Annotated in this window: 50 protein-coding genes and 1 riboswitch (1 of these 51 cut by a window edge); of the genes, 22 read left to right on the top strand and 28 right to left on the bottom strand. The window is 70.5% G+C overall.

The window, feature by feature from the left end; all coding sequences use genetic code 11:
• Positions 1-237: 237 nt before the first annotated feature.
• Positions 238-1,236, top strand: a complete 999-nt coding sequence (locus ACFYTQ_RS15045) for a zinc-binding alcohol dehydrogenase family protein (protein ID WP_387361308.1) — start codon at positions 238-240, stop codon at positions 1,234-1,236.
• Between the two features lie 114 nt (positions 1,237-1,350).
• Entirely contained in the window at positions 1,351-2,415 is a 1,065-nt protein-coding gene (locus tag ACFYTQ_RS15050) for an expansin EXLX1 family cellulose-binding protein (RefSeq protein ID WP_387360857.1), read from the top strand.
• 170 nt (positions 2,416-2,585) lie between these two features.
• Here the strand turns inward: ACFYTQ_RS15050 and ACFYTQ_RS15055 are convergent, their stop codons facing one another.
• A complete protein-coding gene (locus ACFYTQ_RS15055; RefSeq protein WP_387360859.1) occupies positions 2,586-3,986 on the bottom strand; it encodes a wax ester/triacylglycerol synthase family O-acyltransferase in 1,401 nt (466 codons plus the stop codon).
• Positions 3,987-4,251: 265 nt separating this feature from the next.
• On the opposite strand from ACFYTQ_RS15055, the gene ACFYTQ_RS15060 reads away from it, so the two are divergent.
• On the top strand, positions 4,252-4,905 hold the full coding sequence (locus ACFYTQ_RS15060) for a cutinase family protein (protein WP_387360861.1): 654 nt from the start codon (positions 4,252-4,254) through the stop codon (positions 4,903-4,905).
• Position 4,906: 1 nt separating this feature from the next.
• Here the strand turns inward: ACFYTQ_RS15060 and ACFYTQ_RS15065 are convergent, their stop codons facing one another.
• From ACFYTQ_RS15065 to ACFYTQ_RS15080, 4 genes are all read right to left on the bottom strand, one after another.
• Positions 4,907-6,589, bottom strand: coding sequence for a bifunctional metallophosphatase/5'-nucleotidase (locus tag ACFYTQ_RS15065; RefSeq protein ID WP_387360863.1), 1,683 nt, complete (start codon positions 6,587-6,589; stop codon positions 4,907-4,909).
• Positions 6,590-6,649: 60 nt separating this feature from the next.
• Positions 6,650-7,348 (bottom strand): polysaccharide deacetylase family protein, encoded by a 699-nt coding sequence (locus ACFYTQ_RS15070; protein ID WP_387360865.1) that lies wholly within the window; start codon positions 7,346-7,348, stop codon positions 6,650-6,652.
• Between the two features lie 67 nt (positions 7,349-7,415).
• A complete protein-coding gene (locus ACFYTQ_RS15075) occupies positions 7,416-9,131 on the bottom strand; it encodes an SDR family NAD(P)-dependent oxidoreductase (protein WP_387360867.1) in 1,716 nt (571 codons plus the stop codon).
• A gap of 306 nt (positions 9,132-9,437) precedes the next feature.
• Positions 9,438-10,118 (bottom strand): heme oxygenase (biliverdin-producing), encoded by a 681-nt coding sequence (locus tag ACFYTQ_RS15080; protein ID WP_387360869.1) that lies wholly within the window; start codon positions 10,116-10,118, stop codon positions 9,438-9,440.
• A 151-nt stretch (positions 10,119-10,269) separates the two neighbouring features.
• Here ACFYTQ_RS15080 and ACFYTQ_RS15085 point away from each other — a divergent pair, with 151 nt between their 5' ends.
• From ACFYTQ_RS15085 to ACFYTQ_RS15095, 3 genes are all read left to right on the top strand, one after another.
• Positions 10,270-10,797 (top strand): PadR family transcriptional regulator, encoded by a 528-nt coding sequence (locus tag ACFYTQ_RS15085; protein WP_387360871.1) that lies wholly within the window; start codon positions 10,270-10,272, stop codon positions 10,795-10,797.
• Complete coding sequence (locus ACFYTQ_RS15090; protein ID WP_387360873.1) at positions 10,797-12,191, top strand: MFS transporter; 1,395 nt, start codon at positions 10,797-10,799, stop codon at positions 12,189-12,191. Before ACFYTQ_RS15085 ends, ACFYTQ_RS15090 begins: the two co-directional genes overlap by 1 nt.
• Positions 12,192-12,327: 136 nt before the next feature.
• Positions 12,328-13,215: a helix-turn-helix domain-containing protein gene (locus ACFYTQ_RS15095; protein ID WP_387360875.1), complete on the top strand. Its 888-nt coding sequence runs from the start codon at positions 12,328-12,330 to the stop codon at positions 13,213-13,215.
• Between the two features lie 254 nt (positions 13,216-13,469).
• Here ACFYTQ_RS15095 and ACFYTQ_RS15100 read toward each other — a convergent pair whose 3' ends face one another.
• Positions 13,470-14,261 (bottom strand): SAM-dependent methyltransferase, encoded by a 792-nt coding sequence (locus ACFYTQ_RS15100; protein WP_387360877.1) that lies wholly within the window; start codon positions 14,259-14,261, stop codon positions 13,470-13,472.
• 66 nt (positions 14,262-14,327) lie between these two features.
• Complete coding sequence (locus ACFYTQ_RS15105) at positions 14,328-15,251, bottom strand: LysR family transcriptional regulator (protein ID WP_387360879.1); 924 nt, start codon at positions 15,249-15,251, stop codon at positions 14,328-14,330.
• A gap of 71 nt (positions 15,252-15,322) precedes the next feature.
• Between ACFYTQ_RS15105 and ACFYTQ_RS15110 the strand changes: the two genes are divergently transcribed.
• Positions 15,323-15,739: a nuclear transport factor 2 family protein gene (locus tag ACFYTQ_RS15110; RefSeq protein WP_387360881.1), complete on the top strand. Its 417-nt coding sequence runs from the start codon at positions 15,323-15,325 to the stop codon at positions 15,737-15,739.
• A 44-nt stretch (positions 15,740-15,783) separates the two neighbouring features.
• Here the strand turns inward: ACFYTQ_RS15110 and ACFYTQ_RS15115 are convergent, their stop codons facing one another.
• Genes ACFYTQ_RS15115 through ACFYTQ_RS15160 form a run of 10 tightly spaced genes read right to left on the bottom strand, consistent with a single transcriptional unit; the run spans position 15,784 to position 28,543 of the window.
• Positions 15,784-16,977, bottom strand: coding sequence for a glycosyltransferase (locus ACFYTQ_RS15115; RefSeq protein WP_387360883.1), 1,194 nt, complete (start codon positions 16,975-16,977; stop codon positions 15,784-15,786).
• Positions 16,978-16,980: 3 nt separating this feature from the next.
• On the bottom strand, positions 16,981-18,306 hold the full coding sequence (locus ACFYTQ_RS15120; RefSeq protein WP_387360885.1) for a glutamate-1-semialdehyde 2,1-aminomutase: 1,326 nt from the start codon (positions 18,304-18,306) through the stop codon (positions 16,981-16,983).
• Positions 18,306-20,015 carry a GNAT family N-acetyltransferase gene (locus ACFYTQ_RS15125; protein ID WP_387360887.1) on the bottom strand — a complete coding sequence of 570 codons (1,710 nt, stop codon included), beginning with the start codon at positions 20,013-20,015 and terminating at the stop codon, positions 18,306-18,308. Before ACFYTQ_RS15125 ends, ACFYTQ_RS15120 begins: the two co-directional genes overlap by 1 nt.
• Positions 20,012-21,370 (bottom strand): glycosyl hydrolase family 28-related protein, encoded by a 1,359-nt coding sequence (locus tag ACFYTQ_RS15130; protein WP_387360889.1) that lies wholly within the window; start codon positions 21,368-21,370, stop codon positions 20,012-20,014. The genes ACFYTQ_RS15125 and ACFYTQ_RS15130 overlap by 4 nt, the downstream gene beginning before the upstream one ends.
• Complete coding sequence (locus tag ACFYTQ_RS15135) at positions 21,367-22,650, bottom strand: Wzz/FepE/Etk N-terminal domain-containing protein (RefSeq protein WP_387360891.1); 1,284 nt, start codon at positions 22,648-22,650, stop codon at positions 21,367-21,369. Before ACFYTQ_RS15135 ends, ACFYTQ_RS15130 begins: the two co-directional genes overlap by 4 nt.
• Positions 22,641-23,999 (bottom strand): hypothetical protein, encoded by a 1,359-nt coding sequence (locus ACFYTQ_RS15140; protein WP_387360893.1) that lies wholly within the window; start codon positions 23,997-23,999, stop codon positions 22,641-22,643. Before ACFYTQ_RS15140 ends, ACFYTQ_RS15135 begins: the two co-directional genes overlap by 10 nt.
• A gap of 45 nt (positions 24,000-24,044) precedes the next feature.
• The gene (locus ACFYTQ_RS15145; protein WP_387360895.1) at positions 24,045-25,049 is read right to left on the bottom strand and encodes a glycosyltransferase; all 1,005 of its coding nucleotides are present in this window, start codon (positions 25,047-25,049) and stop codon (positions 24,045-24,047) included.
• The gene (locus ACFYTQ_RS15150) at positions 25,046-26,368 is read right to left on the bottom strand and encodes a lipopolysaccharide biosynthesis protein (protein WP_387360897.1); all 1,323 of its coding nucleotides are present in this window, start codon (positions 26,366-26,368) and stop codon (positions 25,046-25,048) included. Before ACFYTQ_RS15150 ends, ACFYTQ_RS15145 begins: the two co-directional genes overlap by 4 nt.
• A gap of 7 nt (positions 26,369-26,375) precedes the next feature.
• On the bottom strand, positions 26,376-27,503 hold the full coding sequence (locus tag ACFYTQ_RS15155; protein ID WP_387360899.1) for a glycosyltransferase family 4 protein: 1,128 nt from the start codon (positions 27,501-27,503) through the stop codon (positions 26,376-26,378).
• Positions 27,500-28,543, bottom strand: coding sequence for a glycosyltransferase family 4 protein (locus ACFYTQ_RS15160; protein WP_387361310.1), 1,044 nt, complete (start codon positions 28,541-28,543; stop codon positions 27,500-27,502). The genes ACFYTQ_RS15155 and ACFYTQ_RS15160 overlap by 4 nt, the downstream gene beginning before the upstream one ends.
• Before the next feature lie 265 nt (positions 28,544-28,808).
• Here ACFYTQ_RS15160 and ACFYTQ_RS15165 point away from each other — a divergent pair, with 265 nt between their 5' ends.
• The gene (locus ACFYTQ_RS15165; RefSeq protein WP_387360900.1) at positions 28,809-30,113 is read left to right on the top strand and encodes a polysaccharide pyruvyl transferase family protein; all 1,305 of its coding nucleotides are present in this window, start codon (positions 28,809-28,811) and stop codon (positions 30,111-30,113) included.
• Entirely contained in the window at positions 30,110-30,946 is an 837-nt protein-coding gene (locus tag ACFYTQ_RS15170; protein WP_387360902.1) for a glycosyltransferase, read from the top strand. The genes ACFYTQ_RS15165 and ACFYTQ_RS15170 overlap by 4 nt, the downstream gene beginning before the upstream one ends.
• Here the strand turns inward: ACFYTQ_RS15170 and ACFYTQ_RS15175 are convergent.
• Both ACFYTQ_RS15175 and ACFYTQ_RS15180 read right to left on the bottom strand, forming a co-directional pair.
• Positions 30,918-31,547, bottom strand: a complete 630-nt coding sequence (locus tag ACFYTQ_RS15175) for an MspA family porin (protein WP_387360904.1) — start codon at positions 31,545-31,547, stop codon at positions 30,918-30,920. The two genes, ACFYTQ_RS15170 and ACFYTQ_RS15175, sit on opposite strands and share 29 nt — an antisense overlap.
• Before the next feature lie 129 nt (positions 31,548-31,676).
• On the bottom strand, positions 31,677-32,756 hold the full coding sequence (locus ACFYTQ_RS15180; RefSeq protein ID WP_387360906.1) for a class I SAM-dependent methyltransferase: 1,080 nt from the start codon (positions 32,754-32,756) through the stop codon (positions 31,677-31,679).
• Positions 32,757-32,770: 14 nt separating this feature from the next.
• Between ACFYTQ_RS15180 and rfbC the strand changes: the two genes are divergently transcribed.
• Positions 32,771-33,340, top strand: coding sequence for a dTDP-4-dehydrorhamnose 3,5-epimerase (rfbC, locus tag ACFYTQ_RS15185; RefSeq protein WP_387360908.1), 570 nt, complete (start codon positions 32,771-32,773; stop codon positions 33,338-33,340).
• On the opposite strand, the gene ACFYTQ_RS15190 is transcribed toward rfbC, so the two are convergent.
• The 4 genes from ACFYTQ_RS15190 to ACFYTQ_RS15205 are packed head-to-tail and all read right to left on the bottom strand — an operon-like array spanning position 33,324 to position 37,018.
• On the bottom strand, positions 33,324-34,352 hold the full coding sequence (locus tag ACFYTQ_RS15190; RefSeq protein ID WP_387360910.1) for an NAD-dependent epimerase/dehydratase family protein: 1,029 nt from the start codon (positions 34,350-34,352) through the stop codon (positions 33,324-33,326). The two genes, rfbC and ACFYTQ_RS15190, sit on opposite strands and share 17 nt — an antisense overlap.
• A 1-nt stretch (position 34,353) precedes the next feature.
• Positions 34,354-35,031, bottom strand: coding sequence for a PIG-L deacetylase family protein (locus ACFYTQ_RS15195; protein WP_387360912.1), 678 nt, complete (start codon positions 35,029-35,031; stop codon positions 34,354-34,356).
• On the bottom strand, positions 34,995-35,783 hold the full coding sequence (locus ACFYTQ_RS15200) for a glucose-1-phosphate cytidylyltransferase (RefSeq protein WP_387360914.1): 789 nt from the start codon (positions 35,781-35,783) through the stop codon (positions 34,995-34,997). The genes ACFYTQ_RS15195 and ACFYTQ_RS15200 overlap by 37 nt, the downstream gene beginning before the upstream one ends.
• Positions 35,780-37,018, bottom strand: coding sequence for a methyltransferase domain-containing protein (locus tag ACFYTQ_RS15205; RefSeq protein WP_387360916.1), 1,239 nt, complete (start codon positions 37,016-37,018; stop codon positions 35,780-35,782). Before ACFYTQ_RS15205 ends, ACFYTQ_RS15200 begins: the two co-directional genes overlap by 4 nt.
• Before the next feature lie 501 nt (positions 37,019-37,519).
• Between ACFYTQ_RS15205 and ACFYTQ_RS15210 the strand changes: the two genes are divergently transcribed.
• The 3 genes from ACFYTQ_RS15210 (at position 37,520) to ACFYTQ_RS15220 (ending at position 41,073) form a co-directional block, all read left to right on the top strand.
• Entirely contained in the window at positions 37,520-39,007 is a 1,488-nt protein-coding gene (locus tag ACFYTQ_RS15210) for a sugar transferase (RefSeq protein ID WP_387360918.1), read from the top strand.
• A gap of 88 nt (positions 39,008-39,095) precedes the next feature.
• Entirely contained in the window at positions 39,096-40,322 is a 1,227-nt protein-coding gene (locus ACFYTQ_RS15215) for a cytochrome P450 (RefSeq protein ID WP_387360920.1), read from the top strand.
• 28 nt (positions 40,323-40,350) lie between these two features.
• Complete coding sequence (locus ACFYTQ_RS15220; protein ID WP_387360922.1) at positions 40,351-41,073, top strand: TetR/AcrR family transcriptional regulator; 723 nt, start codon at positions 40,351-40,353, stop codon at positions 41,071-41,073.
• Here ACFYTQ_RS15220 and ACFYTQ_RS15225 read toward each other — a convergent pair.
• Positions 41,070-42,536 carry a threonine/serine exporter ThrE family protein gene (locus ACFYTQ_RS15225; RefSeq protein WP_387360924.1) on the bottom strand — a complete coding sequence of 489 codons (1,467 nt, stop codon included), beginning with the start codon at positions 42,534-42,536 and terminating at the stop codon, positions 41,070-41,072. The two genes, ACFYTQ_RS15220 and ACFYTQ_RS15225, sit on opposite strands and share 4 nt — an antisense overlap.
• A gap of 103 nt (positions 42,537-42,639) precedes the next feature.
• Between ACFYTQ_RS15225 and ACFYTQ_RS15230 the strand changes: the two genes are divergently transcribed.
• Both ACFYTQ_RS15230 and ACFYTQ_RS15235 read left to right on the top strand, forming a co-directional pair.
• Positions 42,640-44,571, top strand: coding sequence for an acyl-CoA dehydrogenase (locus ACFYTQ_RS15230; protein WP_387360926.1), 1,932 nt, complete (start codon positions 42,640-42,642; stop codon positions 44,569-44,571).
• Entirely contained in the window at positions 44,572-45,210 is a 639-nt protein-coding gene (locus ACFYTQ_RS15235) for a phosphatase PAP2 family protein (RefSeq protein ID WP_387360928.1), read from the top strand.
• On the opposite strand, the gene ACFYTQ_RS15240 is transcribed toward ACFYTQ_RS15235, so the two are convergent.
• Entirely contained in the window at positions 45,128-46,009 is an 882-nt protein-coding gene (locus ACFYTQ_RS15240) for a nuclease-related domain-containing protein (protein WP_387360930.1), read from the bottom strand. The genes ACFYTQ_RS15235 and ACFYTQ_RS15240 overlap by 83 nt on opposite strands.
• Before the next feature lie 97 nt (positions 46,010-46,106).
• Positions 46,107-47,801, bottom strand: coding sequence for a GMC oxidoreductase (locus ACFYTQ_RS15245; protein WP_387360932.1), 1,695 nt, complete (start codon positions 47,799-47,801; stop codon positions 46,107-46,109).
• A 91-nt stretch (positions 47,802-47,892) separates the two neighbouring features.
• Here ACFYTQ_RS15245 and ACFYTQ_RS15250 point away from each other — a divergent pair, with 91 nt between their 5' ends.
• From ACFYTQ_RS15250 to gcvP, 7 genes are all read left to right on the top strand, one after another.
• Positions 47,893-48,522 (top strand): CDP-alcohol phosphatidyltransferase family protein, encoded by a 630-nt coding sequence (locus ACFYTQ_RS15250; protein WP_387360934.1) that lies wholly within the window; start codon positions 47,893-47,895, stop codon positions 48,520-48,522.
• A 43-nt stretch (positions 48,523-48,565) separates the two neighbouring features.
• Positions 48,566-48,964 (top strand): glycine cleavage system protein GcvH, encoded by a 399-nt coding sequence (gcvH, locus tag ACFYTQ_RS15255; RefSeq protein ID WP_387360936.1) that lies wholly within the window; start codon positions 48,566-48,568, stop codon positions 48,962-48,964.
• Positions 48,965-49,143: 179 nt separating this feature from the next.
• Positions 49,144-49,617 carry a glycogen accumulation regulator GarA gene (garA, locus tag ACFYTQ_RS15260; RefSeq protein WP_387360938.1) on the top strand — a complete coding sequence of 158 codons (474 nt, stop codon included), beginning with the start codon at positions 49,144-49,146 and terminating at the stop codon, positions 49,615-49,617.
• A 13-nt stretch (positions 49,618-49,630) separates the two neighbouring features.
• Positions 49,631-50,434 carry a MerR family transcriptional regulator gene (locus ACFYTQ_RS15265; RefSeq protein ID WP_387360940.1) on the top strand — a complete coding sequence of 268 codons (804 nt, stop codon included), beginning with the start codon at positions 49,631-49,633 and terminating at the stop codon, positions 50,432-50,434.
• Between the two features lie 53 nt (positions 50,435-50,487).
• Complete coding sequence (locus tag ACFYTQ_RS15270; RefSeq protein WP_387360942.1) at positions 50,488-50,961, top strand: bifunctional nuclease family protein; 474 nt, start codon at positions 50,488-50,490, stop codon at positions 50,959-50,961.
• 176 nt (positions 50,962-51,137) lie between these two features.
• Positions 51,138-51,731 (top strand): MerR family transcriptional regulator, encoded by a 594-nt coding sequence (locus tag ACFYTQ_RS15275; protein WP_387360944.1) that lies wholly within the window; start codon positions 51,138-51,140, stop codon positions 51,729-51,731.
• A 50-nt stretch (positions 51,732-51,781) separates the two neighbouring features.
• Positions 51,782-51,877: riboswitch (glycine riboswitch) on the top strand.
• 137 nt (positions 51,878-52,014) lie between these two features.
• Positions 52,015-54,831 (top strand): aminomethyl-transferring glycine dehydrogenase, encoded by a 2,817-nt coding sequence (gcvP, locus tag ACFYTQ_RS15280; protein ID WP_387360946.1) that lies wholly within the window; start codon positions 52,015-52,017, stop codon positions 54,829-54,831.
• A gap of 4 nt (positions 54,832-54,835) precedes the next feature.
• On the opposite strand, the gene ACFYTQ_RS15285 is transcribed toward gcvP, so the two are convergent.
• Both ACFYTQ_RS15285 and ACFYTQ_RS15290 read right to left on the bottom strand, forming a co-directional pair.
• Positions 54,836-55,144: a GIY-YIG nuclease family protein gene (locus ACFYTQ_RS15285; protein WP_387360948.1), complete on the bottom strand. Its 309-nt coding sequence runs from the start codon at positions 55,142-55,144 to the stop codon at positions 54,836-54,838.
• 30 nt (positions 55,145-55,174) lie between these two features.
• On the bottom strand, positions 55,175-56,668 hold the 3' portion of the coding sequence (locus ACFYTQ_RS15290) for a substrate-binding domain-containing protein (protein ID WP_387360950.1). 168 nt of this gene lie beyond the right edge of the window; 1,494 of the gene's 1,662 nt are visible here — the last part of the coding sequence; its start codon lies beyond the right edge, outside the window; its stop codon occupies positions 55,175-55,177.

Here is a 56,668-nt window from a genome sequence, read left to right on the forward strand (position 1 = left end):
CTGTGCTCCCGCAGGGTGACCGCGGGCCGTCGACCTGGGTGGACGCGCCCTTCCGGCCCGACGGCCGGAACGCCCCGATCCCTGCCACCGTGCCCGCGCCGGACGGCCCGGTCGCCGAACGCGTGCGATTCGTCGACCAGCAGGACACCGCCGCTAAAGCAATCGGCCGCGTGCGGCGGTCCGCTCATTAGGCTCGGGGAACGTCGAGCGAGAGGGGTTCGGGTGAGCGGCGGGTCGATGGGGGCGTGGCGGGTGGTGCGGCCGGGGGCGATCGATGGCGGGCCGATGGAGTGGGGGCGGGTCGGGGTGCCCGAGGTGGGCGTGGGCGAGGTGGGTGTTCGGGTACTGGCGTGCGGGGTGTGCCGGACGGATCTGCATGTGGCGGAAGGGGATTTGGCCGTGCATCGGCGGGGGGTGGTCCCGGGGCACGAGGTGGTGGGGGAGGTCGTCGCGGTGGGGGCCGGGGTGGGCGAATTCGCGGTCGGGGACCGGGTGGGGATCGCGTGGTTGCGGCATACGTGTGGGGTGTGCAAGTTCTGCCTGCGCGGGGCGGAGAATCTGTGTCCGGAGTCGCGGTACACCGGGTGGGACGCCGACGGTGGCTATGCCGAATTCGCCACGGTGCCAGCGGATTACGCGCATCCGCTGCCCGGCGGGTACACCGATGCCGAACTCGCGCCGCTGCTGTGCGCCGGGATCATCGGATACCGGGCGCTGCGGCGGGCCGCGCTTCCGGCGGGCGGCCGGTTGGGGATCTACGGATTCGGCGGCAGCGCGCATCTGGCGGCGCAGGTGGCATTGGCGGAGGGCGCGGAAGTCCATGTGATGACCCGGGATCCGGCCGCCCGGGAGCTGGCGCTCGCGCTGGGGGCGGCGTCGGCGCAGGGCGCGGCCGACCCGCCGCCGGTCGAACTGGACGCGGCCATCCTGTTCGCGCCGGTCGGTGATCTCGTACTCCCCGCCGCGGCGGCGCTGGATCGCGGCGGGGTGCTCTCGATCGCGGGCATCCATCTCAGCGATATCCCGCCGCTGCACTATCAGCGGCACCTGTTCCAGGAACGCGAGATCCGCTCCGTCACCGCCAATACCCGCCGGGATGCCCGCGAATTCCTGGCGTTCGCCGCCGAGCACCGCCTCGAGGTCACCGTCCACCCGTACGCCCTGGACACGGCCGACCGCGCCCTGTCCGACCTCGCCCACGGAAGGTTTGCCGGAGCCGCGGTCCTCGTCCCCTGACACGCCGCGGACACGCCGAGTTTCGCTCGCCGAGTTCGGAATTCGCCTCCACTTCGCCCCGCTCTGCTGCTTTGCTGGGAGAAACGCGAAGTGAGGTGACCGGAGGCCGGTGACATGCATCGGGTAACGCAACAGCAACACGTCCGCGCCGCCTGGCCGTGGACCCTGGGCGCCCTCGTCCTGGCAGCCGTCATCGTCGTCGTCCTCTGGGTTGTCCATCCCCGGTCACCCGCATGTCCTCCCGCACCCACCGCTGCCGGAGACCGGGCCGGCACCGTCGCCGACGCCCGGGCCGGGCGATCGGCATCGACCGCCGTCGGGCCCGGCCCCTCCGCCTCGATCGCATCCGCCTCGGAACCGAACGGCTCGCCCGCGGCCGATCGCCCCGCCCCCATCGCGACCGCCGCACCCCCTTCGGTGTCCGCGGCGCCCGCCTCCGGCACGACCGCGGCGCCCAATGCGCCCGCGCCGCAACCACTTCCGCTGGTCGAGCGTCGGGACCCGCCGCGCGAGGGACAGGCCCGGTACTACACCTTCGATCGGAACGTCGCGTGCTCGTTCCCCGACCTGCCGATGGACGGCTACTACGTCGGCGTGCCGAGCGACGAATACGCGGGCGGCGCGGCGTGCGGGGAGTACCTCGACATCGAGGGGCCGCTGGGGTCCGTGCGGGCCGTCGTCGTGGACCGCTGCCCCGGCTGTGCGCCGGGACGGTACGACTTGAGTACGGCCGCGTTCACGCGCGTCGCCGATCAGGGCGACGGCGTGGCCCCGATCCGGGTGAGTCGCGTGCACGATCCCGTACCGCCCCCGGAGCTGACCTATCGCGTCCAGAACGGATCCTCCGGCGCCTGGCTCGCCCTCGTCTTCGCCGACACCGGAAATCCCTTGAGCCACGTGGAGATCCGCCCGCACGCGAGCGGTCCCGACCGCAGCCTCACCCGCGGCCCCGACAACTCCTGGGCCGTCTCCGGTGCGGGCCCCGGCCCGTTCACCGCCCTGATCACCGACACCGAGGGCCACCAACTCCGAATCCCGGACATCGTGATCACCCCCGGCCCGACCCAGCGCACCGGCCTGCGCCTCTACGACCCGACCCCGCCACCACCGCCCACCTCACCGACGACCTCCCCGCCACCGGTCCCCGCGCCGACCTCGGCCCTCGCTTCGTGCCCGTGAGGGGCCTGGGCCCTCGCCTCGTGCCCGTGAGGCGACCTCGGCCCACGCCTCGTGCCCGTGATGCGACCTCGAGCCTCGCTTCATGCTCCGGGAGGCGATCCGATTCTCGTGCCGGGACAGTGCCTTGAGCGCCGGATCAATCAGCTTGCGGCAGTGGGCAATACGCCAACTCACCCGCGTTCCCTCGCCGCGGACAGCAACGCCCGCATCGAATCGTGCACCGCGTCCGCCATCGCTTCCACATCCGGCACCGACTCCCGGCATGCGATGAACCCGAAGTCCAGGTTCCCGCCGACCGACAGCACCGTGATGTTCAGCCCGGCCCCGTGGAACACCGGCCCGAACGGGTACATCGAATCGACCCGGTAGCCAAGGAAGTACAACGGCGCGCGCGGGCCGGGGACGTTGGAGATCACGAGATTGTGCACCACCGGGTGCTTCTCGGCGAGTTTGAACGACGAATACGCGCGCGCCGCGAGCTGAAAGGTGTTGGGTGGGGCGTACTTCGCCCAATCCTGGAGGAAGTCCGCGCCGATCAGATCGTGTTCCCGCTTGGCCCCGGCATTGGCCTCCGCGATGAGCCGCAGCCGCTCCACCGGATCGGCGACATCGGTGTAGAGGCGGCAGAACAGTGTCGACACCTTGTTCGCGCCGCGCTCGTGCCGGGTGGTCTCGTGCGTCGACACCGGGACCGAGGCGAACAGCGAACTGTCGGGCAACTCGTCGTGCGCCGCGAGATAGTCGCGCAACGCCCCCGCGACCACCGCGAGCACCACATCGTTGACCGTCACCCCGAACGCCGCCTTGATCTCCTTCACATCCCCCAGCGACGAGTTGGTGAACGCCACCGAACGATGCGGGCTGATCGTGCGATTGAACCGGGTGCGGGGCGCGGTGAAGGGAACGGCCATGCCCTTCATCGCGTTTCGCCGCCGCTGCCAGAATCCGTTGACCATACCCAGTGTCTTGGGCAGCATGCCGACCGCGCCCAGTTTCGTCGGGAACCGCAGCAGCCCCTCGGCGGCCAAGCGCAGATCGTCGGGCGCGCGTTCGGCCACCCGGTCACCCGGTTCGGGATCGGGGTAGCGCACGCCCGGCTCGAGGTCGCACAGATGCAACAGGATCTGGGTGCCGGTGACCCCGTCCACCGCGGCGTGGTGATACTTCGTGATCACGGCGACCTTGCCGCCGTCGAGTCCCTCGATCGCCCACAACTGCCACAACGGTTTCGTCCGATCCAGCGGCCGCCCGGCGATATCGCCGACCAGCTCGGCCAGTTCGCGCCGGCCGCCCGGCGCGGGCAGCCCGGCCCGGCGCACGTGATAGTCCAGATCGAAGTGCGCGTCCTCGATCCAGACCGGATGGTCCAGATCGAACGGCACCCGATGGATGTGGCGGCGCATCGCCGGAATCAGATGCAGCCGCCGCCCGAGTTCGGCCTTCAGCGCGGCGAATTCGTAGCTGGCACCGTCCGCGACCGGATCGAGAACGATCAGCGCGCAGATGTGCAGCAGCTGGGTATCGGTCTCCAGGTACAGAAAACTGGCGTCCAGTCCGGTCATGCGTTCCATGTCTACAGCCTATGAGAACTTGTTTCATTTCTGGGGCGAATCGGCGGGCCTGTCGGCCCGCATCCTTCCGGAGATTCCCACGAAGACGCTGGTGAAACGTTACTTCCGCGCGGATACGGTTGCGCCGCAATTGGGTATCTCTCCCTCGATCGTGTTGCCGCCGCCGGGGCCTCGGCTTACCTTGGGCCACATCGGGTCCGGATAATAGTCTCTGACAACAGTCACACTCCGGACCTGCTCACAACGGCGTGAGAAGGTGGGAACAATGGCGGACCGGAAGGTGTCGCGGCGTCGAAAGATCTCTGTCGCTTGGGTTTTGGGCGCCGCCCTGCTGATACCGGGAGTGCTCGCTCCCGCCCCGCCCGCACGGGCACAGTGGTGTGCCGACGTGGATGTGGTGGTGGCGCGCGGGACGGGCGAAACCGGTTATCTCGGCGGCGAGGTGGGCGATCCGCTCTACGGCGTGTTGCGAGATCGGTTGCCCGCGAGCACGAGCGCGTACCGGGTGGAGTATCCGGCCGATCTGGCCGACCCCCGCTCGGTCGGAGCCGGGAGCGCGGATCTCGTCGCGCACCTCGCGAACCAGGCGGCGCGATGCCGCGGGCAGCGGTTCGTCGTGGTCGGGTACTCCCAGGGCGCGGCGGTGGTGCACACCGCGCTGGGCACCGGGCCGACCCTCGCCGTTCCCGGCGGCGTCCGGCTCGGCGACGATCTCGGCGGGCGGATCGTGGCGGTGCTGTTGTTCGGCGACCCGATGCGGCTGATCGGCTGGAATCCCCCCGACGCCTACCTGTGGCGCACCGGAAACTATTGCACCGCGGGCGATCCCGTGTGCGCGGGCGGGCTGAACCCGGCCGCGCACGTGGCCTACGGCGCCGACTTCGCGGCCGCGGCGAATTTCGCCGCCGACCGGTTGTGAGTCAGCGGCGTTCGATGCGGGCCGCCGGCGGCTCGACCGTTCCCCGATCGCGCAGATACGCCTCCAGGGCGTCGAGGTCCGTCGGGCCGACCGCGGCCGGGGTGCCCTGGGTGAAGACGGTGAACCCGTCGCCGCCCGCGGCCAGGAAGTTGTTGGTCGAAACCGTGTACATCGCAACGGGATTCAACGGCTGGCCGCCGATGCGGACGGTGTCGGGGAGAACCTTGCGGCCCTTGGGTGCGGCGTCGTCGTAGCTGTAGCCGATGCCCGCGACCGACAGCACGCCGGGTTTGCTGGGGTTGTCCCACTGCTGTTCGAGCAGAGCGAGGATCTGCTGCCCGGTCAGGCGCACCCCCACCACCTGATTGCCGAACGGCTGCACGGTGTAGGCCTGTTCGTACGTGATCGGGCCGCCGCTCAGATCCGCGCGCACGCCACCGGGATTCATGAACGCCGCGACCGCCTGCTGCGGTGCGAGCGCGGCGAGCATGGAATCGGCGATCACGTCGCCCAGCGGCGAATCCCCGCCGGGTGTGGGCTCGTTGGGCAGCGGGGCGGTGGCGGTGCCGATGACCCGTTTGCCGCGCGGCTCGGCCTGTCCGGCGAAGAAGTCGACCAGCTGGGTGGCCTGGGGTTCGGGCGCGACGTCGCGGGTGACGACCCGGTTGACGGCCTTGGCGTCGACCGTGCCCTCGTGGAAGCGCAGGGTGATGTCGCTGATGAGGCGGCCGTAGGAGGCGGCCTGGGTGACCACCTTGCCGTCGAGGACGCAGTTGTACGCCTGATGGGTGTGCCCGGTGACGAGGACCCGCACCGCCGGATCGGTGCGCTTGGCCATCTCGGCGGTGGCGGGCGTGATGTTGGCGCAGGCGTTGTAGTCGACGGGGCCCTGCACCTGTTGCGCGCCCCCGTCGTGCAGCAGCGCCACGATCGTCTCCGCGCCCGCGGCCCGCAGCGCCGGAACCGATTTGTTGATCGCGTCGATCTCGTCGCCGAACGTGTAGCCCCGAATGCCCTCGGGCATCACGATACTCGCGGTGGTGGAGGTGACCACGCCGACGACGCCGATCTTGTGTTTGCCCACGTCGAGCACCGTCCACGGGCGCAGTCCGGGCGGGAGCTGCCCGTTTGCGTCGGTGACATTGGCGGCGAGGTACGGGAACTTCGCTCCCGTGAACGGCTGCCCCGGCGAGCAGCCGTCGAGCGCGCAACCGCCGTTCTGCAGGCGCGTCAATTCCTGGACGCCGTGGTCGAATTCGTGGTTGCCCACCGCGGAGGCGGCCAGCCCGATCGAGTTGAGGTACTCGATGGTCGGCTCGTCGTGGAACAGCGCCGAGATCAACGGACTCGCACTGATGTTGTCCCCCGCCGACACGACCGCGCTGGCCGGGTACCGCTGCTTCAGCCGAGCGAGATTCGCGGCGAGATACCCGGCCCCGCCCGCGGCGTAGGTGGCGACGTGTCCGTTGGTCCCCGCGGGCGGTTGCAGATTGCCGTGCAGGTCGTTGATGGCGAACAGGTGCACCTCGTCCGGCACCGCGTCGGGCAGGTTGTCGGTGCCGACCAGTGCGATGGGATTCGCCTTGGGCGGGTTCGCGGGTGTGTCCGCGCCACCGCACCCCGCCACCAACCCCAGCACCGACAATCCCGCGCAGAGCGCGAGCAGACGACGACGAGCACGCATGATCTCGACTGTGGCAGATCGGGTTGGCGCGCGCACGGCCGCCGGGTGAATTCCGGTGGGTCAGTGCCGCAGCAGTTCCGACACGGTGACGAACCGATACCCGCGCTGGCGGAGTTCGCCGACGATGCGCGGGACGGCGGCGAGGGACGCGGGCTGATACATGGCGTGCAGCAGGATGATCGAGCCCGGCCGCGTCCGGGCCAGGGTGTCGGCGACGATCCGATCGGTGTCCGCCCCGCCCGCCGAGTCGGGTTCGACGTCCCACATGACGGTCGTGCGGTGATGATCGGCGAGATACGAGGGCAGTCCGATCAGCTTCTTGCCGTAGGGCGGCCGGAACGTGACCGGCCCCCGGTATCCCGTGCGCGCGATGGCCGCGTCGGCGCGTTCGACCTCCGCCCGTACGGTCCCCGCGCTCACGAATACCAGCCGCCGGTGACTGTAACTGTGATTCCCCAGCTCATGCCCCGCGTCGGCAATGGCCTTCCCGTATTCGGCGTGCGCGTCGAGATCACGGCCGACGAGGTAGAACGTGGCCGGGACCTGTTGCGCGGCAAGGATGCTCAGGAGCTCCGGTGTCCGGTCGGTGGGTCCGTCGTCGAACGTCAGGGCCACTACGTTCTCCGTGGTCTCGACGTGCCGGACGAGCACCCCGCGAAATTGGAAGCTCCGCGAGTTCATCACCGCGTACAGCCCGACGCAGGTGACGATCACGACGACGAGCGCGCCGGTTCCGATGAGAAGAGCCTTGCGGTTCATTCGCCGCAAAGTAGCAGTCGATGCAAAGTTGCGGAAGGTGCCGAACGGTAGGGGTTTCGGAGCTCGCCTACCGGTGCAGGGCCGGAATGCGGTTCGCGAATCGGGCGGTGGGGAGGCTCAGCAGGCGGGTTCCGTGGTGGAGGATCGCCGTTTTCATCGACGGGAGCAGGGTGTCGAGGAACTGGGTGAGGGGGGTGGGGCGGTCGGTGAGGGCGTGCAGGACGAGGTCGGCGGACTGGGTGGGGGTGTGGGTCGGGGGGAGGTGGGCCGGGGTGAGTGTTATTCCGGCGGGGGCGTTTTCGGTGGCGATCTCGGTGAGCGCGTCCTCGGCGGAATTGCTGGCGGCGGAGTGGGGGAGCGGGGAGAGGGTGACGATGTGGCCGAAGCGGCGGTCGCGCATGGATGGCAGCAGGGCCAGGATCAGGCGGGTCGCGTCGGAATCGGCTGTGCCGTCGGCGGATTCGCTGACTGCGCGTCCGCTCTCGGCGACGATGTAGTCGACGTGGTCGTGGTCGGCCAAGACGTGTTTGGCGAGGAGTTGGACGGCCTTCTCGTCGGTGAGGTCGCACTGGTACGCCTGGGCGGCAGCGCCTTCCGCACGCAGGGCGGCGGTGGCGGATTCCAGCTCGTCGGTGCCGGGGGCCACCATGAGGACGGTCGCGCCGCGGCGGGCGACCGCGTGGGCGATGGCCGAGCCGGTGTCGGAGGAGGCGTTCGCGACGAGGACGACGCGCCCGCGCAACCGGTCGGCGCCGCGGCGGTCGCGGTCGGGATCGAGGTGGGCGCTCCAGTACCGCCACAGGGGTACGGCGTAGTCGCGGAACTCGGGGACGGTCAGGCCGCTGCCGCGCAGTTGGGCGCGGGTGGAGTCGTCGATGAACTCCGAGTCGAAGGTGACGTCGGCGGCCTCGGGCGGAATTCCCCACTGCCGCAACAGGGTATCGCGCATCTGCCGGACGATCGGCAGCCGGCCGAGCGCGCCGAGCGCGGCGTGGCTGCCGGGAATTGCGCCGATGCCCGCGGGCGCCCCGGCCGCGCGGGCGAGGGCGGCGTAGATCTCGGCGAACGGCTGCGGGCGCGGGTTCACGAGATGGAAAGTGCGGTGGTTGAGGCCCGGCCGCCGGACGAGTTCGACCAGGGCGGCGGCGACGTAGTCGACCGGGACGATATTGGTCGCGCCCAGATCCGGCAGCAGCAGCGGCAATTCCGACGGCAGTTCGGCGAGGCGGGCGACGGCCGGGAAGAAGTGGTAGGGCCCGTCGATCCGGTCCGTCTCGCCGGTGCGCGAATCGCCGACGACGATCGCCGTGCGGTAGATGCGCCAGCGCAGCCCCGGGGACTCGCGCACCAACTTCTCGGCGGCGAAGTGGGCGCGCTGGGACGGGGTGGCGAGGTGCTGGCCGAGGTCGAAATCGTCCTCGAAGAACCTGCCGCGATGGTCACCGGCCACGGCCACCGACGAGACGTGGTGCAGCATGGCCCCGAGCCGGGTGGCGAGCGCGATCACCGCCCGCACGCCCGCGACATCGACCGGGCCCAGCCGCAGGACGTGGTCGGCGGGCGGCGGATCGTCTTGCAGGCCGAGGTCTTCCGCGGTCGGATCGCCGAGGAGCGGGAAGACGCGGTCGGCGGCGCCCCAGCTCGCGGTGCGTTCGGCGAGATCGGCCGCGTCGCGTTCGCGCACCAGCACGTGCACGATCGCGTCCGGGTCACGGTCGAGCAGTCGCCGGATGACGCGCCGGTCGAGGGCGGCGGTGCCGCCGGTGACGAGATAGGAAACCATCGCCCCTCCTGGTATCGAACACTGTTGTCGCACAACAACACTGCTCGTCCGACATGCGTCGGTGGATGCGGACGTGGATGTAACGGCCCCCTGAGCGACGTCGGGCCGGAGGTAGGAACACCTTCGTGCCTAACTGATGAGTAACTTTAGCGGCGTACGCCGGATCCGCGCAACCTTCGGGCGCGCGCGGCGGTGTGGAACGTGTCACCACGTGAGGGGTGGCGAACAGTCTGTGTGACAAGCGGTTTGGGTAACTCGCGGTGTGCTCGGCTACCTTTCGGCGACCGTATTGGACGCTTGTTCGGCTCAGCCCCGGCGGCGCACCGCGAACTCGTCGCCGAGTTCGGCGAACATGGCGGTGTTGAGATCGAAGGCGCGGCGGCATTCGCCGAGCACACGCTGCTTCTCCAGATCGTCCACGGCGAGACGGTCGAGCAGCGAACGATATTCGCGCTTGAACGCGGCCGGGTTCGGGATGCGGTCGAAGACGTAGAACCGCACGCCGTCCCCGCGCTTGGGCAGCTGCCACAGCTTCTCGGCGGTGCCGCGGATGACCTGCCCGCCGGACAGATCGCCGAGATAGCGGGTGTAGTGATGGGCGACGTAGCCCGCGGGCCAGGTCCGCGCGCACTCCTCGATCCGGGCCGCGTAGGTCGCCGTGGACGGCAGCGGATCGATCTCCGCGCGCCAGTTCGCCCCGCCGAGATGCGCGAGATCCTCCTCCAGCCGCGCGAGCCGCGCGAGTTCGGGCCGCACGAACGGCCCCGCGACGGGATCGCCCGCGAGCGTCTCCCACCGCTCCTCCAGCGCCCGATACACATGCCACAACTGCCCCGTGTACCGATAGAACGCCTCCACCCCCAGCGCCCCGCCCAGCATGTCGCTCATGAACGACGAGTTCTCCGCCTCCGCGTGCTGCCGCTCGGTCTCGGTACGGATCTGTGTCGAAAACGGCACGCTCTCCGCCACCGCACTCTCCTCCGGCATCTCGAACTCCATCGCTTCGGGGGCACTCGAATATGGGTACCCTAACTACCTTTCGACCATAGCGGCTCCCTCCTGCCGCCGAATCAAACTTTCGGACGAGAACCACCCACGGCTACCATCGTCCACCGGAACCTAAGTTACACTGGACGACATGTCCTACGTGGAAGTTCTGATCCTTCGACACCTGATGCGTGGTCCCGCTCATGGGTACGAGTTGCGGAAGCATGTGGAGGAGGGGGCGGGGGTGGCGTTGAACAACAACGCGTTGTATCCGGCGTTGCGGCGGTTCGAGGAGGCGGGGGCGGTGACGAAGGTGTCCGAGCAGCAGGTGGGGCGGCCGGCTCGGCACGTGTACACGTTGACCGAGGTGGGGCGGGAGATGTTGCAGGACATGCTGACCGAGTTGCCCTCAGGGGCGGATGAGACGGAGTTCCTGACTCGGGTGGCGCAGTTCGCGATGTTGACGCCCGAGGAGCGGGCGGGGGTGCTCGCGGCGCGGGAGGGGGCGGTGCGGGCGCGGGCGGAGTTTCTGCGGGCGTTGCTGGGGCGGGCGACGGGGGAGACGTGGGGGATTCGGGTGAGCGAGGAGCTGATCCGGCGGTGTGAGGCGGAGTTGGCGTGGTTGCGGGAGCTGGGGGCGGCCGCGGTGCGGGAGCCGGTGCGGCCCGAGGGGGAATGATGTGCGGCACAACGTCTTTCGGGCAGACGCGGCTGGGTGCGGTGGTGCAGTACGCGTTGCTGGCGGGGCCGCTGTTGTCGATGCTGGACTCGAGCATCGTGAATGTGGCCGCGGCGCCGATCGCCGAAGGGCTGGGGGCGGGACTGGACGCGGTCGGGTGGACGGTCAGCGGCTATCTGCTCGCCCTGGGGGCGGGGTTGGCGGGGACCTCGTATCTGGCCCGGCGGTTCGGCACGCTGCCGGTGTATCGCGTTGCGCTGCTGGCGTTCACGCTCGCCTCGCTCGCCTGTGCCGCCGCGCCGGACATCGGTGTCCTCATCGCGGCGCGGGCGGTGCAGGGGCTGGCGGGCGCTCCGCTGGTGCCGTTGGCGATGAGCATGCTGCTCGGCGGGGGCGGGGCGACGAGGGCGATGTCCCCGGTCGCGGGGATCCTGTTGTTCCTGGGTCCGGCGTTGGGGCCGAGCGTCGGCGGGATGCTCGTGGTCGCGGCGGGCTGGCGGTCGGTGTTCCTGATCAATGTGCCGATCGCGGGACTGGCGGTGCTCGCCGCTCGGCGGATCCCGGGCGAACTCGCGCCCGGGCGCGCCCGGGACGTGCGATTCGATCCGGTCGGCATGGTCTTCCTCGCCGCGGGTTCGACGCTGATGCTCTACGGGACCGGTCGGGCCGGAACGTCGGGATGGCCTGCGCCGCAGACTGTTTCGTCCTTGTCGACCGGTCTGGTGCTGCTCGCCGCCTACGTCCGCTGGGCGCGGCGGCGGGCGCACCCGGCGGTGAGCCTGGACTCCGCGCGCACCCCGGGGTCGCTGCTGGCGCTGGGGCTGTGCGCGTCGGCGTCGGTCGCCACCTTCGCGGCGGTGTTCCTGCTGCCGGTGTTCCTCCAGACCGCGCAGGGGCGGTCGGTCGCGATGACCGGACTGGCCATGCTGCCCCAGGGTGTCGTCACCGGGCTCGGCACGATCGCGGGGCAGCGGGTGCTGACGCGATTCTCGGTGCGCGCCACGGTCGTCGGGGGGTTCGTCGTGCTCGCCGCGGCCAGCGCGGGGATGCTGATCATCGACGCGCGCACCCCGCTCGCGGTCACCGCGACGGTATTGGCCGCGCGTGCCGCGGCCGTCGGACTGGTCATCACGCCGTTGCTGGCGGGGTTGCTGGACCCGCTGCGCGATGATCAATTGGCCGACGCCAACACCCTTTTCACCATCTGTCAGCGCATCGGCGCGTCGCTCGGCGTCGCCGGGATCTCGGCCTGGTACGCGGCCACGGCCGCGACACGCGGACCGGTCGGCGCGTTACACGCCGTGGCGCTCGCTCTGCTGGTGCTCACCGCCCTCTCGGCGGCCCTGTCGACGGCGCTTCCGGGCACGCGCAACACCGCTGTTCTGGGGCGTTGACACGGGCAAGTTCCCAGCGATCCGGTTGCTGATGCGGTGATTCGGGTTCCCGAGCGATATCATGATGCGATGCGGTGGGGGTCGTAGCGGATTTCGGTGCGGCCCGTCGGTGCTCTTCCACAATCGGAGTGGCCTCATGGGCGGTGAACGGATCCGGATCGACGTCGTCGATTCCCATGTCGCGGAACGTGGTCCGACCGCTTTGCGGATCGCGATCGGCGGGCAACTGCGCAAGTTGCGCGAGGAGGCGGGCATCACGCGCGAGGCCGCCGGCTACCACATCCGCGGCTCGCACGCGAAGATCAGCCGACTCGAGCTGGGCCGCACCGGCTTCAAGGAACGCGACATTCGCGACCTGCTGAAGCTGTACGGCGTCGAGGACGACGAGCAGGTCGAGCTGTTCCTGGAACTGGTCCGCAAGGCGAACCAGCCCGGCTGGTGGCATCAGTACAACGACCTGCTGCCGTCCTGGTTCGAGACCTACCTCGGGCTCGAGGGCGCGGCCATGGCGATCAGAACCTTCGAGGGACAACTGATTCCGGGCCTGTTGCAGACCGAGGAGTACGCCCGCGCCATCGTCGCGCTCGGCCACGAGAACACCGAGGCGGCCCGGCGGGTCGAGCTGCGCCGCAAGCGGCAGCAGATCCTCGACGTGCCCGGCGGCCCGCAGCTGTGGGCCGTGGTCGACGAGGCCGTGCTGCACCGGCCCATCGGCGGGCCCAAGGTGCTGCGCGCCCAGATCGAACATCTGGTGGAGATGTCGCACCGCCGCAATGTGACCATCCAGGTGCTGCCCTACGCGGCGGGCGGCCATGCGGCGGCGGGCAGTTCGTTCACCATGCTGCGCTTCGCCGAACGCGAACTCCCCGACGTCGTGTACCTCGAACAGCTCACCAGCGCCCTGTACCTGGACCGCCACGACGACATCGAACTGTACCGCGAGGTCATGGACCGCCTCGCCGTCCAAGCCGAACGCCCGGAACGCTCCCGGGACATGATGATCGCGGCCGCTGCGGAGTTGTGAACCCTTCGGGTCCAGAGCCGAGGGCCGGGAGCGGGCCCAGAGCCAAGGGCCGCAATGGGTTCAGAACCATAGACTGAAACGGGTCCATAGCTCGAAGGCCGGGACGGCCCTGTGCCAGGGTCCACTGCCCGAGCCGAGGGGTCAGGACGTCCACAGCCGAATGGTGGGCGGGTTCAGAGCCAAGGGGCGGGAGTGGGCCCAGAGCCGAGAAGTGGGACCGGTTCGGGGTGAGGGTGATTGGGCCCAGGGGTGACCTAGGGCTTGCGGCAGAGGCCCGCCATGATGTTGAGGACGGTGGGTGGGAGGTCGCCGCCGAGCCAGTCCTGGACGGTGACGATGCCCGGGTCGAGGATGTCGAGGCCGTGGAGGAATTCGGCCACCTGGGTGGGGGAGCGGAAGACGAACTGGGCGGTGGTGCCGACGGTGTCCTTGAGGGTCTGGGTGACGAAATGCTCGTCGCTGTCGATGGATCCGTGGGTGAAGGCCAGGTAGCTACCGGGGGCCATGGCGTCGCGGAAGCAGGCCACGATCTCGCCGGGCCCCTCGTCGTCCATGATGAAATGCAGCAGGCCGACGAGCAGCACGGCGACCGGCCGCTGGAAATCGATACCCGCCTCGGTGCGCGCGCGGGCGAGGATGTCGCCGGGATCGCGGGCGTCGGCGAGGATCGGCGTGACGCCCGGAATGCCCGACAGCAGGGCGTTGGCGTGCGCGAACACCACCGGGTCGTAGTCGATGGACGCGACGAGCGCGGTGGGGTCGATCTTCTGCGCGACCTCGTGCACCGCGGGCGCGGTCGGGATGCCCGCGCCGATGTCGAGGAACTGCCGCACCCCCGCCTCGGCGGCGTCGCGCACGGCCTGCAACAGGAATTGGCGGCTGAACCACGCGAGCATCCGATTGTCCGGGGCGACCTCCAGCATCCGCTCGGCAACCATCCGGTCGATGTGGTAGTTGTCCTTGCCGCCCAGTAGATAGTCGTACACGCGGGCGGCGTTCGGCCGGGACGGATCGACGCCCTCCGGCACCCGCTTGTCGTCCGCCACCACGCCTCCTGGATCAATTCCCGAATCGTAGCAACTCGCCACCACCGTCGGGGGCGATGTCGGAATTCAGAAAGGCTTGCCCCGCAACGAACCTCGGATCTCCTCGGCGAGGCGGGCCGCGGCGTCACGCAGCGCCTCCGCGACGGGATGACGGGTGAGCGGGGAGCCGACGCGGTGCGCCAGCAGGGTGGGGCGGACCGCGTCCGGGTGATCGACGCGCACCACCGCGACCGTGCCGGGCAGCGCCGGAACCAGCAGGCCGGGCACGAGGGTGACGCCCAGGCCCGCGGCGACCAGGCCGAGTTTGGCGATCCAGTCGCGGGCCACGTACGCGACGACCGGCTCCCGGTCAGGATCCGGCCACGCGCCGAGCAGGGTGGTGGCGAGATCCGCGCTGCCGCTGATCCAGCGCTCCTCGCGCAGGCGAATCGGGGGCACGCTCACGGCTCCGGCCAGGGCGTGTCCCCGCGCCACGGCCAGATACAGCGAATCCGTGAGCAGCACAGTCGTTTCCACGCCTTGCGGTAGCTCCGGACGGCCGGAGACGACGGCCAGATCGAGACGCCCGCGTCCCAGCGCGGTCAGCAGGGCCGGGCTCGAGCCCTCGCGCAGTCGCACCCGATCCGCCGGGAATCTTTGCGCCGCAAGCGAAATCGCGCGCGGGACGAGCGCCGCGGTGGCGGTGGAGAACGCGCCCAGCCGCAGCCGCGCGGGGGCCTCCGCGCCGAGGTCGCGTAGTTCACCCTGCGCGGCGTCGAGACTGTCGAGCACCGATTCGGCGTGGCGGAGTACGACCCGACCGGCCTCGGTCGGCCGCACCCCGCGCGCCGAACGGGCGAAAAGCGCTCGACCCGCGGCCTGTTCCATGAGCGTGACCTGGCGGGAGACCGCCGACTGGGTGTAGCCCAGCCGCGCGGCGGCGCGCGAGAACGATCCGCTGCGCGCCGCCTCCCGCACCACGCGCAGCCCGGTCACCGTGAACTCACCCATGCGAAACACTGATACCAGCTGTGCGAGAGTCTCGCTGGTCGCACAGCTCACACGGCCCTAGATTTCGAGATGTGAGTACGAGTGAGAACAAGGCGTTGGTGACCGAGATCTTCCGGCAACTGGCACAGGGGAATACGCGTGCGCTCGGCCAGGCGCTGGCCGAGGACTGTCGCTGGGTGTTCCCCGGCGACTGGTCGTGGTCGGGCGTGTGGGAACCGAGATCGGCGGTCCTGGACGGGCTGCTGCGCCCGCTCATGGCGCAGTTCGCCGACGGGTACCGCAGCGCGGCGGACCTGATCGTGGCCGAGGGCGACCGGGTGGTGGTCCAGGCCCGCGGCTACGCCACCACCACACGCGGCGAGCCCTACCACCAGACCTACTGTTTCATCTTCCGCGTCGTCGACGGCCGCATCGCCGAAATCGTCGAGCACTGCGACACCGCCCTGGTGGAGCGGGTGCTCGACCGGCTCACCCCAGCGCCGCGGTGACCGTGGTGGCCATGCGGAGCGCTGGGGGCGGGTGCTCGACCGGCTCAGTCCAGCGCCTCGCTGACGATCGCGGCCATGCGGGTGCGGAAGGCGTTGGGGGAGAAGGATTCGGCGTGGGTGCGGACCGCGTGCGGGTTGTAGGCCGTGGGATCGAAATCGCGCATGGCGCGGGCGAATTCGGTGATCACGGTGGTGTCGTCGCCTACTTCGAGGAGTTGCCCGCTGATGCCGGGCCGGACGGTGTCGAGGGCGCCGCCCGCGCCGACGGCGAGCACCGGTGTGCCGCAGGCCATCGCCTCGACCGGGACTATGCCGAAATCCTCCACGCCGGGCATCAGCAGGGCGCGGCAGCGGCGGTACATGTCGAGCAGGACGTCGTCGGGGGCGGCGCCGAGGAAGGTGGTCTCCGGTCCCGCGACGGCCTCGAGTCGGTCGCGGAAACGCCCGTCGCCCAGCACCACCAGGCGCACGCCCGCTTCACGGGCGGCCAGCACGGCCAGATCCGGTCGCTTGTAGGGCACGAGACGCCCCGCGAACAGGAAGAAGTCCTCTCGCGGCACGGCCGGATCGGGCGCGAACCGGTCGATCCGCACCGGTGGGTACACGACTGTCGCCGCCGTGCCCCACCAGCGTTCGATCCGCTCGGCCACCGCCCTCGAATTGGCCACGGCCGCAGCGAGTTTCGGCGCGGCCCGCACCTCGCAGCGCCGGGCGAGGCCGCCGAGTGTCGCGAGGGCGAGCTGCCCGGCCCGGCCGCCCGCCTCCCGCGCCCGGAACGCCGGATCCCACGCCCACCGCGCCGGACTGTGCACGTACGCGATCACGGGCGCGTCGGTCGCCAGCGCCGCCTGGGTCGCGAACGCGTGATGACTGACCACCACCGCGTCCGCGTCGCGCACCGGCAGCCGCCGCAGCACCCCGGGCACGAATGGCAGCAACGGCGCGTGCGACCGTTCCCCGCTCAGCGCGTGCGCCCGGCTGAGCCAGGTGGTGAGAAACGTTGGGTCGTCGGGCTTCTCGTCGCCTCGCGTCCACGACCCCGAGCCGACGGGCGCGATCTCCCGTGCCGCCGAGTGGGCATCCGCGGCCGCCGCGCGGACCGCCGCCACACAGTCGGCGGTGGCGATCGGCGCGAAGACGCGCGATCCCGGCCAGATCTTCAGGAATTCGGCCACGACGGCCTCCGAGCCGCCGTACTCGGTGAACCGTTCGTGGACGACGGCGATGCGCGGGGCCACGGCTCACGCCTCCCGGCGGAGTGCGCGCGGCGCGGCGTGGCGGCGCAGGGCGGGAGCCACCGGTCGGCCGCGCAGGAGTCCCTCGACGGTACCGGATTCCAAAGCGCGGCAATACGTTTCGGCGGCCGGGCGGCAGGCGGCGAGGGTTTCGTCGATCTCGGCGTCGGTGTGCGCCGCGGAGGTGACGAACGATTGGCCGAGCACGCCGCGCTCGAGCAGTTCCTGGAGGAACAGGGTGCGGTAGGGCTGGGACGGCCGTCCCCGCTGATCGCGGGTGAGGAAGATCAGGCAGGAGGGGCGGCCGACGACCTCGAGCCGGTCGCCGATGCCGAGTTCGGCGGCGATCTTGTTCACGCCGTCGGCGAGGCGGCGGCCCGCGTGTTCCATGCGGCCGATGGGATCGGTCTCGGCGTAGGCGGCGACGACCGCGCGGAAGGCGGCCAGCGAGGCGGTCTCGGGGCCGTGGGTGGTCGACAGCAGGAAGACGCGGTCGCGTTCGGCGCGTAAACCGCCCAGCTCCATGAACTCTCGCCGCCCGGCCAGCGCGGAGATCGGGAAGCCGTTGCCCATGGCCTTGCCCCAGCACGACAGGTCGGGGGTGACACCGTACACCTGTTGCGCGCCGCCCGTCGACCAGCGGAAGCCGGTGATCATCTCGTCGAACACCAGCAGCGTCCCGGCGCGGTCGCACAGCTCGCGCACGGTGGTCAGGTATCCGGGTTCGGGCTCGGCGAGGGCGGTGGCCGCCTCCATCACCACGCACGCGATCGTGCCCGAATCCAGCACGGCGGCAAGGGCTTCGGGATCGTTGTAGGGGAAGCGGACCGTGGCGGTCGGGGGGATGCCCGCGTTCATCTCCGTGGTGCCGATGAACCAGTCGTCGACCGAGAAGAACGGCTGGGCGCACACGGCGACGGTTTCGCGGCCGGTGACCGCGCGGGCCAGCCGCACCGCCGCGGTGGTGGCGTCGGAGCCGTTCTTGGCGAACTTCACCATATCCGCGCCGGGGACCAGCGCGAGAAAGTCCTCGGCGGCCGCCAGTTCCAGTTCCGTCGGGCGAGAGAAGTTCACGCCCCCGGCGATCGCGGCCGTCACCGCCTCGACCACCGGGGCGTAGCCGTGGCCGAGGGTGACCGAGCGCAGGCCCATGCCGTATTCGATGTAGGCGTTGCCGTCGGCGTCCCACACGCGCGCGCCGTCGCCGCGCACCAGGATCGGGGTCATGAACTCCGGGTACTGGTCCGAACCGCGGGCGTAGGTGTGCGCGCCGCCGGGGACCAGGTCGTGCAGGCGGGCCTGAATCGCGTTGCTGCGGTGGAACTCTCGCATCAGGGCCGCCCCGGGGAGGCGACGGTGGACGCCCACAGCGTGTGGTCGGCGCGGCGGCCGGTGGGTCCGTGATGGTTGCGCATGATTCCCTCCTCCCGCAGTCCCGCGCAGGCGGCGACCGCGGCGGACTCGGTGTCGGCGGCGTCGATCTCGGTCGCCACCCGGTACAGCCCGAGGGTGTGGAAGGCGTGCTCCAGCACCACCCGGGTAGCCGCCGTGCGGACACCGATGTCGGCGCGAGCGGAGTCGGCCCAGGCGTGCAGCCGGGCATTGCGGTCGAACATGTCCAGATCGAACAGCCGGAACTCCCCGGCCCAGCGCCCGTCGACCTCGAGCACCAACACCAGCCCACCCGGCGATCGCAAACCCCCCCGGCTACGGGCGAATTCACGCCACCAAGCCCCCTCACCCGGCCCCGCCGTCCGCCGCCCCCCATCCGCGAACCGCCGCCCGCGCACCACCGCCCCGCCATACCCGGGCACCCCGAGCCGAACCGAACACGCCCCGCGCATCGGCACCATCCGCCGCCGCACCCGCCCGGCAACCAACCGCCCCGCGAGATAGGCGACCATCACCCGCCGCCGCCAACGCCCGACCCCGGCGCTGCCCTCGTCGCGGTGCCACCGCGACGAGCCGTCGAGCGCGGGCCTCGCCGCCAGCATGGTCCCGCCGGTCTCGACAACGCGGCCATCCCAGAGTCGCGCAGCCGCAAAGGATTCCGTCCCCTGACCCATGGGGCCGTCTCCCGCTGGCACCGCCACGGAGGGACCGGGCGTCTCGCCCATGTGGCCGTCTCCGGACCTCGCGATCACCGAAGGCTCGAGGGCCTCGCACGCGCGACCGTCTCCGAGGTGCGCGGTCCCCGAGGGTCGGCGTCCGTCGAACGGTTGGCCGTCTCCGGCTGGCATGGCCGCCGAGGGACCGGGCGCTTCGACCCCGATGCCGTCACCGGGCCGTGCGGTCGCTGAGGGTCCGGGTCCGTTGTATGGTTGGCCATCTCCGGCTGACGTGGCCGCCGAGAGATGGGGGGCCTCGGACCCGAGGTTGTCACCGGGTTGCGCGGTTGTGCCCGATGGGGCCGCGCCGGGGGTGGCGTTCTTTTCGCTGACGCGGTGAATCCAATTGTGCGCGAAGCCGTTCGGGGGGATGTCGGCTCGGGTCAGGGCCCAGAGGGCGTGGTCGCGGCGGGTGCCGCCGACGTCGAAGTAGTGGGACATGAGGGCCTCGCGGATGAAGCCGAGGCCCTTCGCGCCGCGGGTGGCGGGGGTGTTGGCGGGGCAGATGGGGGCGACGATTCGGTCGAGGGCCAGGGTGGCGAAGCCGTGGTCGAGCATGAGGGCGGCGGCTAGGCCGCCGAGGCCGCGGCGGGCGTGGCGGGAATCGATCCAGATGCTCAATTCGGCTGTGCGGGTGTGGGAGTCGACGGCGACGAGTTCGCACTGGCCGGCGAAGGCACCGTCGACCTCGATCACGCCGGCGACTCGGCGGCCGCGGCGGGCCTCGGCGGTGGCGACGAGGTATTCCCGGATCCATTGCGTCTCGGTGTGCCGGTCCGGCCACGGGTCGGGGGAGCTGTACCAGAACGGTTCGATCAGTTCCGCGTCGCGCAGCCGGATGCGCCGCCACGCGGCGTGGTCGTCGAGGCGGGGCGGGCGGATGAGCACGCGGGATCCGCCGAGTCGGGCCGGGCCCAGCGGGCGGGCGGTCATGTCCGCGGCCGCTGTTTGCCGAGCGGGGCGGTCTTGACCACGCCGTCGGTGCCGACCGACAGCCGCCAGTAGCCGCCCGCCGGATCCTTCAGCACCACACCGCCTTCGGGGCGATCCGACAGCCACGCCCCGCTGGGCAGCACCGCCGACACCACCCCGCCCGCCTGATCCTGCATCTGCACGATGTCGGTGTCGGGGCCGCCGGACTGCACCAGCATCGTCCCGACGTACCGCGCGCCGCGCACCCGCCCGCGCCCGATGACGTGCCAGCCCTCGGGGAACGCCCGCGGATCCACCTCGTCGTGCGATCCGGAGATCAGATTGATCGCCGTGCCCTCCGGACAGCCGCGCGGATCGATGCGTATCTCGATGGGTGGCGCGTCCAGATCCGGATCGAACTGCACGTTCGCGAGATACGGCTGGCGACAATGGTTGAGCTGCAAGCCCGTTCCGCGCGCGGCGACCTTGCAGTTCACCATGCCGAACTGCGCGGGCCCCCCGGCCTCGGTGCCGATGGCCAGCGCGGTGTCGGCCCCCTCGAACCACACATTGGTGAACCACCAGTCGTTCGCGGGCCCGTCCACCACGACATGCCGGTCGGTGGTGCGCGGATCGTTGTCGGAGACGAATTCGACGTTCGACACAGCGAGCCCGGCGTTGTGGTCGCCGCCGATGCCGCGCACGCCGACCCGGTTGTTGGTGAACTTGCTGGCGGTGACGTAGTTCTGGATGCACGACGTCACCAGCCCGTAGCCGAAGTTGTTGATGTCGCAGTCGAGGAACGTGGTGCCGCCGGTGTTGGCCTCGAGCACCACGCCGCGCTGCTCGGCGTAGCGGGGGAAGTTCTCGGCGAGGTGATTGCCGCGCAACACCACCTGATCGAAGGTGCAGCGGAAACACTCGGTCAGCGTCACCGCCGTCGCGTGCTCACCGGTGAGAAAGCACCCGAGCCGCACGAACCGCACCCGCTGCCGTTTGCGCAACTCGATCAGGGTCGCGTCGCCGTCGTAGAAGACGGTGCTCACGTCGGCCCCGTCCCCGAGAACCGTTGCGTAGTCCGGTAATTCGGGGAACTTGCTGACCCGGTACTGCCCCGACGGCAGATACAGCACCAGCGGCCGGTCCCCGACCGCGGCGGCGCGGGCGAGGGCGGCGGTGTCGTCGGCCTTGCCGTCGCCGACCGCCCCGAAATCGCGGACATTGCGCGCCGAGGGCGCCTCCCCGACGTGCGGGGAGCGGAAACCCGGTCGCGGATCGGGATCGTCGCCGGAACACGCCGCCAGCGATCCGGCCGCCGCGGCCCCGAGCGTCGCGGCGAGCATGCGCCGCCTGGCGAGCGGACCGGTCGGCGTCATCGGCGAGCCCCGAAGGCGGACAGTAGGTTCCGCAACGCGTCGCGCTGGGGAGCGAACACCACCACACCGGTCAGCCGGTCGGGTCCGAGGGTGGCGAGCGCGCCGCGCAACTGCCCTTCGGTGCCGCCGAGTTCGACGATCCCGATGGTGATGTCGCAGCGCCGCGCCAGCGCGAGCGCGTCCGCGGCCACCGGCACCGGCGCGGCCTCCACCACGACGTGGTCGTAGTCGGTGCACAGCTTCGCCATGATCTCGCCGAACCGTTCCGAGGACAGCAGATCCGGGGTGCGCAGATCCGGCACGCCCAGCGGCAGCGCGCTCACCCCGACCTCGGGCCAGTAGGTGATGGCGTTGTCCAGCGGCGTGGAGCGGCGCAGCAGCTCCGACAGTCCCGCGCCGACGGTCGCGGGCATGCGGGTGGAGCTGCCCTCGCCGGTGGTGTCGGCGTCCACCAGCACCACCCGGCGGCCCGCGTCGGCCAGGGCGCGGGCCAGCCCGATCGCCACATCCGGTTCCGAATGCGGCGACAGCGAGGTCAGCAGCACCCGGAAATCGGGTTCGTCGGCCAGTCGCATTCGCAGACGCCGCAATTCGCCCGCGGCGCTGGGCTTTCCGTCGTCGATGATGCTCAGGATCGGCACCGGCACGATCTGCTCGACCTGGGTCGAGGTGCGCAGCCGCCGATCGAGCCGGTCGAGGGCGAGCGCGCCGAGGCCGCCGAGTACGAGCCCGCCCAGCAGGCCGAGCGCCAGCAGGCGGGTGGTCTGCGGGCCGTTGGGGCCGCTGGGCATCTGCGCTCGGTCGACGACGGCGACGCGGGCGGCGGGGGCCGCGTCGGACTGGATGGTCTCCAATTGGTCGACCAGATGCCGGAACTGGGACACCACCTCGTCGGTGATGCGGCGCGCGCCGTCGGGGGTGCGATCGGTCGCCGACACCACGATCAGGGTGGTGGCGGGCGGCGCGACCGCGGTGATCCGGCCGCGCAGGGTTTCCGCCGAAATCGTCAGTCCCAGTTGATCTTTCACGCGTTGCGCGACGGTCTGGCTGGTGACCAGTTCCAGGTACGAGCGCACCCGTTGCTGGGCCGCGAGCCCGCCCTGATACGAGTCGTTGACCGAGGTGCCCGTCGCCATCGACACGTAACACGTGCTCGACGCGGTGTAGGTGGCGGTCTGGCTTTGGGCGTAGCCGTAGGCGGCGCCCACACAGACCAGGACGGCCAGCGCGATGACGGGCCAGCGCCGCCCGGCCAGCCGCCACAGATCGCTCAAACCCATTGCGCGGTCCTCGATTCCCCGGCCACCTGGCGCCGGTACTCACCCACCAGCAGATATGTGATCCAGACCAACACCATGGCCTGGAGGTATTTCCCGACGGTCTCCACGGTGCCGAGCATCCCCCGCTCGAACAGCACCGGCACCTCGATCAGCGCGAGCGCGAACACCGGCAGCGGCACCATCCGGCTGTACAGCGAGCGCGTCCACAACAGCAGCAACAGGAAGGTCACCGAAACCCCCAGCACCACACCGCCGTAGCCGCCGAGCACGTACCCCTCGTTGATATTGCCCTCGGCCAGCGACACCGAGACCTGGCTCATATCGGTCGACTGCCCGCGCACCCGCATCGCCCACTCCGCGCCGGACCGGAACTTCTCCGCGCCCAGCAGCTGCGACGGCACCAGGCTCTGCGCCGCGTGCGAGACCACCTCGCCGGGCGTGAGCCACGACCCCGGCCCGGCGTAGTAGGCGTCGGTGGCGGCCTCGAGTCCGTCGAAGCGGCGCAGCAGGCTCAGGAACGGGTGCACCACCGGCGGGTAGGACGAATCCGTCACGGCCGCTTCGGCTTTCGTGGCGGCGTCGGCCTTGAGCGACTGCAACCAGCCGAACCCGCCGAGGCCGAGCGCGGCGATCGCCAGCACCGCCGTGAGATTGGCGCGCGTCCAGCCGGTCATGGCGCAGCGCACGGCGATCGCGAGCGCGGCGCCCATGATCGGGGTCTTGGACTGGGTGGCCGCGGTCCACAGCAGCTCGCCCAGGGTCAGCGCGCCGAGGATGAGCACGGTGTCGCGGGTGCGGTCGGTGCGCAGATAGACGATCAGGCCGACCGCGCCGATGGTGGCGAGGATGCCGATCAGGTTGAGCACCGCGTTGGGGCTCTCCAATTCGCCCGCGCGCCCGTTGGTTCCGGTGGCGACCGCGGCCAGGCGGCCGAGCGTGCCGAGGGCGTAGACGACGACGAGCGTCTGGCGGAACGTGCGATCCTCCGCGAACGGGATGGGCCGATGCGGCGGCTGTTCGACGCCGCGCCGGGACCGCGCCCACAGCGCGTAGCCGACGATCAGCGCGGCGTACACCCACAGCCCGAACGCCACCGGCCGCAGCACCGTGGCGATGCCGGGGTCGTAGCCGAGCGCGGCCAGCCGCGGATCGGGCAGGTTGTCGCCGAAGTGCGGTTCGGGCCGCACCCACAGCAGCACCACCGGCCGGGCGACGTAGGACAGCGACCAGTGCGCGGTCTGGGCGATCAGGACGACCCGGATCGGGCCGGGCAGCCACAGGGCCGCGAGCACGATCACGGCCAACGCGCCTGCGACCGAGGCTACTTGGGGCGGCGCGGCGCCCGTCACCGGGTGTCCTTCATCACCCGTATGTCCGCGCGAACCCGCCGGTCGTTACCCGATCGCATGAACGATCTCGCGGGCGCGATCGAGGTAGCTGTTCGCCCCGGTGACGATGCGGCGATACCCGGCCTCGGCGACCTTGGCGGCCTCGTCGGGGCGGCGCGCGCAGCGGTCGAGGATCTCCCGCAGTTCGGCGGGGGAGGAGAACAGGAAGCATTCGCTGCCCTCGGTGAGCAGTTCGGCGTGCTCGGCGGTGCGCTCGCCGACGAAAAGCCCACCGGCGGCGGGGATTTCGTAGCTGCGGCAGGTGTGGGTGTCGCGGTTGGCGGAGTTGAGCAGCACCAGATTGGCGGTCACCGCGGCCACCGCGAGGGAGAACCGTTCCCCGTACACGGGTCCGCGCACCGCCGCGCGGGTGCGGCGCAGCGGCGCGACCCGCCGCCAGCCCGGACCGTAGACGACGAAATCGTCGCCGTGCGCGCGGGCCAGATCGACCAGCAGGCCGGTGCGGTCGGGTCGCCGCGCGCCGATGAATCCGGCGAGGAAGCGTTCCCCGCCGCGCCGCGCGCAGGGGTGGTGCCAGGCGGGATCGTAGGCGCTGGCGACGTAGGCGACCGCTCGCGCGCCGCGCTCGCGCAGTTCGGGGACGTTGTGCCGCTTGGTGGTGACGATCAGATCCCACTCCGATTCGCGCGCCAGGTATTCGGCGCTGGTGTTCTCCGGATTGGCCACGTCGTCGGGGCTGTAGTGCACGCGCAGCGCCGCCGGGACCGACAGCAGCCGGGCCTGGTCGAGATGGACGGATTTGAACGCGAACAGCATATCGGGCGCGAAATCCCGTGCGAGCGCGTCGATTTCGTCGTGGACGGCGGCCACGTCCCAGGGGGCGCGGCGGCCGGTGGCCTTGGCGTAGGTCCAGGCCGGGGACAGCCGGGCCGGGAGGGTGACCGCGGTGGTGTCGACGACGAGCACCTCGTGCCCGGCCGCGCGGAATCCGTCGGCGAGCGAGCGCGCGTTGCTGCCGACCCAATCATCGCCCAGATACAGGATTCTCACGTCGCGTCCGCCTCGAGCGCCAGCACGGCCGGGGTTTCGGGTGCGGCGTCGCGGGCCGCGCGTTCGCGGAGCACCAGCCACCGCATCCGGACGAGATACCACAGCGCGACCGAGATCTCCGCGCACAGGGTGCCGTACACCAGCGTCCACACCGAATGGGTGTGCACGGCGATCGTCAGCGCGCCCGCCGCCACGGCCGTGCCGATCACCGCCCCGACGAGCACGCCGACGGTGTCCTGCCGGACCGGCAGCACGGCGGTGGTGACGAACGAGGTGATCGTCGTCGCGGGCAGGATCAGCACCTCGAGCCGCAGCAGCGGCACCGCCCCGGTGAACGCGCCGCCGAACATGATGTGGATCAACAGCGGCGCGGCCAGCCACACGCCCAGCACCGCGAGCACCGCCGCCGAGACGCACGCGCCCAGCGAGCGGATCGAGTGCCGCCAGAACGATTCGTCGGCGCTGCGGCGGGCCATGCGCGGCAGCAACGCGAAACCGATGGGGTCGAGCAGGGATTGGATGGCGCGCACCAGCCGGTCGCCCGCCGAGTACAGGCCCAGCGAGGCGGCGTCGAGGACCGCGGCGTACACCGCCGCCGACCCCTGGCCGTAGCTGGTGACCAGCGCCCGCGACGTCACCACCGGCGCGCCGATCCGCAGCACCTGCCCGAACCGCCCCGGCCGCCCCGGAATCCCGAAGGTGCGCAACGCGTCCCACCAGGTGAGCGCGACGGTCACCAGCGACGACAACAGCAGGCACAGCATCGCGGTGGACGCGCTGGGCAGCCGCGGCAGCAGCACCACCAGCAGCGCCAGATAGCCGACCCGGCCGATGCCCTGATACAGGGTGGACGCCCCGAACCGGCCCTGCCCGATGAGCAGCCAGTCCTCCGAGATCGACCACACGCCACCGGCGAACAGGCCCAGCAGGATCATGTGCAGCGGCGGCCGCACCCCGGCGGCGAGGCTCACCAGCAACGCCACCCCGAGCACGGTCAGGGTGGTGGCGCGGATGGCGAAGTAGGTGCCGCGCAGCCGCGCGATGTCGGCGCCGGTGTCGTCGTCGTGCACCTTGGCCGCGAGGAACGAGGTGATACCCAGATCCACCGCGAGCGAGCCGATGAAGTACGCCGACATGCCGATCGCCAGCAGGCCCACGCCGTGCGTGCCGAGCTGGCGTGCGATGAGCGGCAGCGTGACCACGGTGATGACGTACTGGCCGTACTTGCCGAAACTCACGTAGCCGATGTCGCGCAGCACGGCCAGCGGGCCGTGCTTGACCGGTCGCGGGCGAGGCCCGGTCTCATCGGATTCGGTCATGCCGCACTCACTTTCGCCGTACCGAGCCCAGCAGCGCCGCCACGGTGCGGGCCGACTCGGCGATGTCGAAACGGCGCGCGCGCAGCTGGGCGGCGTCGGCGAGCTCGGCGCGCGTTCCGGGGTCGTGGATGAGGGTGTCGAGGGCCGCGGTGAGCGCGGCACGGTCACCGGCGGGGACGAGCAGGCCGCTGCGGCCGTGTTCGACGATCTCGGCCGGGCCGCCGGGGCGGGTCGCGATCACCGCGCAGCCCGCCCGCATGCCCTCGGCGACGACCTGACCGAACGGCTCGGGCAGCACCGAGCAGTGCACGAGGATGTCGGCCTGGCGCAGCCGGTCCTCCGGATCGTCGACGTGCCCGGTGAAGGTCACCGGCAGCGCGAGGTCGGCGGCGAGGCGTTCGAGTTCGGCGTGGTAGGGCTCCTCGTCGAAGAACGCGCCGCCGATCAGAAGGATGTGGCGCGGAACGGTTTTCGCGTCCGCGACCGCGCGCAGGAACAGGTCCTGGCCCTTCCAGGGCGCGAGCCTACCGACCATCGCCACCACGGTGTCGGCGGGCGGGCGCTGGGCGGCTCGGGGGCGGGGCGGTCGGGGTTCGAGGCCGGGGTAGGCGACGGCGGCCGGGCGTCGCCAGGTGTGCAGGGTGGCGAGGGTGGCGCGGCTGTTGGCGAGGTAGGCGTGCGCGAGCAGCCAGCCGAGCAGCCGGATGAGCGGGGCGAGGGCGCGGCCGAAGTAGTCCGCGGCGACGCGGTCGTGCACCTGCCACACCAGCGGCACGCGGGCGCGGCGGGCGGCGACCGCCCCCATGAGCAGCGCCTTCGTGCTCTGCGCGACCAGCACCGTGCCCTCCAGTTCCCGTACCGCGGCGCCGGCCCGCCAGCCCACGCGCAGCAGCGCGAGACCCCCGGCGAGCAGCCGCCGGGGGCTCGCCGTCGCGATGGTCATCGTTCGGCTGTCGAAATCGTTTCGCAGCAGCCGGGTTTCGATGCCGCGCTCGCGGGTGCGCGCGACCATCGGGCCGTCGGCGGTGTACACGACCGCCGGGTCGAGGTGGGCGCGCAGCGCGGACACCAGGCGGAGCATGGCCAGTTCGGCCCCGGACGGGACCGCGGTGTGCGCGAGGAAGACCGCTCTCATGCCGCCAGCTCGCGGTAGAGGGCGAGGTGGGCGCGCGCGGCGCGGGTCCAGGTGAACGATTCCGCGTGCGCGCGGCACTGTTTCGCGGTGGGCAGGGGGCCGTCGAGGGCGGCGGTCAGGCGGTCGGCGAGCGCCTCGGCGTCGTCGGGGGGCACGATCAGCGACGGGTCGAGTCCGCGCACGGAGTCGGGCAGGCCGCCGCAGTCGGTGACGATCGGGGCGCGCCCCGCGGCGAGCGATTCCAGCGCGATGAGCCCGAAGCCCTCGAGGGCGCGCGAGGGCACCACCGTGCAGGCGGCGCGGGCGTAGAGGCGGGTCAATTCGTCGTCGTCGACGCGGCCGGCGAAGGTGATCGTGTCGTCGTGGGCGGCGCACGCGCCCAATTCGGCTGCGGCCGTGCCGGTTCCGACGATGAGCAGCCGCGCCTCGGGGTGGCGCGCGGTCACACCGGGCCAGGCGCGCAGCAGGACGTCGATGCCCATGCGGCGTTCGAGGCGGCGCACGCACAGCACGAGCGGGGCGGCGTCGGCCGGGGGCGGTTCGGGGATGGGGAACCGGTCGAGGTCCACCCCGGGCGCGATGACGGCGATCCGCTCGGCGGGCACCCGGTAGTCGGCGGCGAGCAGATCGCGAAAGCGGTTCGACAACACCACGAACCGGTCGGCGCGGGCGTAGCGCAGCCGTTCGAGGAGATATTTCGCGCGCACCGCACGCCCGGATTCCCCGGCCGCCCGGCTCTCCCGCGCCCACGGCCCGTGGAAATGGACCACGAGCGGTCCCGGGGCCGGTGGGCCGTACAAACAGAAATGGCGATCCACGATCGTTTCCCGCGATATTTCCATCCGGTCGAGAAATGCGCGCCGCCCGCGTGCCAGGGTCGTCCCCCCGGTCGCCCCCCAGCTCCGCCCGCCCTCCGGCGCGTCCCCGAAAGCCGTTGCGGTGACCCGAATATCATCCATCCCGCGCAGCGCCCCGAACAGATCGGTGAAATACCGATTCAACCCCCCGGGACTCGCGGAAAACCATTCCGCCCCGGTCATGTGCACGCGCAGCCCTACCATACAATTCCTGAGTCGATGGATTGCCCCGGCCCCGCCCGTGACACGGACTTCCGTCCGTCAGTCAGTGTAGGACACCCGGGCCGGAAACGCGGATCGACGCGGGCCGGACCGCCCGAGCGACCATACCGACCGGAACCATGTTGGTGCGGAAGGGTTTTGGGGTCGTTGCGTAACGATCGGTGGCGTGGTGCGATGGAATGACCGATCAACCGGCGGTGTCCGGACGTGCGGAGGGAACTACACAGTGGGGAAGTTCGGTGCGCGGCCCGGGGACGGGGAGATCCGGGTCCTGGTCGAGAACGGGGAGTACTGGCTGCGCAATCGGGGGGATATCGCCATGATGGCGGTCACCGTGGAGCGGTTGCGGGAGCGGTGGGCGGGGGCGCGGATCGGGGTGCTCACCGATCAGCCGCGGATTCTGCGGGCGGTGGTGCCGGAGGCGGAGCCGATCTGTCTGGGCGGGGGCGGGCACTGGCCGGAGCGGAGTCCGTGGGATCGGCCGGTGGGGGCGGCCGTGTTGCGGTGGCGGGCGGCCACCGACGGGCCCAAGTCGCGGGTGCGCGCGCTGCGTCGGAAGGCGGTCGCCGCGGACCTCGAGCCGAGCCTGCCGTCGTTGCCCGCCGCGGCGGCCGACGCCTCGCTGGTGCTCGCGCAGGGCGGCGGATACCTCACCGACGTCGACCGTTACCAGGCCCGCCGCACCCTGACGCTGCTGGAATACGCGCAATCGCAAGGCATTCCGACCGCCATGATCGGGCAGGGCATCGGTCCGCTGGAGGATCCGGCGCTGCTCGACCTCGCCGCGCGGGTCCTGCCCGGCGTCGGGCTCATCGCGCTGCGGGAGGGCCGCCGTGGCCCGGCCCTGCTCGCCGATCTGGGCGTCGCGCCCGAACGCGTCCTGGTCACCGGGGACGACGCGGTGGAACTGGCCTATCGGCTGCGTCCCGACGACCTCGGCGGCGATCTCGGAATCTGTTTGCGCGTGGCCGATTACGCGCGGGTGAGCGACCACGCCCGGACGGTGCTCGGGTCACGGGTGCGGGGCCTGTCGGCCGAATTCGGCGCGCCCCTGGCCCCGCTCATCATCTCCGAGTACGACTCCGAGGACCGTCGCTGCACCCTGCCGCTGCTCGCGGGCGCCCCGCGGGTGCGCCGACCGGCCGGGCGCGGCGCGAGCGCCGCCGACGTGGCCCGCCAGGTCTCGCGCTGCCGCGTCGTGGTGACCAGCGCCTACCATCTCGCGGTCTTCGCGCTCGCCCAAGGGGTTCCGGCCGTGGGCGTCACCGCCTCGCGCTACTACGACGACAAGTTCCACGGCCTCGCCGAGATGTTCGGCACCGGACTGGAGGTGGTCGACCTGCGCGGCGACGGCCTCGACGCGGCGCTCACCGAGGCCGTCCGCCGCCAATGGCAGCGCGCGCCCGAACTCCGGGAACCGTTGTGGCGCAAGGCCGAGGACCAGATCGCCGCGGGCCGCCGCGCCCTGGACCGCGTCTTCGGGCTCGTGGCGGACGAACCGACCATCGCACCCGCCCAGGGGGAGCTATGACGACCCTGTCGATCTGCGTACCGGCCTACAACGCCGCCCGCACCCTCGAGACAACGCTGCGCTCGATCCTCGACCAGGACCTGGACTTCGAGGTCGCCGTGCTCGACAACGCCAGCACCGACGCCACCGCCGAGATCGCGCACTCCTTCGACGACCACCGCGTGCACCCGCACCACAACGACCGTCTGCTGCCCATCGGGGAGAACTGGAACAAGGCGGTCGCGCTGTCCTCGGGCGAGCTGGTCAAGGTCGTCTGCGCCGACGACATCCTGCTGCCCGGCGCGCTGAAGGCGCAGGTCGACCTCCTGGCCGATCGCGAGATCGCCTGCGCCGCCGCCAAATTCGAGGTCATCGACGAGTCCGGCGCGGTGGAGGAGACCGATCTGGGCCTGCCCGGCCTGCTCGGCCCGCAACCGGCCGGGGCGCTCATGCGCACGATCGTGCGGCGCGGCCCGGCCGACTTCGGGCCGACCGCGGCGGCGATGTTCCGCCGCCGCGATTTCGAACGCGCGGGCGGTTTCCGGGGCGATCTGGTGTTCCCGATGGACGTGGACCTGTTCGCCCGGGTCTGCGAATTCGGGCTGTTCTACGGGATGCCGACCATCCTCGCCGCCTGGCGCAACTCCTCGTTCAACCTGTGCAGCAACACCTCCACGGTGTCCAAGCTCACCGAGATGGCCCGCTTCCACCACCGGCTGGGCCGCGAATATCCGGACCTGATCGCGGTTTCCGACGTGCTGGCCGGGGATCTGCGCCTGGTGCGCCAGGCGCTGGAACGGCTGCGGATCCGGTCGGCGGACGCGCTCAGATCGACGAGGTCGGCCCGTAGGTGATCACGGTGTCACCGCTGGCGCCGACGACCTTCACGAACGGCCGGATGGTGGTGGTCCCGAGCACCCCGGTGACCGTGCCGTGGAAGCCGGACATCTGCACGAAACCCTCGGTGCCGGAGATGTCGCCGCCCGCGCATTCGATGGTCTGGATGCCCGGCCCGAATCCGGCCTCCACCTCGACGCCGACCCGGGGGATCAGATCGAACACGTCGAGCTTGGGATCGTTGCCGAGTTCCAATTCCAGTCCGGGCGTCTGATATTGGAATCTGATCTTTCCGTTGAGCGTGGCCGGATAGCCGACCATGTACCCGATCGTGATGTGCCCGTGCCAGTTCTCGGCCCCGGGCCCCGACACACGGTAGCTGGCCCGCCCGTTGTGGAACCACTCGCGGGTCAGCGGATTGCCGTCCAGCGGGGCCACGAAATCGATGCGGGTGTCCTCGGAGATGGCCTCCACGGTGCGCTGACCGTGATCGACGATGCCCGCGACGCCGTCCACCCCGGCCGATGCGGTCCCGAGCCCCGCGAGCACGCCGAAGGTGGCGGCGACGGCGGCGGCTGTGGTCCGCGCGGTGGCGCGGGTGTGCTTGCTGTAGTTCATGTTCCGACTCCCTCATCCTCGGGCGCGTTGTGCCGCCGCGCCGAAAGTTGCTGCCGGTCCGTACCGACTGTTCCTCCCGCACCGGTCGCGGTGCGGCCCCGTCCGTCGAGCACCCTGCGCGTCCGCGCGTCACGGCGGGCGCGGGACCTCCGTCACCCATCGGCCGCGCAGCGCGGGCAGCGCCGCGTCGACCTCGCGCGCCAGATCCGGCAGCGTGAGCAGGACCCGATCGGGTTGCGCCGCAACCAGTTCCGCCGGTCCGATGATCGGGATGTCGGTGCCGGGCATCCGGCGGCCCCGCTTGGCGGGGGCGGCGTCGGCCACCCCGGCCAGCAGCGACCGCCGCAGCCCGGCGCGAGCGAACAACGCCACCGCGCGCGAGGCCGCGCCGTAGGCGTGGACGCGGCGACCCGCCGCGGCCTCGCGCTCGAGCCAGCACCGCAGGTGCTCGGCCTGCCGGTCGGCCTCGGCCTGCAATCGCGACAGCACGGCCGGATCGGTGAGCCCGGTCTCGGCATCGAGGACGCGGCGCACCCGCGCGTCGGGCGCGGCCCGCCACGGCACGAACGCCGCCAGGACCGTGCCGCCGTAGAGGTCGAACTCCCACGCCGTCGCCGGGCGCAGGCCCGCCCCCGCCAGCAGCCTGGTGAGCGCGGTCAGCGAGTAGTACGCGAAATGCCCGTGCCGCAACGCGTTCCACTGACCCTGGGCGAGGATCGCGCCGAGCCGATGGAACTGGACCAACAGCACCCCGCCCGGGCGCAGCGCGGCCGCGCGTTCGGCGGCCGCGGCGCGCTGATCGGGGGCGTGCATGAGCCCGAAGCCGTCCACCACCACATCCGCCGTCGCGTCCGGACTCTCGACGCCGCCGTGCGCCGCGAGCAGCGGCAGCCAGGTGCCGCCGTGCGGACTGCCGAACTCGCGGACCGTGCGGTCGCGCAGGATGCCGGTGGCGGCGATCCGGGTGACCGCGTCGACGGCCTGCTCCCGCAGCGCCCGCGGCTCCACTCCGCGCGGTTCGTCGGTGACGGTGTCGTCCTCGGCCAGCTGCGCCAGCCCGCACCGCTCGCACAGCACCATGGCGAGCGGGTAGAGCGGATCGTCTTCCGCCGTTCCGCCGCTCGGAAAGTGGTCGGCCGCAGGCATTTTCCCGAGATCGAGCACCTCGGTGAGCCGATCGGACCCGCACGCGCGGCACCCGCGGCTCATGACACCATGTCCCCGTGCGCATCGAATCCGCCGACCTGGCCGACGTGCTGGTCCTGATCCCGCGGCCGCATCGCGACGCGCGCGGGCTGTTCACCCGCACCTTCGACGCGGTCGAGTTCGACGCCCACCTCGGGCGACCCGGCGCGGCCGCCGCCTTCGTCCAGGACTCGCAGTCGCGCTCGGTGCGCGGCGTGGTCCGGGGACTGCACGGCCGATCCGGGCGCGGCGAGGCCAAGCTCGTGCGGTGCGCGCACGGCGCGGTGCACGACGTGCTCGTCGACATCCGGCCGCAGTCGCCGACCTTCGGCCGCGCCCAGGCGTTCCTGTTGGACGACAACGACTTCCGGCACCTGTACGTGCCCCCCGGTTTCCTGCACGGATTCCAGGCGCTCACCGACGTCGCCGACGTGTGCTACCGCATCGACCGCCCGCACGACCCGGCCGAGGACCTCGCCGTCGCCCACGACGACCCGGACCTGGGCATCGCCTGGCCGCTCCCGGTCAGCGTGATGTCGGAGCGGGACCGGGCCGCCGGAAGCTGGGCCGAACTCCTCGCCTCGCCGCACCTCACGCCCCGATCGTGACGCGGCGCAGCGAATCGTCCAGCGCGCCCGCGGATTTGCGTTCGCGCAGCCGGGCCAGCCGGGTGAAGCGCTCGGCGAAATCGGCGGCGGTGAGCCCCCGCGCGCGGTACTCCCGGGCCAGTTCCGCCGCGCCCGCCGCGACGCTCCAGCGCGCGGCGAACCCCAATTCGGTACGGGCGCGGGCGAAATCGACCCGGTACGAGCGCGGGTCGGCCCCGGTCTCCCCGGTGATCACCAGTTCCGAACCCGGGACCGCCGCCACCACGGCCGCCGCGATCTGCGCGACGGTCAGATTGTTCGACTCGTCGCCGACGTTGTAGGCGCGCGCGGAGATTCGCGCCGCGGGCGCGGTGAGACAGGCCGCGAAGGCGTCCGCGATATCGGCGGCGTGCACCAGCGGCCGCCACGGCGTGCCGTCCGACAGCACCCGCACCTGCCCGGTGAGCACCGCGTACCCGACCAGATTGTTGAGCACGATATCGGCGCGCGGCCGCGGCGAGAAGCCGAACGCGGTCGCGTTGCGCAGGAACACCGGGCAGAAATCGGCGTCGGCGAGCGCGGCCACATCGTCCTCCACGCGCACCTTGCTCTCCGCGTACGGGGTCAGCGGTCGCAGCGGCGCGTCCTCGCCGACCAGCTCGGACCCGGCCGCGCCGTACACCGAACACGTACTGGCATACAGGAATCGGCGCACCCCGGCCGCCTTGGCGAGGCGGGCCAGCCGCACCGAGGCGTGATAGTTGATGTCGTAGGTGATCCGCGGGGCCAGCGCGCCCAGCGGGTCGTTCGACAGCGCCGCCAGATGCACCACCGCGTCGAATCCGGCGAGCTGATCGGCGGTCACCTCGCGCAGATCCACGCTGAGCCCCGGCGGATCGGGCGGGGCCTCGCCCAGCACGCAGTCGGCGAACCAGCCGACGTCCAGGCCGGTCACCTCGTGCCCGGCGGCGACCAGCACCGGGGCCATGACCGTGCCGAGATACCCCTGATGTCCGGTGAGCAGTACCCGCATTTCACACACCTCCGAAGACGACGGCGGCCTTGTCGACCACGAACGCCTCGGCGTACCGGGCGCGGCACTGCACCCCGCGAAGCCGGGCCAGGCCGAGGAAGGACTCGCCGTCGAACCAATCCCTGTCCTGTTGCGAGGGATAGTGTTTCGACAGCAGCTCCGCCTTGCGCACCGCGACGGGTTCGGGCAGCGGATGGAACAGCGTGGGCCGCGGCGTATCGGTCTCCCATTTGAGGATCTCGTAGCCGAGCACCAGATGGTCGCGGAATTCGGTGGGCGCGAGCTCGGCCAGCAACCGATGGTCCTGATGGGCGTCGCCGGGCTGGGGCGCGAACACCAGATCCGGCGCGCAGCCGCGGGCGAACGCGGCCACCGCGGCCTTCACCTCGGCCCAGTGCGCGGGCGTGCGCCCGTCCGGGAACGAGGCCACGGTCAGGTCGAGATCGCTTGCGGGACAGAACGCTTCGAGCGCGGCCCGTTCCTCGTCCGCGCGGTCGGTGCCGCCGCCGCACAACACCAGCGCGCGCACTCGCAGCCCCGGCGTCGCCTCGGCGAGGACGAGCAGGGTGCCGCCCGCGCCGATCGCCAGATCGTCGCAGTGCGCGCCCAGCAGCGCGATCTCGCGGACCTCGCCGCGCAGGGTCAGCACGGCGCCCCGTCGCGCTCCCACACCATCCACGGCCGCCGCCCGGAGTGGTAGGCGGCGTCGAGTTCGGCGCGTTCCTTGAAGGTGTCGGCGGGTTTCCAGAAGCCCAGGTGCTGATAGCCGATCAGCCGTCCCTGGGCGGCGAGCGCGCCGCACACGTCCTCGACCAGATCCCCGCCCGGCGGCAGCAGGTCGAAGATCTCCTGGCCGAGCACGAAATAGCCGCCGTTCTCCCAGATCGGCAGCCGCGACACCGGGGTGATGCGCTCCACGCCGCCCGCGGAATTCACGTCCACGCAGTGGAACGACGACTGCGGGGGGACGATCATCATGGAGGCGGCCGCGTCGGCGGCCACACATTTGTCGATCATCTCGTCCAGCGGCGCGTCGGTGAGCACGTCGGCGTAGTTGGCGAGGAAGTACCGTTCCCCGGCCAGATGCTCGCGCACCCGCCGAAGTCGTTCGCCGATGGCCGATTCCAGTCCGGTGTCGACGAAGGTGATCGTCCAGTCGCTGATGTCGGAGGCCAGCAGTTCGACCTTGCCGTCGCGGATGACGAAATCGTTGGACACCGACTCCTGATAGGTCAGGAAGAAGTTCTTGATGTGGTTGGCGCCGTAGCCCAGGCACAGCACGAAATCCTTGTGGCCGTAGTGCGCGTAGTAGCGCATCACGTGCCAGATCAGCGGGCGCGGGCCCACCAGCTGCATCGGCTTGGGCACCGGATCCTCGGCCCCGCCGCGCATGCGCATGCCGTAGCCGCCGCAGAACAGAACGACCTTCACGAGTGACTCCCTGCTGTGCGCGCCCGATGCAGTGTGGGCAGCGGATAGATCAGCTCCCCGCCCCAGTCGCCGACGTGGCGCAGCTGGGCGGTGATCTCGGCCTCGAGATTCCACGGCAGCACCACCACCACGTCCGGCCGGTCCGCGTCGAGGCGTTCGGGCGGATGGATCGGGATGCGGGTGCCGGGGGTATAGCGGCCGTGCTTGTACGGATTGCGATCGACGGTGTAGGACAACAGATCCGGGCGGATACCGCAGTAGTTGAGCAGGGTGTTGCCCTTGCCGGGCGCACCGTAGCCGACCGCGCGGCGGCCGTCGGCGCGACAGTCCAGCAGGAAGCGCAGCAGCTCGGCGCGGACCCGTTCGGCGCGCGGCCGCAGCTCGGAATAGCCCGCGACATCGTGTAATCCGGCCGCGGCCTCGGCCCGCAGGAGTTCGGCCACGCTCGGGCGCACCCGCGCGACCGGATCCGGGCGCGCCCACAACCGCAGCGAACCGCCGTGCGTGGGCAGCGTTTCCGCGTCGACGACGGTCAGCCCCGCCGTGGCGAGGGCGCGCTGGGCCGACAACACGGTGTAGTACTGGAAGTGTTCGTGGTAGACGGTGTCGAACTGGCCCAGCCGCACCAGATTCAGCGCGTGATGCACCTCGATGGTGACCCAGCCGTCGTCGGCGACCAGGTCGCGCAGCGCGCGGGTGAAGCCGAGCAGATCCGGGACGTGCGCGTAGACGTTGTTGGCCACCACCAGATTCGCCGGTCCGTGCTCGGCGCGGATCTCCCGGGCCAGGTCCTCGGTGAGGAACGCGGTCCGGGTGGGCACGCCCCGGTCCCGGGCGGCCGCGCCCACGTTCACCGAGGGTTCGACGCCCAGGCAGCGGATGCCCGCGGCGGCCACGTGCTGGAGCAGATACCCGTCGTTGCTGGCCACCTCGACCACGAAAGAGTCCGCGCCCAGGCCGAGTTCGGCGATCGCGCGGCCGACGAAGGCGCGCGCGTGCCGCACCCAGCTGTCGGAGTAGGAGGAGAAGTAGGCGTACTCGGTGAACGTCTCCTCCGGCGTGATGAGCGGAGGCAGTTGCAGCAGCAGGCATTTCGCGCACAGCCGCAGATGCAGCGGGAAGGTCGCCTCGGGGAGGTCGAGTTCGGCCGCGGTCAGGAACTTCTCACAGGGCGGGGTGGCCCCGAGGTCGAGCACGCTCACCAGATCATCGGAATCGCACAGGCGGCACCGCACGAGGAATTCCCCACCTTTCGCCGAGCCGGAAATCGTCGGCGGAACCGCCGAACGAAAGAGTGCGTCGACGTCGACCTCGCTTACGTTACAACACCTTTCGGCAGGGTCACGGTGAGACCACGAGGACTTTCCCGCGAGTTCCGGTCGGTTTTCGCCCCCGAAATCCCCAGTGTTCCAACAGCTATCGGGCAAACGCTTCGGAACAGAAAGGTTGTTTCTGTATACAACGGCCGATGGCCCGGGGAACCAGCAACGAACCCCTTCCGGGGGCGAATAGGGGAAGTTATCGAAAACCGGTTGGTTTGTTTTTGGCTACCGCCGAGATACGCTGGGGCCGAGGCAGATTCGTCGCACGCCGGGCGCTTGTGAGCCGTAACATTCGGAACCTGGGCGGCGAAACATCGTCGTCCCGTCGGTTGTCATGGCCCGATGCCCTTGGGGGACCGGTCAGCGGGGATCGGAACGGAGCCGAGTTCTCCCATGGGGGAGGTGCGTTCAATCATGAGTTTCGAACTCCGCGCGGGTACGCCCACGCGCCCGGCGATCCCGCCGCGCTCCGAGCGCGAGCGGTGGCAGATCGAGTACGCCCGGCGATTGTGGCTGGGCGACCTCGCCGTCGTCGGGCTCGCCGTGGCCGCCGCGCAGGTGATCCGCTTCGGCGGACCCGCGGATCCACCGCTGGCGGTGTCGCTACCGGTGGAGGTGCGCTACACCGTCGTCTCGGTGTTGCTCGGCGCGGCGTGGGCGGTGTTCCTCGCCGTCTCGGGCAGTCGCTCACCGCGCGTGATCGGTTCCGGCACAGAGGAATACCGCCGAGTGGTCGCGGCCACGCTGCGACTGTTCGGCGCGATCGCCATCGGTTCGCTGCTGTTCCGCTTCGATATCGCGCGCGGCTATCTGGCGATCGCGCTGCCGCTCGGCGTGCTCGGGCTGATGGTGCAGCGGCGGGTGTGGCGCGGCTGGGTGACCCGGCGGCGCAAGGCGGGCGGCTACCGCACCCGGGTGCTGGTGGTCGGCGGGCGGAGCTCGGCGGGGGCCATGGTCACCGCCTTCTCCCGCGATCCGGGATCGGGCCATCAGGTCGTCGGCGTGTGCACGCCCGACGACTCGGAATCCGTTCTGGCCGTGGGGGATCGGGAGGTGCCGGTGGTCGGTGACGACCGGTCGGTGGCGGCGGCGGTGCGGCTCACCGGGGCCGACACCGTCGCGGTCACCGCCACCGAGCATCTGGGCCCGGCCGATCTGCGGCATCTGGCGTGGGAGCTCGACCCGCTCGGCGTGGAACTGGTGGTGGCGCCCGGACTGGTCGACATCGCGGGGGCGCGGCTCACCCACCGCTTCGTCGCGGATATGCCGATGCTGCACGTGGGCAGGCCGCAGTACGGGCGGGCCAGCTCGATCGGCAAGTCCGCCTTCGACTTCTGCTTCGCCGCGGCGGCGGTGTTCGCGATCGCGCCGGTGTTGCTGGCCATCGCGGTCGCGGTGAAGGCCACCAGCGCCGGGCCGGTGTTCTACCGCTCCGAGCGGATCGGCCGCGACGGGCGGCCGTTCCGGATGATCAAGTTCCGCAGCATGTACGCCGACGCCGACCGGCACATCAGCGCGCTCATCGACGCCAACGGCGGCAACCCGCTGTTCTTCAAGCTGCGCGACGATCCGCGCATCACCCCGGTGGGCCGGATCATCCGCAAGTTCTCCCTCGACGAGCTGCCGCAGTTCTTCAATGTGCTGCGCGGGGAGATGAGCGTGGTCGGTCCGCGCCCGCAGGTGCGCCGCGAGGTCGAGTCCTACGACGGGGTCATGCGCCGCCGGTTGCTGGTCAAGCCGGGCCTCACCGGGTTGTGGCAGGTGAGCGGGCGCTCGGACCTGTCGCTCGAGGATTCGATGCGGCTGGACCTGTCGTATGTGGAGAACTGGTCGATGGTGATGGACCTGCTGCTCATCGCCAAGACGATCGGCGCGGTGACCCGCGGCGACGGGGCGTACTGAGGTCTTGTGAACATTATTTACTAATAGGTGTTCACAAAAGCTCTGTGATGTGGTTCACTCCAGTGGAACGTGTTCCAAAGGAGGTTCCGTGTCCGCTCCGTCCATCTCGCACGACTTCGACTTCACCGATCCCGACCTGCTGGCCCGCCGGTTGCCCATCGAGGAGTGGGCGGAGCTGCGCCGCGCCGCCCCGGTCTGGTGGGTCGACCAGCCCGACGGGGTCAGCGGTTTCGACGACGGTGGTTACTGGGTGGTGTCCAAACTCGAGGACATCAAGGAGATCTCGAAGAACTCCGAGCTCTACTCCACCCACGAGAACACCGCGGTGATCCGCTTCAACGGCGACATCGCCCGCGAGGAGATCGACATCCAGCGGGCCATGCTGGTGAACACCGACCCGCCCGCGCACGACAAGCTGCGCCGCATCATCTCCCGCGGTTTCACCCCGCGCGCGGTGGAGAGCCTGCGCGCGGCGCTGACCGAGCGCGCCGCGCGAATCGTCCACGAGGCCAAGGCGACCGGCGGCGGCGACTTCGTCAAGCAGGTCGCCTGCGAGCTGCCGTTGCAGGCCATCGCCGAACTGCTGGGCGTGCCGCAGGAGGACCGCAACAAGCTGTTCGACTGGTCCAATCAGATGATGGGCTACGACGATCCGGACTTCGACGGCAACCATCGCGTCGCCACCGCCGAGGTCATGGGCTACTCCTGGAACCTGGCCGAGGAACGCCGCAAGTGCCCGGCCGACGACATCGTCAGCAAGCTCGTCACCGCCGACATCGACGGCGAGGCACTGGGTTCCGACGAATTCGCCTGGTTCGTGATCCTGCTCGCGGTCGCGGGCAACGAGACCACCCGCAACGCCACCACGCACGGCATGAAGGCGTTCGTGGACTTCCCCGAGCAGTGGGAGCTGTACAAGGCCGAGCGCCCGCGCACCGCGCCCGACGAAATCGTGCGCTGGGCCACCCCGGTGATCGCGTTCCAGCGCACGGCGTTGGCCGATCACGAACTCGGCGGGCAGCGGATCAAGAAGGGCCAGCGCGTCGGCCTGTTCTACGCCTCGGCCAACTTCGACGAGGAGCACTTCGACAAGCCCTTCGACTTCGACGTGCTGCGCAACCCCAACCCGCACGTCGGCTTCGGCGGCACCGGCACGCACTACTGCGTGGGCGCGAATCTGGCTCGGCTGCAACTGGATCTGATCTTCAACGCCATCGCCGACGTCATGCCGAACCTGCGCCAGATCTCCGAGCCCACCCGCCTGCGCTCGGGCTGGCTCAACGGCATCAAGAACTGGCAGGTCGCCTACGAGTGAGCTGCCCCTCACCGCTAGGCTCGGACGGATGAGCGAGCCGGCGCGGAGGGGCCGGGTGCCCGCGGTCAGCGACGCGGACATCCGGCGAGTGGCGAGAACCCTTCTGGTGCACCAGGGTCCGGAGGCGGTGACCCTGCGCGCGATCGCGCGCGAACTCGGGATCACCGCCCCCGCCCTGTACCGGTACTACGCCTCCCGGGAGGAGCTCGTCGCCGCGCTGCGCCTGGACATCTGCGCGGATCTGGCCGAGGAGCTGGCGAGTCAGGTGGCCGAGCTGCCCGACGACGGCATCGTGCAATTGTTCGCCATCTGCAAGGGTTTTCGGCGCTGGGCGCTGGACCACGCGCACGAGTTCACCCTCGTGTTCGCCTCCCCGGCGGGCGCGGGCACCAGCGCCATGCGGCAGTTCGACGAACCGTTCGGGCGGATCTTCCTCGCCGCGGCCGGGCGGCTGCTGGCCGCCTACGACATCGTCACGCCCTCGGCCGACGTCATCCCGGAGGCGTTGCGGGAGGACCTGATCGGATTCCAGGGCGCGCTGCTCGGCATCACCGAGCGCAAGTTCCCCGCCGAGAAACTCGACCTCGGGGTCACCTACCTGATGATCCAGTTCTGGGCCCGGCTCTACGGGCACGTGACCCTCGAGGTCTTCGGCAACTACCCCATGCCGGTCAGCGATCCCGACGCGCTGTTCGACGCGACACTGGCCGATCTCGCCCGGACCATCGGCCTGACGCCGGGACCGGCCTAGCGATTCGACGCGATCACCGGCCGCCGAATCCCGCGGAACCGCTTGAGGATTCGCGGCTGCCGCAGGAAACGCGCGATCCACTCGCCGAGCGTCACCCCGGCCGCCAGCGCGCAGCCGACCGCGAACGAGGCCAGCAGCTGACTCAACCCCATCAGCAACTGATCGTTGAGCAGCGCCGACAGGCCGCGATACACCTTCAGACCCGGCAGCAGCGGGGTGATCCCGGCCATCGCCACGACCAGCGGGGGAGTGAGCGAGCGGCGGGCCATCAGACCACCCGCGAGACCGACGACCGTCGCGGCGAACCCCGAGGACACCACCGGACCGAAGCCGGCCGCCTCGGCCAGCACGTAACATACCGTCGCGGCCGCACCGCTCAACCCGGCCGCGGCCAGCGCGCGGCGCTCGGCATAGCAGGCCAGCGCGAAGGCCAGGGCCGCGATCGCACCGGCGAGCACCTGCATCGCCAGATTCGAGATGCCGGTGGAGGAGTACATATCGATCGTCGGCGACACCGCGTGCGCCATCTCCGCCACCCGCAACGCCAACGCGACCCCGGCGATGATGCCGCCGGTCATCATCATCACCTCGAGCATGCGCGCGGCCGCGGTGATCGGCGCCCCGGTGATCGCGTCCTCGACCGAGCCGACCAGCTGTAAACCACTGAGCAGCACCGTGATTCCCGCCGCGACGATGAGCGAGGGATTGGCCTCGATGCGTCCGGCGAAGGTGGCCAACAGGATCGCGGGCGCGGTCGCGATCGCCCCGCCCGCCATGGCCTGGAAGAAGAACGGCAGCCCCAGCCGGTTGAACACCCGGTTGGTGCGGTCGATGAGCGCGGTGGCGACGAAACTGACCGACGCGACCAGCGTCCCGCCGCCGAGCAGCACCGCGATGGCCGCGGCCATGAGCGACCAGCCGAGGGTGGCCACCCAGCGGCTGTACGGATGCGGCGCACAGCAGATCCGATCGAGATAGGCGTGCGCCTCCTCGGGCGGGACGACCTCGCGGCGGATGCGCCGGGTCAGCCGGTCCACCGCGGCGAGCCGGGTGAAGTCGAGCGAACGATAGTTGACCACCCGCATGGTGCTCGCGGGCGGCAGCGACGGGCCGCGGTCGGCGGAGATGCGGATCGCGTTGTAGGTGACATCGATATCGATCTGCGACAACCCGTAGGTCGAGGCGATGAACTCGACCTGGGTGGTGGTGTCCATCACCGACGTGCCCGAGGCGAGCACCACGTCGCCGACGCGTTCGGCCAGGTCCAGTACCTGGGTCACGCGGGCGTCGTCGGTGAGATCGATGGGCTGCAACGGCGTCGGCGCCGGGACGACGGCGTCGACGGTCGCCTGCCGCTCGGCCACCAACCGGCCCACGACACGACCTGCCCAATGTCGCAGCCGGGTGTGCGGATCCGGTGGCGGCAGCACCTGGATCGGCTGGGTCATCACCTCATCGCTCATACTTCGCCAAGTTAGCGACGTGTTACACAATCGTCAGCTCCGCGTACCGACACGTGAGGCCGATCACGGGTGTCACCGGTTCGCTCGTGGTTATCTTCGGATTATGGCGACCGGAGGCAAGACCCCAGCGGAACATCTACGAGCGGCACTCGACGGCCCCTGGGGCGAGGTGCGCGAGCGGGCCCGGCGGCAGCTCGACGACGATCGACTGTTCGGCGATCCCTACCTCGACTACAAGGCCGCGCGGGCGCGGGTGCTCGACCAGATGCGGCTGGTCTCCGAATTCGGTCTCGCCGAGAAGGGTTTCCGGCTCGAGAACGGCGGCACCGGCGAACCGGGCGCGGCGGTCACCGGCCTGGAGATGCTGGCCTACACCGATCTGTCGCTGTGGGTTAAGTGCGGCGTGCAGTGGGGACTGTTCGGCGGGGCCGTGGAGAACCTGGGCACCGAGCGGCACCGGGACGTGGTCAAGCGGCTGCTGTCGCTGGACCTGCTGGGCTGCTTCGCCATGACCGAATCCGGGCACGGCAGCGACGTCGCCAATCTCGAGACCACCGCGACCTACGATCCCGCGACGCGAGAGTTCGTGGTGCACAGCCCGACCGCGTCGGCGCGCAAGGACTACATCGGCGGCGCGGCCGAGCACGCCCGGATGGCGGCGGTGTTCGCGCAGCTGATCACCGGCGGTCAGAGTCAGGGCGTGCACTGCTTCCTGGTGCCCATCCGCGACGAGGCGGGCAACGACCTGCCCGGCGTCACCACCTCCGACTGCGGTCTCAAGGGCGGGCTGCCCGGGGTCGACAACGGCCGAATCATGTTCGACCACGTGCGAATTCCGCGCGAGAACCTGCTCAACCGGTACGCCGACGTCGAACCCGACGGCACCTACCGCTCCGATATCGAGAACCCGAGCCGCCGCTTCTTCACCACGCTCGGCACGCTGGTGCGCGGGCGGATCAGCGTGGGCGGCGCGGCCGCGGCGGCGGCCCGGGTGGCGTTGAGCATCGCCCTGCGCTACGCGGAGAAGCGCCGGCAGTTCAGCGATCCGGAGACCGGCGAGGAGATCGTGCTGCTGGACTACCGCAGCCATCAGCGCCGGTTGCTGCCGTTGGTGGCGCGCTCGTTCGCGCTGGCCTTCGCGCAGAACGATCTCGTGCGGCGCATGCACGCCATCCAGACCGGGCAGGATCTCGACCCCACCGCGCAGCGCGCCCTGGAGAAGCGGGCGGCCGGGCTCAAGGGCGCGCAGACCCGCCACGCCACGGTCACCATCCAGGAGTGCCGCGAAGCCTGCGGCGGCGCGGGGTATCTCACCGAGAACCGGCTGGTGACACTGAAGGCCGACACCGACGTGTTCACCACCTTCGAGGGCGACAACCTGGTGCTCACCCAGCTCGTCGCCAAGGAACTGCTCACCGCCTACGCCGACGAGGTCCGCGATCTGGACGCCATGGGCTGGGTGCGCTTCGCCGCCACCATGGCCCGCGACGTGGTGCGCGAGAGTTCCGGTGTGCGCCAACTGATCCAGCGGCTGCGCGACCGCTCCGACGAGGGCATCGACGACGGCGATCTGGCGCGACGCTCGGTGCAGTTGCAGCTGTTCGCCGATCGCGAGGACTATCTGGTCCGCACCGCCGCGCACCGGCTGCGGGCCCGCGCGCAGGACACCAACCCGTTCGAGGCGTTCAACAACGCGCAGGACCACATCCTGCTGGCGGGCGAGGCGCACATCGAGCGGTTGATCCTGGAGGCGTTCATCGAGGGCATCGCGGGCATCGACGATCCGCAGGCGCGCGAGCTGGCCGAGACGGTGTGCGATCTGTTCGTGTACGCGAGCATCGAGCAGAACCAGGCGTGGTACATCATGCACCGCTTCATGTCGGTCGACCGCGCCAAGACGGTGCGGCGCGGGGTGAACGAGCTGGTGGACCGGCTGCGCCCGCACGCCCCGACCCTGGTCGAGGCGCTCGGCGTGCCCGAATCCCTGTTGCACGCGGCCATGCTCGACGACCCGAGCTCCCATCAGGGCGAATAGGTGCGGTGGCTCGTCGCGGTGGCGGCCGGTGCGCTGACCACCGCGCTGCTGCCGTTGGGTTTCCCCGCGAACGGCGGACCCACCGACCTGGACCGGGCCGTGGGTGCGGAGGTCGACCGCACGGTCGGCACGAGTGTGCTCGACGCGCTGGTCGTGCCGAGCAACGGCTATGTCGTGCTGCCGTTGCTGGCGCTGGCCGCGCTGTGGTGCGCGCTGCGGCGGCGGTGGTGGGCGGTGGCCTTCCTGCTGGTGGTGCCGGAGCTGGTGGTCGCGGTCAACACCTGGCTGCTGAAACCGTTGTGGCACCGGCACTTACACGACTACCTGGCGTATCCGAGCGGGCACACGGTCCAATTCGTCGCGGTCGCAACGGCTTTCGTGTTGGTGCTGGAGCGTGCGCGGGCGCGGATCGCGGCGGCCGCGGTGGCGGTGGTGGTGCTGGCCGGGGTGGCCGTGGGCATGGTGGGGCTGGGCTACCACTACCCGACCGACGTGCTGGGCGGCGCGGGCGCGGCGATCGCGCTGGTGACCGCGAGTTACGGTGCGGCCGTAACGATCAGGGCGCGTAGGTCAGCAGCACCGACAGCACGAACCAGATCGCCCACGCCGCCGCGACCAGCATCCCCAGGGCCATCGTGACGCGCAGGAACGTGCGGCCCATATCGATCTTCTCGTGCTCGCGCGGGTACAGCTGCCACGGGCTGTACCAGGGCGCGGAGAAGGCCAGCCCGCTCGTTCCGCCCGCGGCGGCCATGGCCTGCTGCTGTTCGTGATACGCCTCGGCCTGCGCCTGCTGCGGGCCGCCGTACCACAGCGTGATGTCGACCGTGCCGCCGAAGCCCTCGCCGACCAGATCCTGCGGGGACGGCAGATACGGCAGGATGGCCAGGCCGCGGAACGCCAGCGCCACGTCGTTGACCGTCCACTGGGCGCGGCCCTGCGAGGCGAGGTTGTTGAGGTAGGCGGCGAACCGGTTGCGGTCGTCGCCGACGATCACCTCGAAACTCGGATCGTTCCACAGTTGGCGCACCCGCAGATTCGCGCCGCTCGGCGGGACGACCAGCACCACGCCGTGCACCACCCGCTGGCCGAGGCCGCGCTCGGCCAACCAGCTCTGCAACGCGAAGGTGTGCTCGCGCGACTGGTCCAGCGGCGTGCCGCGATCGGTGCCCTCGAGCGTCACCACCTGACTGCCCACCCGCCACGGACCGTTCAGCGGCACCTCGAGTTCGCCGCTGACGTTCTCCACCAGCGTCTCGGTCTCGATGATCACGCAACTGGTCGGCGTCCAGATGATCGCGTCGAACCGGTGCAGGCGTTCGGCGTAGAACAGGCTGACGTTCACCGTGGCCACGCCGTGCGGATCGCCGGGCCCCTTCCAGGTGCGCAGCCAGTCGATCAGCACCCGCTCGGCTTGGGTGCCGGTGGGATTCTGCACTCGCACCAGCATTGCGGCCCGCCCTTCCCGTCGACACTCGGTACCGAAAGCATATGTGGCCGGGCGGGTTCCGGTGGGATCCCGCGTCTTGGGTATGTCAGACGGTCGGCACGCGGGGGTCGGCGGGGCTGATCGGCAGGCGCAGGGCGCCGAAGGCCGTGTCGGGCACGGTCGGCCGCGCGGGCGCGACGGGCCGGATGCGGCGGTAGGGGCGCCCCAGTTCCGGACGCGGATCGGGCTGACCCTTGTTGGGCCAGAACGCCATCGCGCGTTCGGCCTGCGCGGTGATGGTCAGCGACGGGTTCACCCCGAGGTTCGCGGTGACCGCCGAACCGTCGGCCACGTGCAGGCCGGGATGGCCGAACACGCGCTGATACGGATCCACCACACCGCTCTCCGGGCCCTCGCCGATCACGCAGCCGCCGATGTAGTGCGCGGTGGCCGGGATGTTCACCACGTCGAGGAACAGCCCGTGCACATCGCCGTCGACCTTCTCGCCGAAGCGGCGAGCGATGTCGTGCGCCAACGGAATCCACGTCGGGTTCGGCTCCCCGGTGCCCTGCCGCGTCTTCAGCTGTCCCCAGCGCCGGAACGAGGTCAGCGAGTTGTCCAGCGACTGCATCACCAGCAGGATCACCGACTTCTCCGATGCCCGGCGGGCATTGAGGCTGCGCAGGAACACCAGCGGCCGGGTGAACATCGCCAACAGGAACCGCAGGAACCGGAACGCCCCGCCGTCGACCATCGGCACCGACATCGGGAACAGCGCGTTCTGCCCCTTGCCGTAATGGCACACCTCGATGTGGGTGTCGGGCTCGGGATGGATCGACGAGGTGATCGCGATGCCCTCGGCGAAATCGGCGCGGGTGCGGCTGACCACGTTGAGGATCGCCTCGGAGTTCGAGCGGGTCAGCTCGCCCAGCCGCGGCGACAGATTCGGCAGCACCCGCTCGTCGCGCATCTTGTGCAGCAGCTTCTGGGTGCCCAGCGCGGCGGCCGCGAACACCACCTGTTCGGCGGTGAAGGTCTTGCGCTGCTTGCGAATCCAGCGATCCGAGCGCACGGTCTCGATGGCGTACCCGCCCTTGAGCATGGGCCGCACCTTGGTCGCGGTGGTCAGCTCGAAGACCGTGGCCCCGGCCTGCTCGGCGAGGTAGAGGTAGTTGGTGGGGGTGGTGTTCTTGGCGTTGTGCGGGCAGCCGGTGAAGCAGCGCGCGCAGTGGATGCAGCCGCTGCGGCGCGGGCCCGCCCCGCCGAAGTACGGATCGTCCACCTCCTCGCCCGGGGCGGCCTCGTTGAAGAACACGCCCACATTGGTCGGGTGGTAGGTCTCGCCCACCCCGAGGTCGTCGGCGATCGAGCGGATCACCTCGTCGGCGGGGGTGACCCGCGGATTCGGCGCGACGCCGAGCATGCGCTTGGCCTGGTCGTAGTAGGGCGCGAGTTCGCTGCGCCAATCGGTGATGTGGGCCCACTGCCGATCGTCGTAGAACGCGGGCAGCGGTTCGTAGAGGGTGTTGCCGTAGATCAGCGAACCGCCGCCGACCCCGGCCGCGGAGAACACCGCGCACTTGCCGAGCACGCTGATCCGCTGCGGACCGGTCAGGCCCAGTCGCGGGGCCCAAAGGGATTTGCGCACATTCCAATTCGTCTTCGGGATCGCCTCGGCCGGCCAGCGACGGCCGGATTCCAGCACGGCCACCCGGTAGCCCTTCTCGGTCAGCCGCAGGGCGCTCACGCTCCCGCCGAACCCGGAGCCGATCACCACCACGTCGTAGTCGAAGTCGGGCATGGACTTCCTCTCCCTCGATTGCCGACTCACCTTAACCTGTCGCCGCAACCCCTCCGGCGTGCCCGAATGGCGGCCCCCGCGCGATTCGGGTATGCAACAGGCTGTGACCACCGAACCCGCCGGAGATCCGGGCGACCGCGTCCTCACCGTGCCCAACGCGCTGAGTGTGCTGCGGTTGATCGGGGTTCCGGTGCTGCTGTGGCTGTTGCTGATCGAGCACGCCGACGGGTGGGCCTTCGCCCTGTTGATCGTCAGCGGGCTCACCGACTTCCTGGACGGCAAGCTGGCCCGGCTGCTGGACCAGTCCTCGCGGCTGGGCGCGCTGCTGGACCCGTTCGTGGATCGGCTGTATCTGGTGGCGACCGTGCTCGGGCTGCTCGTGCGCGGCATCCTGCCGTGGCCGTTCGTGGTGATCCTGCTCGCCCGCGACGCGATCCTCACGGTCACACTGGCGATCTACCGCCGCCGCGACCTCCCGCCGCCGGAGGTGATCTATCTCGGCAAGGCGGCCACCTTCGCGCTCATGTCCGCGTTGCCGTGGCTGCTGGCGGGCGAAATGGATTGGGGCGCGGCCGGATTCGGCCGGGCCTTCGGCTGGGCGCTGCTGCTGTGGGGCACGGCGGCCTACGTCTGGACCGGGCTGCTGTACGTCGGCAAGGCGGTGGCGGTGGCCCGGGCGATACCGGCCGTCGGACCCGCGAGCGGGGAGCCGATAAAGTGATCACGACGCGGCCAGAGAACGAGCCCTCGAAAGGACTGCACCTGTGACCTCTGTTCCCGAGGAACTGCGCTACACCGAGGAGCACGAATGGCTGCTCCGCGTGGGGCCGACCCGCGCCCGCGTCGGCATCACCGACTACGCTCAGTCACAGCTCGGTGACGTCGTGTTCGTGCAGCTGCCCGCGGTGGACACCGACGTGACGGCGGGCGAGAGCATCGCGGAGGTGGAGTCCACCAAGAGCGTGTCCGACATCTACGCGCCCCTGAACGCGAAAGTCGTTGCGGTGAACGACATTCTGGATGCCGAGCCGGAGACGGTGAACACCGACCCCTACGGGGACGGCTGGATGTTCGAACTGCAGGTCGACGAGGCCGGAAAACTCGACGCGACACTGGATGAACTCCTCGATGCCGCAGGTTATCAAGGAGTTATCGGGGGCTGAAGCGGCCTTCACAGTTCTACCTGCACGGGATCGCCCTGGCAGGGTACGGTCAATGCCAACAGAAGTGCCGGCGACCGGTGCCGGAATCTCCAAGGGCGCGACAGCCGGTCGCGCCGGGTGCGGACGGATTCCGGGCCGCGATGCTTGTACGGATAATCGGTTCGAGGAGGAGAGCAAGGGTGAGCGAGAACAAAGACCCGGGTTACGGGGAGAGCGCGGCCGAGACGACATCGGTGTTCCGCGCTGACTTCCTCAACGAGGTCGACGCGTCGCGCTCCGGGGAACAGACCGGCGAACAGCCGGTGCAAGGGGTCGAGGGCCTGCCTCCGGGTGCCGCCCTGCTGGTGGTCAAGCGCGGTCCGAACGCGGGCTCGCGGTTCCTGCTCGATCAGCGGACCACCTCCGCGGGACGCCACCCCGACAGCGACATCTTTCTCGACGATGTCACGGTCTCGCGTCGGCACGCGGAGTTCCGCAACGAGAACGACACGTTCCAGGTCGTCGACGTGGGCAGCCTCAACGGCACCTACGTCAACCGCGAGCCGGTGGACTCCTCGGAGTTGCAGAACGGCGACGAGGTGCAGATCGGCAAGTTCCGGCTGGTGTTCCTGACCGGCCCGCGCGCCGCCCAGAACGACGCGGCGGGCGTCTGACGGGCCGGATGCGATGACAGGCGCAGCGCAGTGGACCCGCGGAGGAATGTCGATCGGCTCCGTGCTGGACCTGCTGCGTCCGGATTTTCCGGACATCACCATCTCCAAGATCCGCTTCCTCGAATCGGAGGGGCTGATCAGCCCGGAGCGCACGCCCTCGGGCTATCGGCGGTTCTCGGTGGCCGACGTCGAGCGGTTGAAATTCGTGCTGACCGCTCAGCGCGACCAGTACCTGCCGCTGAAGGTGATCAAGGAACAACTCGAGGCGATCGACAGCGGCGCCGCGACGCTCGGGGTGCGCGAGGCGCGCGCCCGGGCCGACGGCGCCGACGCGGACGGATCGGGGCGTGCGCCCGATTCCGCGTCCGCGGCCGGCCCGCCCCCGCCCCGGAGGCTCGGCGTGGTTCCCGGTGAGGTCTCGCCGGAGGAGCTGCGCTTCGATCACGAGATCCGCGTCACGCGAACGGATCTGCTCGAGCAGGCCGGTATCGACGAGAAGTTCCTCGCCGAACTCATCCGGGCCAATCTGATCACCCCCGGCGCCGCGGGCTTCTTCGACACCGAGGCGGTGACGCTGGCCCGCACGGCCCGCGCGATGAGCGAATTCGGTTTGGAGGCAAGGCATCTGCGCGCGTTCAAGCTCGCCGCCGATCGCGAGGCCGCGATGATCGCGCAGATCGCCGCGCCCATCGCCAAGGGCCGCGACGCTGACGCCCGCGCCCGCGCGGAGGAGACCATCCGCGAGCTGGCCGCCCTGTCGCTGACGCTGCATACCAGTCTGGTGAAGACCTCGGTGCGCGGCGCACTCGGCGGCTGAATTCATCGCCTAGACTCGGTGATACGGCCGTCGAGCGCCAGCGAGGTGGAGTCATGAGTGAGATGCGAGTGATCGGCATCCGTGTAGAGCAGCCGCAGAATCAGCCTGTGCTGCTGCTCCGCGAGGTGGCCGGGGATCGGTACCTACCGATCTGGATCGGGCAGGCGGAGGCGACCGCGATCGTCCTCGAGCAGGAGGGCGTCACGCCGATCCGGCCGCTCACCCACGATCTGATCAAGATCATGATCCACGAGCTCGGCCACACCCTCAAGGAGATCCGGATCGTCGACCTGCAGGAAGGCACCTTCTACGCCGATCTGGTCTTCGACAACGACGTGCGCATCTCCGCGCGGCCCTCGGACTCGGTTGCCATCGCCTTGCGGGTGGGTTGCCCGATCTACGCCGAGGAGCCGGTGCTCGAGGAGGCCGGGCTGGTGATGCCCGACGAGCGCGAGGACGAGGTGGAGAAGTTCAAGGAGTTCCTCGAGTCGGTGTCGCCGGACGATTTCAAGGCCACCGATAGTTAACGGTCATTCCGGGGCAATCCGGGCCCCGACGGCGGAGTATCAACCTCAGCTAGAGGTCGAAAAACACGCCCCTCGCGGTGACTGGCTCGAGGCGGATCGAGCCGGGACAATCGAGGGAGTAACCTCGATAGTTAGGCCGTGGTTCCACTTCGGCGAAGCAGTGAGGGGAGTTGTTCGTGGGAGATCAACCGCAGCAGACGGGGTCCGACGCGGCGGATACGCGGCCCGCCGCGGTGCAGCCCGGCCTGTTCCCCGACGACACCGTCCCCGACGAACTCGTCGGCTACCGCGTCCCCAGCGCCTGCCAGGTCGCCGGGATCACCTACCGGCAACTCGACTACTGGGCCCGCACGGGTCTGGTCGTGCCGTCCATCCGCAGCGCCTCCGGATCGGGCAGCCAGCGGCTGTACTCCTTCAAGGACATCCTGGTCCTCAAGATCGTCAAGCGGCTGCTCGACGCGGGCATCTCGCTGCAGAACATCCGCATCGCCGTCGATCATCTGCGCAGCCGCGGGGTCGAGGATCTGGCCGGGATCACGCTGTTCTCCGACGGGGCGACCGTCTACGAGTGCACCTCACCGGAAGAGGTCGTCGATTTACTGCAGGGCGGGCAGGGCGTGTTCGGCATCGCGGTCAGCGGCGCCATGCGCGAGCTGACGGGCGCGATCGCCAACTTCCCGGCCGAACGCGCCGAGAACCACGCGAGCAGCGACCGCCCCGAGGACGAGCTGGCCTACCGCCGCAAGGCGCGCATGAGCAAAACCGGCTAGGGGTCGGTAACACCGGCGCAATCCGGGACCGCCTAGACTTGGCGGTGCGTCGCGGCCGTGCGGGAGAGTTCCGGGTTGCGACCCGGGCGCCGAAGGAGCAGCACCTCCCCGTCAATCTCTCAGGCACCAGGGACCGCACGGACTTTCGACGCCTCTGGAAAGAGGTGGCCGCATTCGGTTGCGGGCCATCCGCCCATGGGGAAAAGGAGCCCGAGCCCGGGACCTGAATCTCTCAGGCGCCACGACAGAGGGGGAGGGCCCGCCCGCACCCCTGGGAGCTGCCGTGACCCGTTCCTTCGCCGATCGCCATATCGGACCCGATGCCGCCGCCGTCGAGGTGCTGCTCGCCGCGCTCGGCATCGATTCGCTCGACGACCTCGCGGTCCGCGCGGTGCCCGCGAGCATCCGCGACGACCCGGCGGCGCACGGCCTGTGCGCGCTGCCCGCCCCGCGCACCGAGCACGAGGTGCTCGATGAGCTTGCGGCACTGGCGAATTCGAACACCGTGGCGACCTCGATGATCGGGCTCGGCTACTACGACACGCTGACCCCGCCCGTGCTGCTGCGCGGCATCCTGGAGAACCCGGCGTGGTACACGGCCTACACGCCGTATCAGCCCGAGATCAGCCAGGGGCGGCTCGAGGCGTTGCTGAACTTCCAGACCATGGTGTCGGATCTGACCGGTATGGAGGTCGCCAACGCGTCCATGCTCGACGAGGCGACCGCCGCCGCGGAGGCCATGACCCTGCTGCGCCGGGCGAACCGGTCGAGCAAGTCGGCGCGGCTGCTGATCGACGCCGACCTGTTCCCGCAGACCCGCACGATCCTCACCACCCGGGCCGAACCGCTGGGCATCGAGATCGTGGAAGCCGATCTGGCCTCCGGCGCGCTGCCCGACGGGGAGTTCTTCGGCGTGCTGCTCCAGACGCCCGGCGCGTCGGGCCGGATCGTGGACTGGACGAATGTCATTGCGGCGGCGCACGATCGGGGCGCGCTCGTGGCCGCGGGCGCGGATCTGCTGGCCATGACCCTGGTGACGCCGCCCGGAGAGCAGGGCGCGGACGTGTGTTTCGGCACCACCCAGCGGTTCGGGGTGCCGATGGGCTTCGGCGGTCCGCACGCCGGATATCTCGCCGTGCGGACCGCGCACGCCCGGCAGTTGCCGGGGCGGCTGGTCGGGGTGTCGGTGGACGCCGACGGCGATCCCGCCTACCGGCTCGCGTTGCAGACCCGCGAGCAGCACATCCGCCGGGAGAAGGCGACCTCGAACATCTGCACCGCGCAGGTGCTGCTGGCGATCGTGGCGGCCATGTACGCGAGTTATCACGGCGGCGACGGGCTGCGCGCGATCGCGCGGCGGGTGCACGGGCACGCCGAGCGGCTCGCGGCCGGACTCGGGGAAGCCGTTGTGCACGAACGGTTCTTCGACACCGTGCTGGTGCGGGTGCCCGGCGGGGCGGAGGCCGTGGTGGCCAAGGCGAAGGGGCGGGGGGTGAATCTGCGGCTGGTCGACGCCGATCACGTGTCGGTGGCGTGCGACGAGGCGACCACCGAGGCGCATGTGGCGATCGTGCTCGAAAGTTTCGGCGCGGAGGGCGTTTCCGAGTCGGCGCTGCCCTCGATCGAGACGCGCACCTCGGAGTTCCTGACCCATCCGGCCTTCACCCGGTACCACACCGAAACGGCCATGCTGCGCTACCTGCGACAGCTGTCGGACAAGGATATCGCCTTGGACCGCAGCATGATTCCGCTCGGCTCGTGCACCATGAAGCTCAACGCGACCGCGGAGATGGAGCCGATCACCTGGCCCGGCTTCGCCCGCCTGCATCCCTACGCGCCCGTCGAGGACGTGCCCGGCATGGTGCGCGTGATCGAGGATCTGGAGAAGTGGCTGGCCGCCATCACCGGCTACGACCGGGTGAGCCTGCAACCCAACGCCGGTAGCCAGGGCGAGTACGCGGGCCTGCTCGCGATCCGCCGCTACCACCTCGACCGCGGCGACACCCACCGTGACACCTGCCTCATCCCGTCCAGCGCGCACGGCACCAACGCCGCCTCGGCCGCCATGGCCGGGCTGCGGGTGGAGGTCGTGAAGTGCCGCGACAACGGCGACGTCGACCTGGACGACCTGCGCGCCAAGATCGCCGACCACGCCGACCGCCTGGCCTGCATCATGATCACCTATCCGTCCACGCACGGCGTCTTCGAACACGAGGTCGCCGAGTTGTGCGCGCTGGTGCACGACGCGGGCGGCCAGGTGTACGTGGACGGCGCGAACCTGAACGCCCTTGTGGGCCTTGCCCGTCCGGGCCGCTTCGGCGGCGACGTGTCGCATCTGAACCTGCACAAGACGTTCTGCATCCCGCACGGCGGCGGCGGCCCCGGCGTCGGCCCGGTCGCGGTCCGCGACCACCTCGCCGCCTACCTCCCCGGTGACCCGCTGGAGTCGGGTTCGCACGCCGTCTCCGCCGCGCGCTACGGCTCCGCGTCGATCCTCCCGATCACCTGGGCCTACATTCGCATGATGGGCGCCGACGGCCTGCGCCGAGCCACCCTCACCGCCATCGCGTCGGCGAATTACATTGCGCGCCGCCTGGATCCGCACTTCCCGGTCCTCTACACCGGCGAGAACGCCATGGTCGCCCACGAGTGCATCCTCGACCTGCGCGAGATCACCAAACGCACCGGCGTCACCGTCGACGACGTCGCGAAACGCCTGGCCGACTACGGCTTCCACGCCCCCACCATGAGCTTCCCGGTAGCGGGCACCCTCATGGTCGAACCCACCGAGAGCGAGAACCTGGAAGAACTCGACGCCTTCATCGCCGCCATGATCGCCATCAAGGCGGAGATCGATCGAGTAGCCGCGGGCGAATGGCCCGTCGACAACAGCCCCCTCCGCAACGCCCCCCACACGGCGGCCAGCCTGGTCGGCGACTGGAATCACCCCTACTCCCGCGAAACCGCCGTCTACCCACAGGGTTTGAGCTCGCCGCGCCCCAAGGTCTGGCCCGCTGTCCGCCGCATCGACGGGGCCTACGGCGACCGGAACCTGGTGTGCTCGTGCCCGCCGTTGTCGGCGTACGCCGATTCGGAGTGAACGCCTACAGCAGCGATCGATAGAGATCGTCCCACTCGGGATTCATCCCCTCGATCAACGCGATCTTGCGAGCCCGGCTCCAGGTCGTGAGCCGCTTCTCGAGCAGGATCGCGTTCTCGAGGGTGTGGTGGGGTTCGTACCAGACCAGGGTGTGGATGCCGTGGCGGCGGGTGTGGCTGGGGACGACGTTGTTCTTGTGTTGCCAGACGCGGGCTACCAGGTTGCGGGTGGAGCCGATGTAGAGCAGGCCGTGCGGGGCGCTGGCGAGGATGTAGGTGCACGGTGGTGGCTGGTTGGTCGGTCTCCTCCCCATGGGGAGAGGATGGCAGGGGGGTCCGACAGGTCAGGGGTTGGTGAGGGCCTGGTTGACCGCCGTGCCGAAGGCGAGGTCGTCCGTGGTGGTGACGTGGGTGTAGGTGCCGCCCGTCTTCTGCGCCACGGACTGGAGGGTCGGGGTGGTCTGGGTGCCGAGCGCGATCACGTCGATCCGGATGGGGTGGCTCGGGTCGGGGGTGATGTCGGCCAGGAGTTGGTCGCCGGTGACCGTGGAATCGTCGTTGGGGCCCGAGGTGATCAACAGGATGGAATTGGTTCGGCCGGGCGAGAATTCGCTCACCGCGTTGCGGTAGGCGGCGACCAGGGCGGGGTAGGCGCGGTCCTTCTTGTCGGTGGTGGGGCTGACGTTCGACAGGGCCTTGGCGAGGTCGGTGCGGTGCTGTTCGGTGAGGGGTGCGGTGGGGGAGAGGATCTTGTACGGGTCGTCGGAGTCGTGCGCGTAGGTCCAGACGCCGAGGCCGAAGTCGGCGGGCATGGTGGCCATCGTGGACTGGAGGGCGCCGAGGGTGTTGCCCAGTTTGGTGAGGGTGCCGTCGGTGGCGCCCATGGGGGCGGTGGTGTCGATGAGGACGGTCGCGTGCACGCCCAGCACCGGATTGGCGAGCACCGAACGTACCTGCGTCAGAACGGATTTGGCGGGCACCGAGACGGCCGTCGCGGCGGGCGGCTCGAAACCCTGGTCGGCGAACAGCCTCTGCTGCTCGGGGGCGCGCAGATAGTCCACGAACAGGCCCGCGATGAGGTTGGCGGTCTTGTCGACCCAGGGCCCGGTCAGCAGGGCCGCGGGATGGTCGGCGACGGGCGCGGCACCGGTGGGCCGGTACTGCGCGACACCGGACACCGCCTTGAGTTGCTGAGCGGTTACCGGCAGCGCGTGCACGGTCCCTTTCGCCGGATCCGCGGCCCCGGCCAGCGCGCCCAGCGTGGCGGTGACATCCCCGGGTTCGGGCGCGCCCGCGGCGAGCTGGGAGATCGCCGACACCACCTGACCGGATTTGGCCGCCGTCTCGTCCAGCGGATCCGAACTCGACAGCGCCGCACCGACAGTCGTCGCCGTCGCCAGCGTCGCGTCCCCGTCGGGTAGCGCGAGCCGCAACCCGCCCCAGCCCTTCAACCCGACGTCGCTCAGCGAACCCTGTTGCAGCTTGGGCAGATCCGCCCACCCGGTCTTCGCCGACTCCAGCGCCGCACGCAACGGCTCCGGCACGGCCAGCACGATCGGACTCGTCGCCACCGAGGCGGGCGCGCCCTCCACCAGGCCGGGCACCCGCATCGCCTCGATCGACCGCGACGAATCCGGAATCCACAGCGCCGGTTCGGGTCCGAGCGCGGAATCCCAAGCGCGGCCGGTGAATCCGGCCACCATCGCCGCCGAGGGCCGCCCGGTCACCCGCACGCTCGCGCAGTGATCGCGAACCTTGGGCTTGGTGGCGTTGTAGCGGTCGGCGGCGGCGCGGACGGGCGCGAGGATGTCGGGGTCGACGGTGACGGCCAGCGTCGC

Origin of the sequence: Nocardia sp. NPDC004068 (assembly GCF_042874315.1) — a bacterium.
Taxonomy (GTDB): Bacteria; Actinomycetota; Actinomycetes; order Mycobacteriales; family Mycobacteriaceae; genus Nocardia.

Bases quoted from the DNA above. Each gene is read 5' to 3' on its own strand.
- ACFYTQ_RS15080 (WP_387360869.1), bottom strand. From the start codon at position 10,118: ATGCCGGAGGAGAGTGCGGTGGCGGAGAGCGTGCCGTTTTCGACACAG.
- ACFYTQ_RS15045 (WP_387361308.1), top strand. From the start codon at position 238: ATGGGGGCGTGGCGGGTGGTGCGGCCGGGGGCGATCGATGGCGGGCCG.
- ACFYTQ_RS15175 (WP_387360904.1), bottom strand. From the start codon at position 31,547: ATGAACTACAGCAAGCACACCCGCGCCACCGCGCGGACCACAGCCGCC.
- ACFYTQ_RS15210 (WP_387360918.1), top strand. From the start codon at position 37,520: ATGAGTTTCGAACTCCGCGCGGGTACGCCCACGCGCCCGGCGATCCCG.
- ACFYTQ_RS15225 (WP_387360924.1), bottom strand. From the start codon at position 42,536: ATGAGCGATGAGGTGATGACCCAGCCGATCCAGGTGCTGCCGCCACCG.
- ACFYTQ_RS15055 (WP_387360859.1), bottom strand. From the start codon at position 3,986: ATGGAACGCATGACCGGACTGGACGCCAGTTTTCTGTACCTGGAGACC.
- ACFYTQ_RS15285 (WP_387360948.1), bottom strand. From the start codon at position 55,144: ATGGGGAGGAGACCGACCAACCAGCCACCACCGTGCACCTACATCCTC.
- ACFYTQ_RS15050 (WP_387360857.1), top strand. From the start codon at position 1,351: ATGCATCGGGTAACGCAACAGCAACACGTCCGCGCCGCCTGGCCGTGG.
- ACFYTQ_RS15160 (WP_387361310.1), bottom strand. From the start codon at position 28,543: ATGACCGGGGCGGAATGGTTTTCCGCGAGTCCCGGGGGGTTGAATCGG.
- ACFYTQ_RS15090 (WP_387360873.1), top strand. From the start codon at position 10,797: ATGTGCGGCACAACGTCTTTCGGGCAGACGCGGCTGGGTGCGGTGGTG.
- ACFYTQ_RS15085 (WP_387360871.1), top strand. From the start codon at position 10,270: ATGTCCTACGTGGAAGTTCTGATCCTTCGACACCTGATGCGTGGTCCC.
- ACFYTQ_RS15130 (WP_387360889.1), bottom strand. From the start codon at position 21,370: ATGACGCCGACCGGTCCGCTCGCCAGGCGGCGCATGCTCGCCGCGACG.
- ACFYTQ_RS15125 (WP_387360887.1), bottom strand. From the start codon at position 20,015: ATGACCGCCCGCCCGCTGGGCCCGGCCCGACTCGGCGGATCCCGCGTG.
- ACFYTQ_RS15060 (WP_387360861.1), top strand. From the start codon at position 4,252: ATGGCGGACCGGAAGGTGTCGCGGCGTCGAAAGATCTCTGTCGCTTGG.
- ACFYTQ_RS15180 (WP_387360906.1), bottom strand. From the start codon at position 32,756: ATGAGCCGCGGGTGCCGCGCGTGCGGGTCCGATCGGCTCACCGAGGTG.
- ACFYTQ_RS15265 (WP_387360940.1), top strand. From the start codon at position 49,631: ATGACAGGCGCAGCGCAGTGGACCCGCGGAGGAATGTCGATCGGCTCC.
- ACFYTQ_RS15245 (WP_387360932.1), bottom strand. From the start codon at position 47,801: ATGCCCGACTTCGACTACGACGTGGTGGTGATCGGCTCCGGGTTCGGC.
- ACFYTQ_RS15250 (WP_387360934.1), top strand. From the start codon at position 47,893: ATGCAACAGGCTGTGACCACCGAACCCGCCGGAGATCCGGGCGACCGC.
- ACFYTQ_RS15065 (WP_387360863.1), bottom strand. From the start codon at position 6,589: ATGCGTGCTCGTCGTCGTCTGCTCGCGCTCTGCGCGGGATTGTCGGTG.
- ACFYTQ_RS15095 (WP_387360875.1), top strand. From the start codon at position 12,328: ATGGGCGGTGAACGGATCCGGATCGACGTCGTCGATTCCCATGTCGCG.
- ACFYTQ_RS15075 (WP_387360867.1), bottom strand. From the start codon at position 9,131: ATGGTTTCCTATCTCGTCACCGGCGGCACCGCCGCCCTCGACCGGCGC.
- ACFYTQ_RS15120 (WP_387360885.1), bottom strand. From the start codon at position 18,306: ATGCGAGAGTTCCACCGCAGCAACGCGATTCAGGCCCGCCTGCACGAC.
- ACFYTQ_RS15220 (WP_387360922.1), top strand. From the start codon at position 40,351: ATGAGCGAGCCGGCGCGGAGGGGCCGGGTGCCCGCGGTCAGCGACGCG.
- ACFYTQ_RS15105 (WP_387360879.1), bottom strand. From the start codon at position 15,251: ATGGGTGAGTTCACGGTGACCGGGCTGCGCGTGGTGCGGGAGGCGGCG.
- ACFYTQ_RS15170 (WP_387360902.1), top strand. From the start codon at position 30,110: ATGACGACCCTGTCGATCTGCGTACCGGCCTACAACGCCGCCCGCACC.
- ACFYTQ_RS15270 (WP_387360942.1), top strand. From the start codon at position 50,488: ATGAGTGAGATGCGAGTGATCGGCATCCGTGTAGAGCAGCCGCAGAAT.
- ACFYTQ_RS15155 (WP_387360899.1), bottom strand. From the start codon at position 27,503: ATGAGAGCGGTCTTCCTCGCGCACACCGCGGTCCCGTCCGGGGCCGAA.
- ACFYTQ_RS15150 (WP_387360897.1), bottom strand. From the start codon at position 26,368: ATGACCGAATCCGATGAGACCGGGCCTCGCCCGCGACCGGTCAAGCAC.
- ACFYTQ_RS15190 (WP_387360910.1), bottom strand. From the start codon at position 34,352: ATGCGGGTACTGCTCACCGGACATCAGGGGTATCTCGGCACGGTCATG.
- ACFYTQ_RS15230 (WP_387360926.1), top strand. From the start codon at position 42,640: ATGGCGACCGGAGGCAAGACCCCAGCGGAACATCTACGAGCGGCACTC.
- ACFYTQ_RS15070 (WP_387360865.1), bottom strand. From the start codon at position 7,348: ATGAACCGCAAGGCTCTTCTCATCGGAACCGGCGCGCTCGTCGTCGTG.
- ACFYTQ_RS15135 (WP_387360891.1), bottom strand. From the start codon at position 22,650: ATGGGTTTGAGCGATCTGTGGCGGCTGGCCGGGCGGCGCTGGCCCGTC.